Origin of the sequence: Psychrobacter sp. 4Dc (genome assembly GCF_002836715.1) — a bacterium.
GTDB lineage: Bacteria > Pseudomonadota > Gammaproteobacteria > Pseudomonadales > Moraxellaceae > Psychrobacter.
On the sequence record NZ_PJAT01000134.1, the window covers coordinates 1 to 57,671 of the forward strand.

Genomic DNA, 57,671 nt, shown 5'->3' on the forward strand with positions numbered 1-57,671 from the left:
ATAACCCTCCAAATTTTTATCAACATTTTCTGTAGGTTCTCCTTAAGGCCTAGCGTGACTGTGTCTCCTCTATTATTGTTTAGTAATTCTAATAAGTAAATAGAAATGACGTTTTAAATGATGCATTATGCTTAAGTGTTATCACATCCATTGTATTTAATAAAAATTATTTATTGGAGCAAGTATTGGCATAGAGCAAACCGACAGAAATTGTTATTAAGAATACTATTATTTTTTAAGATGAATCGTTATTAATCTGCATTATTGAGGAATTGATTGATGGACGCACTGAGTGTATTGCTGCAAAACGTGCATTTATTTGAGACTAAGTATTATCGTCTAAATGGCACTGGCAATTGGTCTTATTCTATTACTAGAAAAGACACCATTTTATTTTACTTAGTAATGTCTGGCGGTTTTTGCATTGATGTTGGTAATGGTCTACGAGAAGCTCGCGCTGGCGACATGATCATGATTCCGAATGCGCACAAGCATGTGAGTTATGCACTCAACCATCATGGCGATGTTGCTGAGTCGCTTGATGAGCTATTGAGTAATTGCACCGAGCGTACACTTGATATCGATGGCGATGGAGACCCCAATTCATCTTTGATACTGATCGAATGTAAGTACGACAAAGAGATGATTAATCCTCTGTTGTCAGTACTACCACCGATATTGCCTGAACTCAATGATGCTGCTGACGGTCGGTTTGAAGTGATCGATGTAGAGATAAAGCTGCTAACACTAGAGGCTGAGCGTGAGCGTATGGGCAAAACGGCCGTAATCAATCATTGGGCAAGCATCATGATGATTGAATGTTTGCGCGTATATATTGAAAGCTTGCCTGAAGCCACAGAAAACTGGCTCAAAGCCATGAAGGATCCGTTTTTGACCAAGGCGCTAGCCGCAATGCATGGGGCACCGAGTGAAAGCTGGACTATTCATCAACTTGCCGAAGTAGCAGGGATGTCGCGTTCCAGCTTTGCACAGCGTTTTAAAGATACCGTTGGTATGCCGCCACTGACTTATCTGATCGATTACCGCTTACGATTGGCGGCTCGCTATTTACGCTTACAGCAAAACAGTATTAGCCGTATCAGCGAGATGGTGGGCTACGCCTCAGATTCGACTTTTAGTCAGGCATTTAAGCGTGTGTATGGTGTCTCGCCAAAAGCATACCGTCAGCAGTATCGACAGAATAATCTTGCATAGCTTTAGTTGCTGTTTATTTAAGTTATTTAAGTAGAGTTTCGATAAGAAGCGCTAAGGTCATTTATATGTCCTTGGCGCTTTTTTAGTTTGTGAATAAATATTGTTTATAAACGTTGAGTCGCTTATATCTATAATACCTTTGGTAACTTGCTATGGCTATTTTAGTTAAGGGCAGCTGACATTGAGTCTGTGTTCAGGTACTATGGGTTGATGAGTCGTCAAGACAAAAGCGTTGATGTTATAGCGCGTTATATGTCCTTATAGGATAGGCATATAAAAGGATCGAGACGATGTTTATTTTCGCTGCTGATGGTATGTTATGACTGAACCGACCGCAAAGCTAAATGCAGAAAGTAATGGCCAACAAGAGGCTGCTGCAACTGCTAAAACAGAAAGTAATGTTGATAAAAACACTGCTATAGAGAACCCGCATGTCGGCAAAGATGCGCCGAAAAATGAGCCGGTAGAGACACCTGATAAGGCGGCATTATTGACGATGTTTACTTTGCCAGATATCGAGGCGGTAGCAACTGAAGCAGTAATATCTGAGTCATCCGATAGTCTTACAGTAGCTGCAAAACCTGCGGCTCAAGAAACCAATGTCGCTACGCAACGTGTTGCGCTTTATCGTGCTCAGCATGAGCGTACTCGACTGTTATATATGGCATCTGCCAATACGCGTCCTACTTATTTGGTACAAACCCTGAAGCCGCAATTCGCAGAATATCAGCAATATTTACTTGCGCAGCAGCTTGATAAACGTGGGTTGATGGATACGGATACGCTCGAAAGACTCTGGCAGCAGCTGCATGTGGTCGATGACATTATTGCAGATATCGTACGCCATATGCCTGCACAGCAACCCGCCGGTTGGCAGCTAACGACTCAAGATGGTCGCAATCCATTGTGCTTTGCTACAGTCGGTAAGTTAAAGCACGGCAAGCCAATTCGCGACCAAGGTAGTCTCAACAGTTATGTACTTGGGCACTTTGGCGTGAGTAGCTTTACCTACGATCGAGGCTATTATATCGGTCATGTGGTTGGTTATTTATTCAGCTGTTATTATTGTGCTCACTTGTCGATTACTTATGGCGTCACAGCCCTTGGACAGCAAGTCGTGGCTGACTATGATTACGCCAGTCTTGAAACCCCGCATATGGTCAGATTATTACAAGGTCTTGACGGTTATTGCAAAAAACGCATTTATCAGTTGGCTGTCATCTGTGCGCGCTTGAGCGTTTTTGCGAGTGATAAACGTATTGAAAGAATGCTAATCGCTGAGGTCAATGACTTTGATAAAAAGCTACAGCAGCAGCATTTGGATGTCTTGTTATTACAAGGTTTGATGCCTGATAGTAATGACTCAACGCCACTTTTTTAAGCGTAGAATGTCAAATTAAGAGAATTCTATTAAGTCATAAATCATAACTATCTACCTGTAAGCCTCTTAGGATATCTGCTGCCATGCCTGCCTATCATTTCAAAGCGCTTGACGACCATGGCGTTGTCCAAAAAGGCTTGCTAGAAGGGGACTCTGCGCGGCAAATTCGCCAGCAGCTGCGTGATAAGCAATGGACGCCCGTTGAAGTCAATCCGGTCAATGACAGACAGAGTCAGAGCAAAAACCGCTACAAAAAACCGTCTGCATACGAGCTGGCATTGCTGACACGTCAGCTATCTGTGCTACTAGCAGCGGGTATCCCACTTGAGGAAACCTTGGCAGCGGTTGCTAAACAATCTCCAAAGACTCATATCAAATCCCTAATGCTTGCGGTACGCTCACATGTCTTGGAAGGGCTCAGCTTAGCACGTTCTCTGCAACAAGCTGCTAGCTTTCCACCGTTATATATCGCTACGATTGCTGCAGGCGAAAAATCTGGCCATCTTGACCTTATCCTCAATCAGCTAGCAGACTACACCGAAAACCGTTTTGCCCTCCAAAAGAAAATCCAAGGGGCTATGGTCTATCCAATTGTCCTGATGGTAATGGCAATTGCGGTAATTATGGGGCTGATGAGCTTCGTCGTGCCCAAAATTGTCAAAGTCTTTGAACAGTCTGAGCAAGCACTGCCTTTAATTACTCAAATCGTTCTCACGCTATCGAATATCATTACTCAGTGGTGGTGGTTAATATTACTGGTATTGGCAAGTACCGCATTTTTATTCTACCGTTTTGCCCAAACGCAAGCAGGTAAATTAACTATCGATAGCGTGGTGCTTAGATTGCCGATACTAGCTAGATTGTCCAAAGGTCTGAATGCCGCGCGGTTTGCCAGTACCCTTGCGATACTAGTACGATCAGGGGTGCCACTGATTGAGGCATTACATATTGGGGCTGCGGTCACGACCAATTTACATATCCAAAAAACCATTATTACTGCGGCTGATAGGGTCACAGAAGGCTCCAGCTTGTCTAGTCAACTAGAGAAATCTACTTACTTTCCACCGATGATGGTACAGATGATAAAAAGCGGAGAAAACTCAGGCGAGCTTGAAAATATGCTGAGCCGTGCCGCCAATATGCAGGAGGCAGAAGCAACCAATTTTATCAGCACCTTATTATCATTACTTGAGCCTTTAATGCTGGTGTTGATGGGCGTAGTAGTTATGATTATTGTAATGGCGGTTATGCTACCTATCGTTAATATGAACGATTTAGCAGGCTAGGTTCAGTCGCTAGCCTATGATTCATTATGCTATTCACATACAGACAGCTTCCTATCTCCAAAACCTCTATTTAGTTCTCTTTTACTCTATTCATATCACCTAACTTGCTTGCTAAACCTTGGACTAGCTTTCTTAAGGTTTGCTTACTGTTGTATATTGTTGAACGAACGCTATTTTTGCTATGGCAAACACAAGCGCCGCGCTATAGTAAGCACGGTTTAATAGTCATACAGTTGGTGTCATTCAATATTTAGCTTCGGCTGAAATAGCAAACTCAAACTAGGCGCAGCGCTGGATAAAAATAAAACCATGGTTTATAGTGACAGTAGTTTCAGAGCTCATTGATATGTCATTAATGAGAGCTATGATAGAACGCCACTTTTACTATTTACATAACTGTGATGACCAAAGCGATGACTATGACTGACAAACTCCAAGTAAATATGACGCCAAAAAGTGCTATTCAGGATATGCAATCCCATCCGAATGTTGTAAATGACCAAAAGACTGTTTCTTCAGCTATGCAGCGCAGTGCGACAAAAAAATCTGGTCAAGCAGGATTCACTCTTATCGAGATTATGGTCGTTATTGTGATCCTAGCCATTCTTGCTGGATTAGTGGTACCAAAAGTAGTCGGTCAAAGTGATAAGGCCCGTGTGAAAACAACTGAAACGGCGCTTGCCACTGTCTCAAATGCGTTAGATATGTATAAGGTTGATAACTCCCGCTATCCGACGACCGCTCAAGGGTTAGAGGCGCTTACGACACCGCCAGCTGATGCAAAAAACTATCCTGAAGGTGGGTATATTAAAGGTGGCTATCCAACCGATGGCTGGGAAAATGAGATGCAATATGTTGCACCAGGTACTGAAGGGCGCCCTTATGATTTATTTTCGTTAGGTGCTGATGGTCAACAAGGTGGTGAAGGTCAAGATGCGGATCTTTATGCTCAGCTATAAGGCTTAATAACAGCCGTATAGTGAACAAATTCTGATACTGATATAGCTTTGTAGAATGAAACATTCGTTCATCCATGCACTTTTAACAGTTTATAAATATCAACCAATATTCTCTTATTGGTTGATATTTTTTATCAGTAGATAAATCGCCTACTGTTCAATACAAGTTTGATAGCCAGTGCTATAAATATATCTAGGCGCTCGCCAAAACAGTCATCGCAAACTGCAATTAAAGGTAATCATCTATGTCGATTCAACAGTCTAATAAATATTTTTCTAAAAACCTTTATAAATTGGTCCTAACCGTCGCAAGTACTTCATTAGTAACGGTCTTGTCAATGACATCGATCAGTGCACAAGCAGCAGGGTTAAATGACTTATTTAACAATAGCTCCTCGGCAAAATCAAAGTTCTTACCAGTGGATGAAGCCTTTCAGGTGGTCAGTAATACCAAAGCGACTTCCAAAGGCACGCGGTTGTCGATCAGTTTTGAAATTACACCAGGGCATTATGTCTATAAGGATAAGCTTACGTTAAGCTTCCCTAAAGGAATAAGCGCCACACCGTTCACTTTCAATCAAGCACCAGTATCAATCAATGATCCGACTTTTGGTCAGGTTCCTGTGTTTACGCAAAGAAGTGCCATTGCAACCACGACACTGACGACGAGTAATGGTAAGGGCGCTAAAAACGCGCCTGTTATTATTGGTTGGCAAGGGTGTGCAACCGCTGGACTATGCTACCCACCAGAAAAAGTTAAAACCAAGATAGACATTGCTGCGACACGCAGATAAATAGCGAGCAGATTGATTAAAATATTGGTAATAATAGGTAGCCATTCATGTCCATCAAGACATCACCAAAGTCCTCATCATTTAGCGTATCTACCCATTCGAAAAAATCCCGTATCTTAGCGCTTGCCATCGCTAGTGGCTCATTGTTGACAGGTTTATCAGCGACATCGACGGTACAAGCAGCAGGGTTAGGCGACCTTTTCGGTAGTAGTGAAAGCTCGTCGAAGTCAAAGTTTTTGCCAGTAGATCAAGCGTTTCAGGTGAGTACAGATAGTACCCCTGTCAAAGCAGGTACGCGGTTATCTGTTAATTTTGATATCACTCCTGAACATTACGTCTATAAAAAGCAAATTAAGCTTACGCTACCCGCTGGCGTGACGGCTGCACCTTTTACCTTTAGCCAGACACCATATTCGATAGATGATCCGACATTTGACAAAGTACTGGTATTTGACCAAGCAAATATGGTCGCTACCACCACACTGACGAACAATAGTGGCAAGAATATAGAAGACGGAGCTATCGTCGTCGGGTGGCAAGGGTGTGCAAAAGCAGGACTGTGCTATCCACCTGAAAAGATTAATACGACTGTCGATATTGCAGCTGCATCGACGCAGGTATCAGCAGATAGTGAGAGTACTGCGAGCTCGACCGATTCAGAGAATAGTGCTACGGCGACACCAGAGGAAGCAAGCTCAACAGCTCTTGATAATACTTTGCCTGATGAGGCGCAAGCACTGACAGACGATGGGGCTATTGATTATGATCTCATTGATGACAGCGCTGTAGAGTATGATTCTTTAGATAGTAGTGCGGCGACGAATACGATTTCTGCAGCAAATAGCAGCGTAACAGGCGAGACGGCCAATAGCGAAAGTACCTTGAGCAACAGTTTCGTTGATAGCGATCCTTTTGGCTTAGCCTCTCATCCATGGCTTGCCTTGCTATTGTTGTTTTTGGCAGGTTTGGGCTTGGCACTGACCCCATGTGTATTGCCCATGCTACCTATTGTGGCCAATATCGTGGCTCGTGAGCAAAACCCCACGGTCAAGCGCGGGGTTATTTTGACCACCAGTTATGCAATTGGTGTGGCGACGGCTTATGGTGTTTTGGGCGCGATCATTGCTGTATTTGGTGAGTCGTTGGGTATTATTGGCTGGCTACAAAACCCCATTATTCTCATTGGATTTGCTATCGTCTTTGTCTTGCTAGCACTATACATGCTCGGTGTTTTCACGGTTCGCTTGCCACAAGCAATCAGTCGCAAGATGCAAGGCTTGAGCCAAGCAGGGGATAGCAAGCTAGGTAGTACGGGCGGCAGTTTGCTCGCTGGGTTTTTATCAGCGCTAGTCGTGTCACCTTGTGTCTCCGCGCCGTTATTCGGGGCATTATTAGCGGTTTCTACCATTGGTAGTCCGTTGCTCGGCTTTGCCGCTTTATTTATGCTAGGTTTTGGTTTATCAGCGCCGCTTATTCTAATCGGTGCTACCCAAGGCAAGATTATGCCAAAGGCAGGCGAGTGGATGAATTGGGTCAAGCAAGGCTTTGCTTTACTACTGTTTGCTGTGGCACTGCTATTGATTGAGCGCGTGTTTATATCACCAATCATGCTTATGGTATGGGCGTTATGGTTTATGGTCGTGGCAACATGGGCATGGAGTTGGCTAGGTAAAGGTCGTATGCTGACCCAAGCATTAAGCCTTATCGCTGGTATTTGGGCGGCTTGCCTAATAGTTGGCGCTGCACTGGGTAATGACGATAGCTTACATCCATTAGCGTCATTGGGTGCAGCACCGATGATGGTACAGTCAACGTCTGGTCAACCAGTGAATAGTGGTAGCACCACTGATAAGACGATCACGACGCTTGCAGAGCTAGATGCCATTGTCGCAGCCAATCCGAATGTCATTGTCGATCTGACCGCCGAATGGTGTATTGAGTGCCGCATTATGGACAAGAACCTGTTTCATAATCGTCCAGCACAGATGCAAGGTTGGCAATTAGTGAAGCTCGACATAACTGAAACAACAGCAGACTCAAAAGCCGTGTTGTCTCGTTACCAACTCTTTGGTCCACCAGCGTTACTGTATTATATTGATGGTCAGCTAGTAAATCAGCAAGTTGGTGAGATCGGTCGCTCAGAATTTGAGCAAACATTATCGGCGTTGAACAACTAACATTTAATAATGAACACTTAAGAAACCAGTGTAATATTTCGAAAACTCTTAAGAATGTTAAGAAGGTCAGTATACTGAGAAAGTATGCTGGCTTTTTTGATGCCATTAAATTCATACTATAGAATATTTATTAAGTATTTGTTATATAAGTAATTATATTGATAGGTGGTTATTTTAACTATCGATAAAGCTAGTATCGTGCTTGTATTTTCATTACAATAAAGAAACAATGCAGCAGGGGCACTAATTGTCATTTTTTTCGCTCCTAATATCTGCGATTAGCTGATAGTCTCAGTCAATTCTATTTTAGCGATAACGCTAATGGCCATATTAATTACCTCATATACTCTGCTAGCGCTAATGCTAGTTAGATAAAGGACACTTATGTTTGCCCATACCATTACTCAGCGTCACCAACAGCCGTCTTACCAGAATGCGCATATGCCTCTTCGTATTGCAGTTGCGCTTGCGTTGAGTTGTACCGCGATACAAGTACAAGCTGCTGATGATTCTCAAACCTATAACGAACTGCCAGCACCCGGAGCTGCGTTTGAATATGAGGGTCTTGACCTATCAGAGGGTCTCGATAACAATGCGATATCTTCTGATGTAGGTACACAAAGTGGCAAAATAATTAGCAAAGAATTTATTGCCCAGCAAGCCAAGCTGTTTTCTGAATGTACTCAAGTCCAGTCTAGTGCTGCTCGACTCGCTTGTTTTGATAAAGTAGCTGACCAGGGTAAGACGCCAAGCTATACCTCAACTAAACAACCAATTGATTTGGCAAAAACCTTTCAAAGTACGGTCTCAGGTAATCCAAAAGTGGTATTGGCTGAGTCTCAAACGGCGATGAGTGGGACAACAGTTGAAGATGCAGATACCATTTTGATGACCAGTCAGCAAACAGCAGCCAGCAAATTGAAGGCAAATGGCAACGTAGAAGTAGATGCTGAAACGAATAGCGAGGCACAAATTTTAGAAAATATAGGTGTCACTCAAACAGACATCGAAAAATTCTCGCCACTCAGTCTATCTTATGACCTAGATAAAAACAGTGAGCGTGGTACTTGGACGGTTAGACCATATCGGCCGACATATCTGTTGCCATTATTTTATACTTTCGATCCCAATTTAAATCCAAATACACCATCACAAGAAACAGATCCTTTTGATTCTAATGATATACGCGAAACTGAGCTAAAATTCCAATTATCCCTAAAAACAAAAGTCGCAGAAGATTTGTTTGATACCAGTGCTGACCTATGGTTTGGTTATACCCAAGAATCACATTGGCAAGTTTATAACGAAGACAACTCACGTCCATTCCGTGCTACCGATTATCAACCTGAAATATTCTTAACCCAACCTGTGACAGCAGATTTGCCTTTTGGTGGACGTCTGCGTATGTTGGGCGCAGGTGCTGTGCATCACTCGAATGGACAAGATGATCCATTATCACGTTCATGGAATCGTGCTTACCTCATGGCGGGCGCAGAGTGGGGCAGACTCTCAGTCATACCGCGCCTATGGGCTCGAGTAAATAACGAAAGTAGTAGCGATGATGATAATCCAGATATCGAAGACTACATGGGCTATGGTGATATCAAATTCTTGTACGACTTGCCGGCTGATCAGAGCATTAGCGGTACCTTGCGCTACAATCCAGGTACCAATAAAGGTGCTGCGCAAATCGACTATATCTATCCTATCTCAGAAAACGTTAATGGTATGGTTCAGCTATTCCAGGGATATGGTGAGTCGATCATTGATTATAATCATGAAAATACCTCTATCGGCTTTGGTATCGTACTGAACGATTGGAAAGGGCTTTAATTTAGAAAGAGCATCAATTTGAGAAAGGCTCTAACATAGGTGGAATTTATTATAAGTTATGAAAAATAATAGTTTATGCGCTGTTTAGCGCCTTATCAAACTGGACTGTGGTTGGCAGAGTATATGGATATGCGCTGCCAACTATGCCGTATTTATCGTAGTACACCACAATCTCAACTACTACACCATCAAACACAATCTAGCCTACATAATATAACGAATGCGCCGCCTACACGGATAGCCTTAAAGAAACACTCTTTTCTTACTGATATCATTCATCAAGCAAACAGCTATTTGAGCAGTGGTTTACTTTGTGATCACTGTCACAATGATATTACTTGGTTGCCAAGACCTTTTGAAGTGGATATCGCTCCTAGTATATCTCTATCTATCCAAGCCTCCACCTACTATGAGTATCCGATACGTCAAGCTATCCGAGCATTTAAGCATCAAGAGGATATGACGAAATTGCCGTTACTATTACATGCCATACGTCAATTACCGCGTCCACACGGTTGTCATCGCAATAACAGTGTGATTGTTGCTATGCCAACGACAAGTCAACGATTGGTCAAACGTGGGTTCGATCCTGTCAGTATTCTCTCTGCCCAATTGTCTAAACATTGGCAAATCCCTTTATGGCAAGGCGTTAAGCGCATTGACGATACAATTAGTCAGCAAGGACTGACTCGTGCCGAACGTCTTAGTAACTTAGATAACGCTTTTGCTCTAATCGAAAAGCCCCCTACAAAACGCTTACTACTATTCGATGATGTATCTACCACAGGTGCAAGCTTACAAGCATTAGCGCGAGCGTTCATTCCACCTGCAACAGTGAAATCAGCAAAAGATAGCAGCCACAATAGTTATCAAATTTCTGCCTACGTATTAGCACATGGCAGTCAGTCCTAAAAATCATCTATCTAATTGAAATTATTAATATATTGCTTATATATCATCGTAACGCTATATTATTAAATACATACATATTTACTGGTCTATCAAGTATGTATTATTGTTCATCCGTATATAACATGAACAGAATGTTGTGGAACAAAAATTGCATATTATTAGTTAAGCTAATTATAAAACTATTAGCAAAACTGACACTAGATTTTAGTTATTTTAAAACAAAGACTGATAAGAGACAGACATTAGCAGTGCTAAATAGGAACACGATGTGAATGCATCTTTGAACACTCCACTACCTAAGCTAAAGAACGTAAGCTCAGGTTTTACCTTAATTGAATTAATGGTAACCATTGCTGTCCTTGCAATTATTGTAAGTGTTGCAGCGCCGAATATTAGTACCCAACTTGCTAATCAGCGTGTGAAGTCGACAGCTGCGACGCTTGCTAATGCACTAAAAGAAGCTAAAGTCGAAAGCGTTATTCGTCGTCAACCACTAACGATAAGCTTTGATAATACTAGTAAGGTAATAAATATTCAGCATATAGTGTCAGGTACGGTAGATAGCACGGTAGAAAGTTATAGGTATGATGCTAAAAGTACAATTAAATCAGATCGTAGCAGTAATGAATTTAAACCAAATAAAGTCGCAGAAGTTACCACATATACTATATGCGATAGCAATAGTGCAGCTAGTCCTATAAAAATCTTAGTCAGTGCTACTGCCGTTATTAGTAATAGATCCGAAGGAACGTGCCCATGACTAAAATTATTAACCAACAAGGTGTGGGTTTGGTTGAGGTGCTAGTTGCTCTGTTACTACTAGCAGTTGCAGTATTGGGATTTAGTGCACTCAATATGGTATCTATAAAAGCAACAGATGATAGCGTGCTAATAGCAAATGCTAATACAGTAATGCGTGGCTTGTCTGAAGATTTACGATTAAATTCTAATAATATACTGGCTTATCAAAAGGATATCCAAAGTGTATTAAGCAAAGTATCTGCCTCAAAGAATTACTGTGCAGCTGTCGAAGACTATAAAACGAGTACTGTCACAAAGAACTGTGATAGTGAGTCATGTACCGAAGAACAGCTAGGTCAATACAATAGCTGGAGTACGATGAAACAAGCATGTGAAAACGGCGTTTTACTCAATATGATTACTTGTCCCGGTACTGCGGACAAACAGTTACGTCAATGTATTATCACTTCATGGAACGGAACAGAGCCAGTGTTTGGAGTCAGTTCAGCGAGTAGTAAGGCTTGTGCCGATGAGCTTGGAATATATCATGCAGGCTCTGATTGCTTGATTATGGAGTCTTACTAATGAATATTAAATATACTCAGGACGGCTTTTCTTTAATAGAACTAATGATCTCTCTTACCTTAGGTCTTTTAATCTCAGCAGCGGTCATGCAAATTTATTTGACCAGCGTTAAAACCAGTAGCGTACAGGCTGGCGGTACAGATATATTAGAAGCGAGTATTTTTGGTATTCAAAATATAGAAAAAAGCGTAAGACTCAGCAATCTAGGAATGGCAGATACTAACAATCCTTTTACCCCTTTAGCCGGTTTAGTCATGACTAGTGACAGCAGTTTGGTTAGTGATACTCAGACAGATACTTCCAAAAACAACATGAATAGTATCAAAATGGGAGGAACGAAATCGAGTGCTGGTGGTGCAGATATCACAGATGGGTATCTAACTAGAAGCGGCAACCAGAGTACCAGCAGTGATAATAATGCTTGGAACGCAGAAAATAGTAATGTTGCAGGCCTGAAAAGTTCACAACTGACGATACAGTATGAAGCGCCGCAAAACATGTACGATTGTGAAGGTTCTTTAGTTCGAGGGCCTGTAGAGATAGATCGGGATGGACGTTTGACGATGATACCAGGACAGGTTGTTATTGAAAGGTATTTTCTTAACGAAGTCACTCAGAGTAATAAGTCTAATTATGAATCAAGTATAAAAAGTTATGAGCTACGTTGTGACGCTGGACGTTATATCAAAGAAGACTTGAATACAGCAGAACTTGCAGCACAAGAAATCAGTGGTAAGGACAGTACTAAATTAGTGGCTACTCGGAATATAAGAGATTTTGGGGATGCTGGAGAAGTCGTTATTCCAAGAGTTGATTATTTTGGTGTCTTGCTAGGAGTAGAGGTTGTCGCTACCAGTCCAACTAATACTTCGGTTAGTTTAAGGTATTTTACTCCTGAACAATATATGAGTTTTTTGAAAACTGTTCAACAGGCAGAATCTTCAGCTAGTACGTCTACTATAACGACGACAGATATTATATCTGCAAAACTGTCTGTTTTAGTACGAGCTGATCGCCCCATTACAGGGGAGAGTGGAGCATCTAGTTTTATAGTATTTGGAGAAAAAAGAGATTTGTCTTCAGATACTTCCAGCGCTTTTATTCGCAGAGTATATGAGTCGAATATTATGTTGAGAAACTCAAGAGCTGTTAAAGAAAGCTCTATACCCAGTATCTAGTTGATGAAGCGGATAATCTGACTGAAAGAGGATAAATGAGATGACTAGACAATCACAGGAAGGCGTTACTCTTATCGTAGTATTGATGTTCTTAATGCTCATTACTTTAGTGGGTATTATTGCGGTTAAGAGAAGTACAACAGATTTAAAAGTAGCCACTGCTGATCAAATAGACACGTTTTTATTAAACTCTTCAGATAGCGCAAATAAGCGTATTGAGAAAATATTTGATAACGATACAGATCAAGATTATGTAGATGCAGTGATAGAAGGGACGGGAATGTTTGGCTATTATCTTTCTCAAGCAGGTAGTACAAATCGCGATGATCAATATATTTTTTGTTATAACGCACGACTAAATAGCTTTGCTAAATTGAATCAAGCCAGCATCATAAAACCTAATGGGGGTACGGTGATGACAACGGGTAGTGGATACTGTGATATATCAAAGACGGAAAGCTACTCTAGTGCTCGTAGTAACTCAGTAACGCAAATTAATATTACTCGCCCATCGCGTGTAGTTGTAGGACAAGGGGGCTTTAAATCAGTAACACAAGGATCTGGTATACAAGCTAATGAGCCAAGCAACGAGTCTGCTGTCTTTAATATTCGTTCTACTTCTATATTACCTAGTCTATCGAATGCTAGTAAGGAAGATATAAACGACTGTCTTAAAAAACCTATTGACCCTAATGATGGTAGCACTGAATCACTGGATGAATGTATGAAAGATGAAGGGGTTGCGACTAAAACACTAGTTCAGCAAGCTTATGTTAAGAACGTCATAGACAATACTGTTTGTTATGGGTTTGGTGTAGGAGACGGTAAAATAGATGAAGATTGTCAGAAACTGGTTGGCATTGATGTCAATGGTAACCGTAAAACAGCCGCTAACAATTAATTGATAGATAAACAAGGCATCCATTAGCCCTTTTAACAGTTGTAGTTAAATAAGAGTACTCATCATGATTTTAAAAAAGCTCATACCTAATCAGTTACGATATTCTAAGCTTAGCCAGACTGTTAAGCCTTTATGCTATGCCGTTGCACTCTCTATGGTGGCTTTACCCGTTAATGCGGGTAGGAACGATCTGGGTGATTTGGAAATATATAAAGCAGCAGAATCAGGTGGTGCTGTACTAACGCTAATGCTCGATACTTCGGGATCTATGAGTACGAAAGATTTTAGGGGTGGTGATTCTCGACTGACCATATTACAAAAGGCTTTGACGGATTTATTATCAAAAAAAGATGCGTCCGGTAATTATACCTTATCAAGTAATAATATCATCGGTCTGGGTCAATACTCTGTGGACAAAGACGGTGATGGATGGGTTGATGGCAAAGCAGGTAGTATCTTAGTACCAGCACGTAAGCTTGACGAAGTACAACGTACTAAACTTATTGCTACTCTAACAGCTTTTAGCGCAAGTGGTAATACACCAGCCGCCAATGCTTATGCTGAAGCAGGTGCGTATATGATGGGTACCAATACTGTTACTAAAGAAGAGGGAAATGAAAGAGCTTTTAAAGTCTTAGGTAGAACAACTAAGATTAATGGAAGATTTGTATTAGAAAAGTGTGATAGTAATTTGTCTACTATAACAACGATTCTTGGCACAGGAAGTAGCGATCGTTTATCAGCAATCGATTGTAGACCAGGAAGATACACCGCAATCGAAAACAGTAGAATAGTCAATAGCTTGACAGGTAATGATGGCTTAGCTAGAGAAATTATCCCTGGAGGGGTTGACGACTTCTGGATAGAAAAAGGTGGAGACATTCGTTACTACCTCAAAAGTAATCAAAAAGTTAGTATTGTAAAAGATACCGATGAAAGTGGCTATACTGCGTCAGCTCTAGATACTAAAAATCCAGATGATGACTATTTTACTTATGCAGCCCCGGTTTCTGACTCGCAATGTAGTGGCTATGGCATTTACTTTTTGACAGATGGTGTACCTAACGGATCGTCTAATTCCACTGCTTCTGGTTTGATGAACTTAAGTCTCGAAGGAAATGGAAGCGCTTTGAGTCTGGACGGTACTTGTTCTGGTGGTCTAAGCAAGATTAATAATAGCACTGGCTGGGCATGTATGGGTGAGTACTCTAAAAAACTGCGAGACGTCACCAATCCTTCCAAACGCTCAATACTAACCGCCACGGTCGGGTTTGGTAAAGAATTTGCTGGTATTAAGACTTCGGTAGATGGCACTGGTAAGACAGTATATGATTGTGATAACACAGCACCAGGATCAGATGATCCTTCTCAACATGTCAGAAACCTATGTAAACTCGGTAGTGAGGCGTATGGTGGCGGTGGGTTTTATTATACAACAGATGCGGATAGCCTTGCAGCTAGCGTGACGAGCTTTACAGCTAAACTAACTCAAATTATCGAAACAGCCCCTTCAGGTACCATTACGATTCCCAATGATCCATTAAGCTCTACTAATTTACAGCCATTTGCTTATTTACCTATGCTCGAGCCAAAAGTAGCTGGTTCTCAGTATGTATGGCCTGGAAATTTAAAGAAATACAATGTCTATCAAGGTACGCTATATGGTAAATCTACTTTCCCATTTAGTGAGTCTAGTAGATTATATGTAGATGATGATGGTGATGATTTTCCAGATGATTTAAGCACAAGTACTCAAGATCTGTGGAGTACCACAGATTACAAAAATGATAAAGGTGAAAGTGCGAATAATTCGATCTATGCAGGTGGCGCTTATGCACGTTTAAAGGCGCCGACTGCCGGAACTAATGCTAGTACTACTCGTAATGTGTATGTTGAGAGTGGTACAGGTAGTAATGCCAAGTTAGTAAATATTAAAGTGACAAATGGTACTGTGATTGGGTTTGATCAATTGGATTCAGATTATGGTGTAGCAGAAAAGTTGTATCTACTATCCTTTTTGGGATACAGCGTGTCCACAGATGCTGCAGCAACTATTACTGCTTTAAATACAGCCGCCGAACAAACAACAGCATTTAATGACATAGTAAAAAATCCACCAACTCAAGAGGTGAAGGTATTAGGAGGAGTCGTTCATTCAAAGCCAAGACAAGTGTCGTATGGTGCAGACTTTACAACTGATGGTGAGATATCTAACGATGAGAAAGATCGTGATGACTATATTATGTTTGGTTCCATGGATGGTGCATTACACTTAGTATCAGCAGAAAAAGGCGAGGAAACTTTTGCTTTTATTCCTAAAACTATTATCAAGAAGCAACTAAAAGCGCTGAAAGCCGACAGTGAAGGCTCTGTAGGCAGAACAGTATTCGGCGTTGACGCACCATGGACGAGTAGTTCAGTGCTAGAGTATGACTTTTCAGGAACCACCAAAAAAGTAAAAGCGACGTCAGTAAAAGCTTATGGTGGCCTAAGAATGGGTGGTAAAGGCATATACGGCTTAGATCTCACTACAAAGGACAAACCAACCTTCTTATTCTCTAAAAATACGACTGATACTGGTTTCTCCCGTCTAGGTCAAGTGTGGAGTGAGCCTACGGCTGCAAAAATCAGAGTGAAAAACGGAACAAAATACGAATCTAAGGATGTGATCATCGTTGCTGGTGGTTATGATACTTGCTATGAAAACCCAAGCTTCCAACTACAATCTAGTGGTGACAACACAAGTTGCGATAAAAAAACTCAGGCAGAAGGTAATGTGGTTTATATATTAGATGCCAGTGATGGCAGCATTATCTCATCTATATCAGGTAGCGATAGTGGTACGAACCACACTAAAGTCGATAGTATGAAGCATAGTGTGGTAGCTGGAGTTACTGCCTTAGATCGTGACGATGACGGCAATGTTGATCATCTGTATTATGCGGATCTAGGTGGGAGTGTGTACCGCGTTGATCTAAACTCAGGTGCTACAAATGCCAGTTTGGTAAAACGAGTAGTTAGAGTGCTCAATGCTAGCTCTGGGCAGACACTACCATATCGGTTCTACGAGAGACCCATTGTCAGTTTCTACACCAGTCCCTATCAAGAAATATTTGCTTCGGTAACCATTGCATCAGGAGATCGCAGTACGCCGCTTTCTATGCTGAGAGATACTGATAACCCTAACTATTTATTTAATCTTTTTGATTATGATATCGCTCAACCTAGTATTTTTAGCTATACAGCTGATAGTTTGACGACTACAGATAAAACAATTGATGATTTAGTTAACCTACCATTTAATGAAAATGATGCTTTGAAAGATATAACTAATCGTAAAACGCTGTTACAGACGATAGCGAAAGGAGCCTATGACGATGATGAGAAACGTTATATCTACGATTATGCAGGCTGGCGTTATCCACTAACCTATTTTGATGGGTATAGCGGTGTAGAGGGAGTAAAGTCTGTAGGAGAACCTTTAGCATATGGCAATAGATTATATACAACTGTCTATAGTCCAGAAATGGTTTATGATCAGACAAATAACTGTTCTGCTAGAGTAGTAGGCGGCTCAGAACGACAAGTATATTGTATGCCTTATGGAGTATGCGATGATACTGAATCGCTTGATGGAACAGCTGGATATACTCGGGCTGGTAAAGGAATACAAGAACTGACATTAGGTGCTTATAGTAAAGACCAGCGTAATGTCAAAATGCTGATCGGTCCACAGTCACTGGCTGACCAAGTTAAAATTGCTAATCGAAATAACAATAATGTTGGTTCAGGGGGATTAAACCAAACCGATGAGGCTGGCTTGCAAGTAACGAATAATACAATAGTAAATGATGGTACAACTGGTAGTGGTGGTAAGTCTGATAATGTAGTCGCTACAAACGGTAAAGCCACAAGCGACAGTAATCTTGGGTATGAAAAATATAAATTCATACCGAAAAGATGGTATGAGCTTTATGAAGAGGAAAAATAGAGTGCATGCTTCAGCTAAGAGCCACGGTAATAACCCAAAGCTTCAATCATCAGGTTTTACTTTAATAGAGTTGATGATTGTCGTGGTTATTGTTGCCATACTAGCTGCTATTGCGATCCCAAGCTATCGTCAATATGCGATTATGAATGCTGAACGTGATGTACAAGCTAAAATGCTGCAGTTAGAGATACAATTAGAGCGATGGCGGGCAACAGCGCTAACTTATAAAGGTTTTAGACCAAAAGTAGTTAGCAGTAGTAGCGCAGCGACGTACGCCTATGATGCTAATAACACGACTATTTATGTTCCTCAAGGTAGTGATTCAACCAATTATCATTATCAGATTACATTAGTGGATGGTGCCAATACTGCTAGCTCATTAGTACCAGCTACTACGACAGGTATTGACAATACAACTGGTAGAAGCTGGAAGATGTTAGCTGAACCAAGAGGTTCGGGGATTACAGAATATGCTAGATATTTTATGATATCTAGCACAGGTTTAAGCTGTCAAAATAAAAATAAAGTGAAAATAGGAGATAGTGATTGTGGTACGGGTCAAGGAGAGTGGTGATGTGGATTGATTCGAACACGACAGTCACCGTTTTTAAGAAGCATTCTGGTTTTACATTGATCGAACTAATGATCGTCGTCGCCATCATTGGAATTCTAGCTGCAATTGCTTATCCAAGTTACCAACAATATGTTATCAAGACTAAACGCACCGATATGATGAGCGAGATGCATAATATTGCCTCTGAAATACAAAGTCGTAAGTTGGCGCAAGGGGCCTATAGCAATGCTCTGATTACAGGGTTGAGCGGAGATTATCCTAAGCAAGGTGATGCTCTATATACAATAAGCTTTACTCCTAATCCGCTCACCTCGGATTGGAGTATCATAGCCACGCCTAAAAATGCCAGTCAAATGGCGAACGATGGTACATTGAGTTTAAATTTTCAAAGCATAAAATGTCGTGGGGATGGTACAAGTAAAAAATGCGGAACAGGCGATCAATGGAGATGATTTTCTAGTGAGATACTTTGTATATAGCTGACAAAAAATGTCAGCTGTCATTACACTAAATATCTGTCTATTACATAAACTGACAATTTTAAGCAATATAGTAGTAATATTTACACAGACAGTTATCAAATACCAAAAGTATAAGCATCTATATAGTATAGGTATCAATAAAAAACATATTGTTTATAATAATAATTAGGTTAACGATAATAAGTTGGCACGCTACCTGCAACAATAATAGTACGAAGGTTAGATGAGTAGATTAAGTAACTACTCAACCTAACAAACCCTATATTTATGATAGATAGCAAATAGTGATACCGAATAACGTATCAATTAATTTGTTATCACTTTGCCCTAAAGGACAAGTCTATGAACGCTCAAAAAGGTTTTACCTTAATCGAATTAATGATCGTCATCGCTATTATCGGTATCTTGGCGGCGATCGCGCTTCCTGCTTATCAGGATTACACTAAACGTGCTAAAGTTTCGGAAGGCTTATCACTGGCCTCGTCAGCTAAAACATCAGTTACAGAAAATGCGTCGAATGCAGCTAAGTATAGCTTAGGCTGGACAGCTCCTTCTGCAACTGTAAACGTTAAAAGTGTGGGTATTACAGATGCTAATGGTGAGGTCACGATTTCTTATGATACTCCTGTAGCTGTGGCTAAAGCTAATACATTGGTATTAGTACCATATACTGGCCCTAATACTAAGCCTGTAGCCTTACCTAACTCTACAAAAGCATATACTCCACCTTCAGGTAATATTAGCTGGGCTTGTAAAGCAGCTGGTAGTTCTTTTACTATTGGAACAAAAGGGACCTTAGCTTCTGAGTTAGCACCAAGTAACTGTCGTTAATAGTTAGTTTAGGTAATAGCTAATTGATATATATAAAAGACTGGGTAACCAGTCTTTTTTTTGTTCTAACAAATATAAAAGCATGGTAGTCAAAGAATGAGTGATAAACTGAAGTTTAGTGTGATGTATCTAGCGATAGCGACAGTGGTGCTTCTAGTAGCTGTTACAGTCTTCTACAGTTTATGGTATCCACACCCTTTGTTACTCGCTACAGGTACTCAAAAATTGTTACAGACAATAGCTTTGGTTAATATAGGACTGGCTGTTGGCTTAGCATTGATGATTTTTAGAAAAACAAAGCCGGACTTTATAAAAGATATGGTTATATCTGCGCTAGTGCAGCTGATATTTTTAATGATTTCTATTTATGGTGTTTATCAAATAAGGCCTATATGGATAGCTTATAATGTTGATCGTTTTGAGCTTGTTTTGCATACTGATTTGGTCACTACTAAGATTAACGACGCTGATAATAGATTTAAAAAACCCAGCTATTTATCTCCACAGTACGTTGGCGTTGAGTTATCAGCAGATAATGAAGAGCGCAACAGTAATATGTTTGATGAGGTGCTTCACGGTATTTCTATTGCTCAAAGACCAGAAAGATATATACCAATTGAGCAAGTAAGCACACAAATAAAAGAGCGTGCACAGGATTTAGTACTACTAGAGAAGTATAATAATAAAAATGACGTCCAGTTTCTATTGAAAAAATATCCACAAGCAGATAGTTTTGTACCTCTGCAAGCAAAAGCGGTAAATATGACGGTACTTTTAAATAAGAGTGAAGATAATCAAGTAGTGGCAATCGTAGATTTGCGACCTTGGTAGAGTTAAAAAAACACAGACTACGAGATAATTATTAGAGTAGAATTTAGATAAAAAAAAGACCGCAGCAAAAGCCACAGCCTAATTTATGAAAAATAAATCATTTATAGCATAAAAATCTACTTCTCTAAATACTGAATCTTGCCTTCGACACCATCCCACTTTGCCGCTTCTGGCAATTGACCTTTCATCTCAGTGATGTTTGGCCATTTTTGTGCCAGCTCTTCATTTAGCTGAATAAATACTTCTTGCCCTTTTGGCACTTCATCTTCTGAAAATATCGCATTGGCGGGGCATTCAGGCTCGCATAGCGCGCAGTCGATACACTCATCAGGGTCGATGGCGAGGAAGTTCGGGCCTTCATAAAAGCAGTCCACAGGGCAGACTTCCACACAGTCGGTGTATTTGCAAAGAATGCAGTTATCTGTAACGACAAAGGTCATAGTGGTCTACCTGTTATTGGTTTGGCTGATATAGTCAATCTCTTTCAAAAGAACTACTGTGTCAACCTTGCTTGAAGTATTATTTATACCTCTGCGCTCAGCTGCATTGTAATTCTTTTGAATTAAATCAACTATAAGGGCTACATAGAATAGTTGGAAAATAAAGCGTATTTTAGCGCCTTTACTACACTTTGACAATTCCCTTTAATGACTAATGATTTTCTTCAGATGATAAAGTAAATCATGCGCTTGTTTAGGTGTCAGACTGTCAGGGTCAATCATACTTAGCTCGTCTTGTAGGCTAAATAGCTGATTTTGTTTCGGATTATCCAATGTGTCCGATATCTGAGCGGTATGAGTTATTTCTTGATTTAAAGTAGCATCATTATAACTTTCTTGCCGTTTATCCTTTACTGACTTAGCTAATTCATTTTTATCATCAACAGTTATTGCTTTCTCTACGGTTAAATGGTCTAACTGCAAGTTGTCTGCTAGATAGCGCTTAGCATCCTCTAGTACTTGGGTGGGAATACCCGCCATTTTTGCCACGTGTAGTCCAAAGCTAGAGCTTGCTGCCCCCGCGCGTATTTGATGCAATAGCAATAATTGGCCATCGACTTCACTAGCGGCGACATGCACGTTACGAATATTAGCATGGCTGCTTTCAGTGTAATTTGTACTCTGCGCCAATTTTGTCAGTTCAAAATAATGGGTGGCAAATAATGTCAGGCAGCCAATCTCGACCAAGCGATTGACACAGGCATGAGCAATAGCGAGACCGTCAGTGGTCGCCGTACCGCGTCCGACTTCATCCATCAATACTAGCGATTTGCTTGTTGCTTGATTAAGAATGTTAGCAGTTTCAATCATCTCTACCATAAAGGTGGATTTACCGCCTGCCAAATCATCAGCTGAACCAATACGGGTAAATATGCGATCGATATCACCAATATGAGCACTAGCTGCTGGCACAAAGCTGCCGCAATGCGCGAGCAGTACAATCAGGGCGGTCTGGCGCATATAGGTAGATTTGCCACCCATATTAGGACCGGTAATCAGAAGCAGCCTTTCGGGATGCTCGTTACTACCTAGTGCACAGTCATTGGCAACAAAGTGGTTTGTACTTGATGAATTACCGTTCCTACTATTCGCATTTGTTTGATTCAATGCCGCTTCGACCACAACGTGACTACCTTGACGAATATCAATGTTGGTTTGACTTTTGGCTACTGATTCGCTTTGGTCTTCCGTATGTAAACCCATGATTGGACGCTGCCAGTTACACGTCATGGCAAGCTGGGCCCAATTGCTTAGCACATCTAATTGGGCGATAGCAGCACTAAGCTGTTGTAGTTCAGCTAAATGTTGGTTTAAATGAGTGAGCAGCTCCTGATACAGCTGCTTTTCACGTGCCAACGCCAAAGATTGAGCGCTCAAATACTCTGTCTCGACTTCCTTTAGCTCATCAGTGATAAAGCGCTCACTGCTTTTAAGCGTTTGCCGACGGATGAAGTGGGCAGGGGCATTCTTCGCCTGCATTTTGGGCAGTTCGAAATAGAAGCCGCTGACTTTATTAAAGCCAACTTTTAGACTCGGTAATTGATTGTCTTGACGGGCACGCTCGACCATCTCGTCTAGCGTCGATTGAATATTGTCATGCAAATGAGTAAGGCGATCAAACTCTTCATCAAAGCCCGCTGCTAGCATTCCTCCATCGCGGATATGCGCAGGCGGTTCAATGACAATAGCGCGCTCGATTAATTCGGCAACGGATTGAACAGCAGGTAACTCAGCTGGCAATTGCTGCATCAGCATTGGTAATAGGCCCGCGTCTTCATGGCTGATACCGGATTTTGTCAATAGAGTAGTAAGCTGATCACCACTAGCGATGCCATCGGCAAGCTTGCGCAAGTCACGAGGTTTAGCACTCATTAGCCCGATTCGACTGCTGATTCGTTCAATATCGTCAATGGTATTCAGTGTTTCTCGTAAACGTGTAACCAGTAAGCTACCTTTTACATCTTGGTTTGATTCAATTGAGTCACTCTTTGGGTTTAGCAAACAAGTTATCGCATCTAGACGCATAGTGATACGTGAATGCTGACGCAGTGGACGTTTCATTTGCTGCACGAGTAAACGCTTGCCCATCGGAGTCTGACAGTGATTCAGCACAGATATCAAAGAAGTGCCGTTGCTACTAACAGGGGTAAATAGCTCGAGATTTTGCTGGCTATTGGCATCGATAATTAGGTAGTCATCGCTGTACTCGACGATGAGTTGGTTGACTTGTGGCACGTGGCGTTGCTGAGTTTGACGCGCATAGTGGATAAGCGCAGCGCAGCTGGTTTGTGCAAGTGGAGCCTCATGGATGCCCAACCCATCGAGACGCTGGACTTCGAACTGCTGACAAAGCGTGTCACTGGCATGCTCACGATGAAAGTCATTGGCAGCAACTTCTATAATAGGGCAGTCCAGATTTTGTCGTAACCACAGTAGCCACTCTGTATCATTGCTTCCAATGCTGCCGCCAACGCCATCAATAAGCGCTTCGCTAATGATGCATTCACTAGGCGCAAAACGTGCTAATACAGTCAGCATTTGAGTTTGCAAGCCATCTATATCGTTTTTATCTGCTATCAGTGTCTGGGTAGTCAGTGTACCCGCAGCCAAATCCATCTGGCTAACGGCTGCTTGTAACGTCTGGCTATGGTCTTGCGTTTTCATAGTCGCAATATCGATGGCGACCACAGTTGGCGTATGACTGGGGGCAATCAATGCGTCATCGGTGATGGTCCCAGCTGTAAGTGTTTTGACCACTTCGCGGCGCATTATGCTACCAGCAGCAGATTTACTTTTGTCTTTTTTCTGTTTATCGCCCATCGCAGGGACATTAGACTTATTATCAGCGTTGCCAGTTGTCGATTCGTCAATTTGCTCACATACAACGACGGTTTGCCCAGCAGCGATCAAGCGTGCCATATAGCTATCTGCCGCATGAAACGGTACGCCCGCCATGGCTATCGTGTTGCCTGCTTTATCCGTACCACGGCGCGTCAATGTGATATCTAATATTTGCGCCGCTCGCTTAGCATCATCAAAGAACAGCTCATAGAAGTCACCCATCCGGTACAAGAGCAATGCTTGTGGATAGTTGGCTTTCATGGTTAGATATTGCACCATCATCGGCGTATGGTCTGCTAGGTTATAGACGGTATCGCCTATACTTAAGCAGTCAGAGGTCTCTTGTTTTGATAAGGTTTTTTCTGATGAATTAGGAGTTGACGACTGATTTTGTACAGATGGCTTTACGGTCATGCAGAGTCTCTTATAGTGCTTTAATGAATGGTAATGAGTATTTTATGATAGGGGTGCTAAAGGGTTATTTATCTTATATATGAATTTGATAGATAGCTTTGGCTTTATCGATATGCCAGTTACTTATAGATAAATGGCATATCGATAAATTATGAGCCAAGACGCAGTGGTAGCAAGCGTATAAAAATCAAAATGTGAAAAATAATAAAGTCGCTGAAAAAGCTAAGAAATTTAACAAGGTATTCGCTATTTTAACACGTCCTACTAGGTTTTTACTGCGGCAAATATCTACTCGCTGCCCTTGTATCCATCAGCGTCATAACCATATATAATGACGGCACACTTAATTGGGCGATACTAAATTAGGTAGTACTTAGTCGGGTGATGACAAGGCAGAGAGCTAAGCTTTGGCTAATGCGCACTAATTATCGAATATTCCATAGGTCAAAAAATTATGTTATCAAAGATTATAGGCAGTGTGGTTGGCACCAAAAATGACCGCGAATTAAAACGCATGCGTAAAGTGGTCAGCAAGATCAACGCACGAGAGGCTGAAATACAAGCCCTGTCTGATGAGCAACTACAACAAAAAACTGAAGAATTCAAAGCCAGACATCAAAAAGGCGAAAGCTTAGATGCATTATTGCCAGAGGCATTTGCTGTCTGCCGCGAAGCATCATTACGCGTCAATGGTATGCGTCACTATGACGTGCAGCTGATTGGTGGTATCACCTTGCACGAAGGTAAAATCGCTGAGATGAAAACTGGTGAAGGTAAAACCCTAATGGGAACCTTGGCCATGTACCTAAACGCTATCAGCGGCAAAGGGGTTCATCTGGTCACGGTCAATGATTATTTGGCCGCACGCGATGCTGAGCTAAACCGTCCGTTGTTTGGGTTTTTGGGTATGACGGTTGGTGTGATTTACTCACAGCAGCCGCCACAAGAAAAAATCGAAGCTTATCAAGCCGATATTACCTATGGTACCAATAACGAATACGGCTTCGATTATCTGCGCGATAACATGGTCTTTAGTCTTGCTGAGAAAAAACAGCGCCCGCTAAACTTTTGTATTATCGATGAAATTGACTCGATCTTGATTGATGAGGCTCGTACGCCGCTTATTATTTCGGGTCAAGCTGAAGATTCATCACGCATGTATGCGTTGATTAATACGATTATTCCTGTGTTGATTCGTTCAAAAGACGAAGAAGCAAACAAGAATAACGAAGAAGAAGACTTCTGGATTGATGAAAAGAATCGCCAGATTGAGATCAGCGAAAAAGGCTATGAAAAAATCGAGCGCTTCTTAATCGAAGTAGGCGAGCTTGGTGAGAACGAAAGTTTATATAGCCCAAGTCGTTTGCCACTTTTGGCTCACGTTCAAGCTGCCATCCGTGCGCATCACGTATTTGTCAAAAACGTTCACTATATCGTCGATGAAGGCGAAGTGGTCATCGTTGATGAAAATACAGGCCGTACCATGCCTGGTCGTCGTTGGTCAGAAGGCTTGCATCAAGCAGTCGAGGCGAAAGAAAACGTTGAGATCCAAGCAGAGAACCAAACGCTTGCAACCACGACCTTTCAGAACTACTTCCGTCTATATGACAAGTTATCTGGTATGACGGGTACCGCTGATACTGAAGCTGCCGAGTTCAAATCTACTTACGATCTAGATGTCATCGTGATTCCAACGCATGAGCCGATTGCTCGTATCGATATGGATGACCAGATTTTCTTAACCAAGTTAGGCAAATACAAAGGCATCATTCGCGAAATTAAAGAAATTCAAGCCAAAGGCGCGCCAGTACTGGTTGGTACCGCGACGATTGAGGCCAGTGAAGAATTGTCTTACTTGCTTGACCAAGAAGGCGTTAAGCATAACGTTCTAAACGCCAAGCAGCATGAGCGTGAAGCAGAAATTATTGCACAGGCAGGCAGTCCAAAGTCAGTCACGATCGCCACCAACATGGCGGGCCGTGGTACGGATATTATCCTTGGTGGTAACTGGCAGTCATTTATCGAAGATATCGATGCGGTGAGTCCAGAGGAGATGCAGCGTTTAAAGTCTCAATGGCAAGTCAAACATGACCAAGTCGTAGCAGCTGGTGGTTTACATATCATTGGCTCTGAGCGCCATGAGTCACGCCGTATCGATAACCAGCTACGTGGTCGTGCTGGTCGTCAAGGTGACCCTGGTATGTCACGCTTTTTCCTATCGCTCGAAGATGATCTGATGCGTATCTTCGCAGGCGATCGTGTGGTCAATATGATGCGTGCGATGGGTCTCAAAGAAGATGAAGCCATCGAACATAAAATGGTTTCTAAATCGATCGAAAACGCCCAAGGCAAAGTTGAGAGTCGCGATTTTGATGCTCGTAAAAACCTACTGAAATACGATGATGTTGCCAATGAGCAGCGTAAAGTTATCTATGGTCAGCGTGATGATTTATTAGCAGAGATGGACTTATTAGAAGCCATCGAAGTGATGCATCATGAAGTATATAACGCGATGATCAATCAGTTTATTCCACCTGGCTCTATTGATGACCAGTGGAATATTGACGGCTTAGAAGACGAGTTAGAAGACGAGTTCAAAATCTCGATGCCGATTAATGATTGGTTAGATGAAGATCGCCGTCTGGATGAAGAAGGGCTGCGTGAGAAAATCGTTCAAACGGCGATAGATCGTTATCACAGTCGCCGTGAGCAGATGGGTGAAAAAGACGCCGCTCAGCTTGAGCGTCATTTCATGCTACAGAGTCTAGATAAGCATTGGAAAGAGCACTTAACGCAGATGGATCAGCTACGTAAAGGTATTCATTTACGTGGTTATGCACAGAAAAACCCTGAGCAAGAATACAAGCGTGAGTCGTTTGAATTGTTCCAAATGATGCTTGGTGCGATTAAGTCTGAGACTGTACAAGACTTGTCACGTGTACATATCCCAACCAAGGAAGAACTGGAAGCATTAGAAATTCAGCAACGTGAGAACGCTGCCCATATGCAAATGCAGTTCGAGCATGACGATGTAGATAACTTGGATAGCAATGCGAGTGGTTCAGCTGCTCAGCCGCAACCACAAAACCGTAGTCTAAACAGCGGTGCTGCGGCAGCTGGCGTTGGTGCTGCTATAGCAGGTAACGGTAGTAATGCTAATGAACCAAACCCATATGCAGGTATGAATATCAGTCGTAATGCAGCGTGTCCTTGTGGCTCAGGTCTTAAATACAAGCAGTGTCATGGTAAAATCTAGTTGTAGTAAGTTAATAGCTATGTATTGAACTGCTATTAAAGATAGCCTTTATCTGAAAAAGCCCTTATCTTAAGTAGATAGGGGCTTTTTTATATCTGTTAGATAACTTATGCAAACTTAAAACTTGCTAGACTAAGACCAACAAACACTTTGTATTGATTACTTACAAATTCAGCATAGGCGTGAATTTATGGACACGCTATAGTGTTTAACATATTTATTTGGGAGAGTGTCATGAGTGTAGAATTCTTAAAAAAAGTGCGTAGCTCAGTAGTTTTAACAAGTTTGTTGGCTGGCGCCTTGACGGTCAGTGCTTGTCAGCAACAGGCAGAGCCAGAGTCGGGTATGGAAGAGGGTGCTAATACAGAAGAGTCTGTTCCAATGTCAGCGGAGCCTGCTGAACCTAGTGATGTCGTCGTCGATACCGAAGACGCTTCGCTTAACGAAGTAGAAGGTGATACCACCGCTTCAGTAAACAGCGGCGTGATGCAGATGTCATATCTATGTACCCCTGAACTAAAAGTTGAGGCGACTTATAAAGAAGATGCCAATCAAGTTGTTGTCGCAACCGACATGGGTACAGTAACGTTGAACCAGACCAATGAAGGTAGTAATCCTGAAGTGTTTGAAGTGGCGACCGCAATTGATGGTGGTCAAGGCTTCACACAGTGGCGTGTAGGGCACGAAGCTCGTAAAACTGGCGTCATGCGTACTGCGGGTGCAGATGAGTCAAATGTTAATACATTCGAGTGTAATGAAGCTTCGTAATTTGTCTTCAATATTTAGTAAGTGATAGGCATTAAAAAAGCAACGCTAAGATAGCGTTGCTTTTTTATGTTGTGAAATAATCTTTATCAATCATACAATTTCGTAGTGGCTAAACTATCAGCGCTTATTTTAACGGAGTTGTATCAGAACCATGAGCCAACAGACCTTCTTCAGTCACATCTAACTCTTCATGCTTGAGCTCTACTTGAATGCTATCAGTATGTACATGGGTGCTTTTGTTAATTTCGATATCTTGAATAGCGTAGGTGTCTTTGGTAATAGTAGCCACTTGGCGAGATAGCACAATATCAATCGGTTCATCGCCAATCTCTATTTGTTTACCATTAATGGTCACTACAGCTTTGCTATCCAAAGAAGGCTCGACGTGGCGCAATATGTCTTTGTCATCATAGTTACCAGAGAGTAAATCTTGGCTCTCTGCGTCATGGTACTCAGTACGAATGGTGATATATTCTTCTACCAACTCAATTGGCACTTCAACAGTCTTAGTACGTGAATGCTTGGTGACGGTTACTTTACCCACATCTAAGCGTTCTTTGTTAATTACAGGACGCTCTTCTAATAGCTCTAAGTGTCCAACATTGACGGTATTATTCGTCTGCTTCGTTGAGATATTTTGTTCTTTATCCAAGTCATCTTGGTAAAGGCTGCTTCCATTTTCAGTAGTCATTGTTGTTCCTTTATAATTATAAAATGATGAGTTTTCAACAATCTAAAACGTTATATGCCAACTACATATATTAACTAGCTACATTTAATACTATAAACCATTCGCTCATGTTATGAATACAAAAAAGACCAGAGACATGCTCTGATCTTAATGGCCAAACATATGAGTTTAGCTGATTATTACTATCATATTTAACTGACGATATAGGAAATTTACGTCGTTAAACTATGACTTATTAGCATATTACATGCCACGAGCACGGCGTACATCTTCTGCTGTGATACCATCACGGTCTACTAAGTTACCTTCACGGTCAACCACGTTGCCGTCACCATCAACATCTAGCTCTTCGCGTTGAATGGTCTCAACCACAGTTTCAGTGTGATGATCGGTCGTCTTGCCAACATTTACTTCTTCAGAAACATAGGTTTCTTTGCTGACACGAGCACGTTCGGCCTGTAGCTCAACTTCAACTGTTTCAGTAGCATCGAGATCACCAATACGACGATCTGTTGGACGATCTACGCTAGTACGTTGGATATTGGCATGTTCTTCTTCTAAATCTACATCGACATTGCGCTCTTCAGTAACGACATGCTTACCTACTTTTACTAGACCAGCAACGATACGGTCTTTATTTACCGTTAGACGCTCTTCTAATAGCTCTAGCGTATTTGGTGCATCATAAGAGTGGTCTGCAATATCGACGCGATCTTCTACAGGGAGTGTATCAGCAGTAAATGCTTGACGATCTCTTTCGTACTGCTCTTTATAGCTGTATTGATAATTGTGATCGTATACTTCCATGGCTTCTACTTGTGTTTTGGTCAAGCTATCAAAGAAGACATCATCACCAACGATACGGGCTAAACCTGCTGGTACCAGTACTTCTTTTGAGCTAAACCAGCCGCCTGCGTCTACGATTAAGTAACGAATACGACCAGTGGTATCTTCTACTAAAGCACCTTCGATCTTACCGATTTTTTCTTCGTTAATACCGTAAGCAGTTTTGTTCGTTGGGTCATAATAGTCATCACCAATCAAATCTTGATGAGTAGCTTGGATATCTTTTAAACGGATTAGTTGACTCATTGTTATATTCCTTTTTTGCGAGTTTATTTTTTATAGTGTAATGGTTGATGTTGTTATTAGTTTTTAGTAAAACCATATTTATTACAGTTGATGGTAAGCCAAATGAATAGCTTCCCTATCAACTTGTAGCTATCCTAACACCGTGATTTTTGATGAGATATATAAGCAAGGTAGCAAAGTGTGCGCTTGCAGTAATTGCGTGTAATAGGCTGTAAGTGGCATAACATAGGAGGGGGTAGAAGTTAACGAGTCTTTACACAGAGTAATATTCGACATTCATCGAAAGAAAACAGACACAAAAAAACCGCATTATCATTAGCAATGCGGTTTATCAATAAACAATAATTATCTAAGTATTATTTAGCTAACTTACTTTAAGTCAGCTAAACCTACTTTATTTAAGCAAGTTCAATAGCTACGGCTACCGCTTCACCACCACCGATACATAGCGTTGCGACGCCTTTTTTGCCGCCAGTGCGCTTTAGAGAGTTGATAAGCGTAATCAAAATACGAGCACCTGAACAGCCTACTGGATGACCAAGGGCACATGCACCGCCTTCGATATTTACTTTGGCATGATCAAGTTTCAGCTCGTCCATTGCAGCCATAGTAACCATCGCAAAGGCTTCATTGATTTCCCATAGATCTACATCATCTACTGACCAACCAGCACTTGATAGTACTTTTTCAATGGCACCGATTGGCGCAATGGTGAACTCGCTTGGGTGACGTGAGTTTGAGGCAGTAGCAACAATGCGAGCTTGATAATCAAGGCCTTCAGCTTTCGCTTGTGACTCTTTCATTACTACGACGGCTGCAGCACCGTCTGAGATTGAGCTAGCGTTTGCAGCAGTAATCGTACCGTCTTTAGCAAATGCTGGACGTAAAGTAGGAATGCGATCAGCATTAGCAAGGGCAGGTTGCTCATCGGTATCAACAGTTTGCTCGCCTTTGCGCGTTGCAAACGTAACAGGCTCGATCTCATCTTTAAAATGGTTGTCTTTGATAGCAGTCAGCGCACGGTTCAATGACTCAATAGCAAACTCATCCATCTGCTTACGTGTATAGCCTTTTTCATCAGCCATTTCTTGAGCAAACATACCCATTAGCTTACCAGTATCAGCATCTTCTAGGCCATCTAAGAACATATGGTCTTTGACTTCTTTGTGACCCATACGATAGCCGCCACGTGAACCTGGCATGATATACGGTGCATTGGTCATTGATTCCATGCCACCTGCAACAGCAACGTTGAAGCTGCCCGCTTTGATACCGTCATGCGCTTGCATGACTGCTTTTAGGCCTGAACCACAAAGTTTATTGATTGTGACAGCACCAGTTGCATCTGGTAGACCTGCTTTGCGCATGGCTTGACGAGCAGGGCCTTGACCCAGTCCTGCCGTCAAGATACAACCCATAATGACTTCATCAACACTGTCAGCGCTAACGCCTGAACGTTCGACAGCAGCTTTGATAGCGGCGGCGCCCAGCTCGGTAGCACTCATGTCTTTTAGTGCGCCTTGAAAGCCACCCATTGGTGTACGTGCGCCGTTTAGGATTACAATTGCATCATTTGACATCGTTATTATTCCTTGTTGTGCGTTTTGATTAAGTATCTACCAAGAAATCAGATGCCGATTGGCTAGCTTTTGCTTATATTATAAGCATCTGTCTTCTTCAGTATGTGGTTTATGCTAGCTCATCTAGTCGTATGCGTACCACTTTATCAGTAATGGTCTCTAACTTTTCAATTTTTTCGATAGCAAGATTCATCTGACTCTCAACCACGGGTAGCGTCAGAATAATCACCGGCACTTGACCTACTTTATGCGCAGGCTTTTGCAAGATTGCATCAATATTGATACCGGCATCACTTAGGATGCGCGTGATATCTGCCAGTACGCCTGGGCTATCATAAGCATGCACACGCAAATAATAGCCAGTTACCATCTGATCAGCACGCAATATAGGTGTGTCTGATAGCTGCTCAGGGATAAATGCTAAATGCGGGACATGATGTCCAGTGTTGCTCTGATCGTCGCGGTCTTTACTACCCAGTACACGAACCAAATCCATGACATCGGCCATCACTGCAGAAGCAGTTGCACCAGCACCAGCACCATCGCCGCAATAGAGCGTCTGACCAAGTGGATGTGAGTTGACCAATACTGCGTTTTTTACACCATTGACGTTCGCCAATAGCGCATCTTGTGGAATAAGTGTCGGGTGTACTCGTAGTTCGACCCCTGCGTCACCATCGTTTTCACTATCGCGGCGTACTGCAAACCCTAAATGCTTGATACGGTAGCCAAGTTCTTCGGCATAGTTCACGTCTTGCAGGGTAATACCAGTAATACCTTCACAGTAAACTTTATCAAACTGTAGCGGGATACCAAAAGCGATAGAGGCGAGTAGCGCCAATTTATGAGCGGCATCAATACCTTCGACATCAAAAGTAGGATCTGCTTCTGCGTAACCTAACTCTTGTGCTTCGCTCAATACGTCGGTAAAAGGACGGCCCTTATCACGCATTTCGGTCATGATAAAGTTACCAGTACCGTTGATGATACCCGCGAGCCAGTCGATTTTGTTGGCGGCCAGTGCTTCACGCATTACCTTAATAATTGGAATACCGCCTGCTACCGCTGCTTCATAAGCAACGTGTACATTGTTTTCTTCAGCGAAGGCAAAAATCTCATTACCGTGTTCAGCGAGTAGAGCCTTGTTTGCCGTGACCACATGCTTGCCGTTTTTGATGGCCTGCATAATGACGTCTTTGGCTAAGGTGGTACCACCAATCACTTCGATAACAATATCGACGTTGTCGCTTGCGGCAATTGCCATCAGATCGCTGTTTTGCATGATATTGGTATCAATATCATCACGCTGACGACGTGTACCGACTTCGGTAATAATAATGTCGCGTCCGCTACGGCGTTTTAGCTCATTTAAATTGTCATTGATCAGATTGATGACGCCCGTTCCGACGGTGCCCAGACCAAGTATCGCTAGTTTGATGGAATTACTCACAGTATCCTCAAGAGGTTAAATATAATGAAGTCAGTATAAGCGGTGACAGTGTCAAATGAGTCTGCAACATCAAACATAACGTCTGCGCGCATTGTCTAGTGCTGTCTGCCTATCTACTTCATCATAGTTGAATAAAAAAAGCTCAAATAAAAAGGGTGTTGCTCATTTTGCATCGCGCTTTATCGTATCATACCGACAAGGCATTGTGACGTCTATACAATGCTATAAAAGCTCATGTCATAAAGGCCACTGTTCTAAAGGCTAATACCATAAAAGCCAATGTTATAAGAACAACACCATCAAGGTTATATCAGCTGACGATTATAAAAAAGCGGTAGCTTCAATCTTGTTTGGCATATGTATATGTCATTTATGCTTGATTGCCAATATTAGTTGTTGATATGAGTCACTCTAATATGAGTGACTCATATGATTAGTTAGCACCTACTGCTTGTGCCAATTCTGCTGCAGGCAAGTAGCCACCTACTTGTTGTCCCGTTTCGGTAAACACCGCAGGCGTACCGCGCACACCAAGTCTTGAGCCTAGAGCCATATGTTCTTGCACGGGGTTAGCACAGCTAGGGCCTTGTACATTGGCACCGATTTTTGCTTGATCCATCGCAGCTTTACGATCCTGACTACACCAGATCGCTTCCATCTTTGGTACAGACTCTTGACTGCGTGGCCATGCCAAATAACGAACCTCGATACCGCGCGCATTAATATCATCCATTTCTGAATGTAGTTTGCGACAGTAGCCACAGTCTGCATCGGTAAAAGCATAAATAACGGCTTTAGTTTCACCTTTTGCTGGATAAATCACCATGTCTTTTTCATCGACGGCTTTTAGCGCTTCTTGTGCTGTCGTAGCAACCAATGCAGCACTGATATCAACCGGAGCGGCATCACCCACAGCAATGATCTGACCTTGAATAATATGCTTGCCAGCTTTATCAGTAAAGAAAGAAGGTAGACCTTCAGCGGTCACCCAATAAATACCATCCATATCTGTCGGTACAGCTGAAACGATAGTTTCCTCGATACCAGAGCTTTTTAGGTTCGCCTGTAACGCTTTCACCACGGTTGCATCATTACCAGCTGAAGGCTTAGTAGCAGTGGCATTTGTCTGTGCAGCGTTTACAACACTGGTATTGCTGGTTGCATCAGCAGCATTGTTTGAGCAGCCAGCAGCAATACCAACTAACAGCGCACTTATCATAAAACGAGATAGAACGGTACGAGAAAGGGCATTACGCAAGGTGGTATTTTTGACAGTGGGGAACGGCATACGGGTTTCCTATAGGCGTCGCGCCTAATCATGAGTTCGTTATAAAAAACGCTATAAACTTTTCTATATAGTAATGTGTCTTGGCAGTGTTTTAAAGGTCTAACATTGAAGAAGTTTTTATAACTTATTGATAATAAAAGATAGGTAATAACATCCTTCATATTACCATATTTACGCCAAATAATAGCAAAGGGAAGGCTGCCAAGAAGTATCAGTAAAGCCAACTTTAGAGAATAGCTATCAACATAAATTCAAAAAATAAGATACATTTGTGCTATTTAACATAGTTGCTTGAACTTGTAATCTAGGGCTAATCGCATTGTTTCTATAAAAATCTATATAAAATGCGTTGTATAAACCATTTGAGAACGACTTACTTTAACAAATTTGCTTTAAGGAGCACACATGGCAGGTGCCAGTTTATTAACCTTACTCGATGACATCAGCGTCTTAATGGATGATGTGAGCGTCATGACCAAAGTTGCCGCCAAAAAAACTGCGGGCTTAGTTGGTGATGATTTAGCACTCAACGCCGAGCAGGTCACAGGGGTTAAGCCAAATCGTGAGCTCCCCGTCATTTGGGCAGTAGCCAAAGGCTCTGCCGTGAACAAAGTGATTTTAGTACCAGCGGCGCTATTAATCAGTTATTTTATACCGTGGTTGATTACTCCGCTATTGATGATCGGAGGGTTATACCTGAGTTATGAAGGGGCTGAGAAGGTCATTCACAAGTTTTGGCCGAAATTGTTGCCTCATGATGAAGAACAAAATGCCCGTTTAAAAGCCAACGCAGATGAGTCGGTAGATTTGGTCGCGTTTGAAAAAGACAAAATCAAAGGTGCGATACGTACAGACTTTATCTTGTCAGCTGAGATTATTGTTATCTCTTTAGGCGCAATTACAGCAGCTGGTGGCGATATCGTCCAAAAAGGCATCGTACTTTCGATAGTGGCTGCTGTCGTGACTGTCGGTATTTACGGCTTAGTTGCAGGCATCGTAAAGATTGATGATGCGGGTCTGCATTTGATTGAAAACTCACAAGCAGGTGATAGTAAGCGCAAGTTTGGCGAGTTTATGCTTGCAGCTGCGCCAAAGCTTATGAAGTTTTTGTCCATAGCAGGCACGATTGCGATGTTCTTGGTGGGCGGCGGTATTATCGTTCACGGTATCAGCTTTTTGCATCACAGTGTAGAAGACATTGCCCATCTTACTGGGGTATTTGAAGGGTTAACCGCGTCATTGTTAAATGGATTGGTCGGACTGATTGTTGGCGCTATTGTGGTAGCTATTGTTACTACTATTGGTAAAATCCGTGGTAAAGATGACACAGCGTCTTCTGCACATTAAGCTTATTTGCTTTTTATTGTCTCTCGTTTGAATTAGCAAGTAAGTTTGACTGTATTAAGATAAAAAGCCCCAAAGCTACGAATAGCTTTGGGGCTTTTACGTTTGAGCTTATATGACTAGCTGTCGCTGTCTGCATCATCAGATGCGAGCTTTTCAGCCTGCGTCGGCTTTTTGTGCTCCGTCTTAGGCTTACGACTGCGCGCCTTTGGTACTTTTGGCGTAGTCAAATTAAACATACCGGTCTGTGGTAGCAATTGCTCAGCCACATTTTCGATCATGTTTTTATAGCTGGCTATGGTCGTCTTAGACTTAGCTGCTTGACTATCATCTTTGCTAGCCTCTTTAGTAGCTTCTACTACTACCGATTCAATCGTCTGCTCAGTCTCTGCAGCTATGTTTTCTGCAGCATCTTCTACCTCATTGACAGTTTGCTCTGTAGAGGTTTCGACTTCTACATCCTTAGCCTCTGACTGAGCACGCTCGGCTTCTAGCAAGTGCTCACTATCAACACTGACGTTTTCTGTCTGTGTCTGATTGGCTAGGGCAGTTGCTTCAACGTGATGCGCATCGACTTCACTATTAGTTTGCTCAGTGATAGCTGGTTCCGCGTCACTTACTTGTTCAGCAGGTACACTCAATACAGCGGGTTCCTGATAATCAGGGTGCTGTCCGCGCGGATCGTTGCTAGCACGCTTAGTGATAGCACGTGGCTCAACGTCTGTCTTACCTTGTGCTGCTGCGAATTGACTCACAGCTTGAGTCATCACTTCAAAGCGTGCGAGGTAGTCGGCAGCCAATGGTTGATAGCCATAGTTGCTAAAGTCAAAGCTCTTGCTAGCAGCATCAGAGCTATTATCAGTACTCTGAGATTGCTCATTATGCAACGCAATAGTCGCGATAAAGCAGTTGATAATGCCTTCTTCTGCTAAGCGCGTTTGCGCCTCTGGTAGCGTGGCACGAATAAACTCACCAACCGTGCCGCGTATTGCTGGCACATTAGTGGCAGCTGGCTTGTCCGCTTGAGTGGCTTGCTGAGCAAGTACTACACGAGGATCGTTACTCGCTTGCCCAAATTTCTCAGCAGTCACATAACGTGTGCCAAATAGTGCTTCATGGGTTAGCTCAAGTGCTGAGTTACTCACATTACTTGTGCTTGCATTATTACTATCAGCCTGAGTATTTTGAGCTTCATCACTCTTACTCATATGTTCAGCAGTTTTGGTTTCCTGCTGTTTTGGAGTCTGAGTTTCTTTAGCTTCCTCTACGTCAGCAGTTACTGACGTTGGAACTTCCGCTTTACTTTCGGTGTTACTCGTAGAGGTCGATGGTGCCTCTACAGCTACAGGTGCTTTTTTCTCTTCAGCAGCCTGCTCATGCTTAGGAGTATCGTTTTGCACCTTAGCTTGTTCAGTAGTTGCACGCTTATCGTCATTTACCTGATTGGCATTTGCTTCCACCGTACTTTTTTCGTTATCGCTTTTCTTGTTAGCATTCGGAGCACTGGTGTTTTGGTTATCAGTGTTCTGCTTATTGCTACTATGCTTATCAGTAGGTTTTTGAGCAGCTGTTTCGTTTGAAAACTCATTTTTTGCTACGTTATTTGTCGTCGCACTTCGCTGCTCGCTAGGCTGAGTTTTAGCTTGTGTGGATTTGCTATCATCTAAAGATAGATGAACCACTTCAGGCGCTTTTAGCTCAGTTGGCGCTTCATTGACCTGTAGCACGACCTCGTTAGGGTCTTGATTGCGACGTGCACTATGTTGGTTTTTGCTATTGGCAGCATCGTTGTTTCTAGCGTTCTGCTGCTTGCTGTGCTTAACGCTGTCAGCCGTTAATGTCTCACCGCGCTCTAGCTTACCGCGTGAACCGCGTTGGCTATGCGATTTACGCTTAGTACGAGTTTGCTCATCTGCTTTAGAGCTGTTTTCGTTATCAGCATCACTGCGCTCGCTTGCGTTACGATTGTTGCTCTGTTGATTGCCATCTTGGCGGTTATTACGATTGCGATCGTTCGTGCGTCTGTTATCATTCTGACGCTTGTCTTGCTGTCTTTGGTCTTGAGTATCAGACGATTTGTCATCAGTATTGTTTGAGCCAGCACTTTCTGAACTACTGTTTACGTTGCCAGTAGCCTCGTCAGTTGTCTCTTTTCTTTGACGCGGCTTAGAAGATCTAGACTTACGCGGCTTACGTCTTCTTCTGTCTTCATTGCTGCTGTCGTCAGTATCGCTGTCATTACGACGCGCCTGTTGACGGTTAGCGTTATTATCTGACTGTTGGCTTTCGTTTTTCTGACTGTTGCTTTGCTGAGTTGGCTGCTCACTAGTTGCAGCTGCACTATTCAATGCATTGCTATCAACTTGACCAAACGAGCCTAAGCTTTGCGCGCCCGTGTTTACTAGTGCTTCGATTGCTTCAGCGGCATCTCGGCTACTGACACTAGGCGTCGTAGTGGCTTGCGGTGCTTGAGCAAATAGGTTTGATAACCATGCGACGGCTTTTGGTTGAGCAGTAGCTTCGACACTCTGTGTCTGCGGCGCTACTGGAGCGGCAACACTAGCGGTTTTATTAGCTTGCGGTGCATGTGCAGGCGACACATCGTTGGTGTTTTTATGATTACGACGATCATTGCTATGATTTACCGTATCGTTCTGTGCTTGCGTAGCTGCGGCCTGCTGTGTGTTTAAGCGGCTCTGCTTATCATCTGCAGTTTTACGAGGCTGGCGAGTAGGCTGCTGTTCAGGACGCTCTTTTTCAGCAGTTTGCCAGTCAACGTTGTAGCCAAGGTCACTGTGCTCTTGCTGCTGAGTATCAGTGATACGTTCATAGCTCGATGGTGCAAAGCCATCACGGTTGAAGTGCAGCTTGAAGTTTGGTGATTCTAAATGCGCGTGTGGCAAAATAGTGATACGCGTGCCACTGTCTTGCTCAAGATAAACCAAGCTGTCGCGCTTTTCATTTAATAAGAATGCCGCGATGTCTGTCGGGACTTCTGCTTGTACTTCACCTTGACGTTCTTTAAGGGCGATTTGCTCAATTTGACGCATGATAGATAGCGACAATGAGCGCAAGTCACGAATCATACCGTTGCCATGACAACGTGGGCAGATATAGCCTGTTGACTCCTCTAATGAAGGACGTAGACGCTGACGGCTCATTTCCATCAAACCAAACTTAGAGATATCACCAAACTGAACGCGCGCACGATCATATTTGGTCGCGTCGATTAGACGTTTTTCTACTTCTTTTTGGTGCTTATTGTCATTCATGTCAATGAAATCAATAACGATCAAACCACCCATATCACGCAAACGAAGCTGACGAGCAATCTCGTCAGCTGCTTCTAAGTTGGTATGATAAGCCGTCTCAGCGACATCTGAGCCTTTGGTTGACTTAGCTGAGTTAATGTCGATAGAGACTAGTGCTTCTGTTTGGTCAATAACGATTGAACCACCTGATGGCAGACGAACTTCACGCTGATAAGCGGTTTCGATTTGTTTTTCGATATTGAAGCGCGAAAACATCGGCTCATAGTCAGTATATTTGCGTAGCTTTTCGGCTTGTTTTGGCATTACCGCATCGATAAACCCAGCCGCTTCAATGTAAGCGTTTTCGTTATCAATCCAAATCTCAGCGATATCATCACGTAGATAATCACGAACAGCACGTGTGACAACGCCCGCTTCTTGGTGAACCAAGCGCGGTGATGGGTATTTTTGGTTTTGTTCTTGAATGGCTTGCCAAATATTGAGCAAGTGGTTTAGATCGTGCTGTAAATCTTCCTGAGTCTTACCAATACCAGCAGTACGAATGATGACACTCATGCCTTTTGGTAAATCAAGGTTGCTCAGCATACGCTTCATATCTTCACGCAGTTTGCCCGAGATTTGACGTGAGATACCACCACCGCGAGGGTTGTTTGGCATTAATACTAGGTAGCGACCTGCTAATGACACATACGTCGACAGGGCAGCGCCTTTATTACCACGCTCTTCTTTTTCGACTTGGACGATTAGCTCGTCACCTTCTTTGATCAGTTTTTTGATGTTTTCGTCGCGTGGGTTGCCGCTTAGGTATTCAGCAGAGATTTCACGGATTGGTAAAAAACCTTGGCGCTGAGAACCGTATTCAACGAATACTGCTTCGAGCGATGGCTCAACACGGGTCACATGACCTTTATAGATGTTAGATTTTTTTTGCTCACGAGTACGGTTTTCTAGGTCGAAATCGTACAGATGATTGCCTTTACATAAGGCGACACGAATCTCTTCGTTTTGAGTGGCGTTGATCAAAATGCGTTTCATATTTGTATCCTATGAGTACGCATGACAATGATAAGACAGTCTTTAGGACATAGTGGCAAGTGTGGCTAATATTGTGATTAGCGTGTGTAGATGTTCATTAACGGTAGAACGTAAATCGTGGGTTTATAAAGCACATGGGCTTTATAAACAGCTTCTTTTTTACCTGAAGTAATGAGCAGTGCTCATGTTAATATCAGTAATATAGGGTGTAAGGCTACGGTACTCATATTTTATCATCAGTAAACTTGGTACATATATGATTGGGTCAGCGAGTCAAAGCGCTCTTATTCTCAGTACGTTCTATTGGTAGTGATTTCAGCGCACGTTGTAAGCGTGGGCGAGGGTCAGTTACATCTCTAAAAAATACTGATATTAAAAAGGCGTGGTGCTGTTGCCATTCATCCATCAAAGTCTAACAATAATATCGCGGCCATGATTGCTACTATATAGTGGCGTCATTCAGCGGTTGTTTATTCAGGCGAAGCAATTGGTTACTCTTTGTTTATCGTTCTTTGTATAACGTCAATAATATCTTGGGTGTCTCAAGGTTAGGTGTCGCAGCTTTTGTAATCAGCGGGGCGTACTTGGCAAACAGAGTAATGGACCAGCTTGTCAGCATGGTATCGTATTTACATTGTTATCGTCATCTGTTTGACCACCAATACTTAGGCAGCTATCGATATACTTTTCGATCCTAACGCTAAACTACCCATACTTGCTCAACTATGCTGGCATAAAGAGCCATCAGATAAATAGTCATTAAATAATGATTGGTTATCGAGTACGGTCGTTGTCATGCAATTAGTGAGTCAGTGTTGTGTTGTAATCGGTTAATAAGCTGATTTATTATCAGAGTGATTAACGCGATGGTATTTAGTGTCACTATTTATTTTATGGTACCGAATAACATTCAGTACAGTATTTTTAATTTGTAGGGCTATATTTGGTAAGTAATACCTCTAAATAAATAACGCGCCCTAAAATCAGATGAAACGTGTCAGGTCAGCAGGATAAATAGTGTCAACCTCTTTACTGGCAAGTAGTAGAAAGCTGACAAGCAATAAAATGGTGGTCAACTATTTGTAACAACAATGATTATTGCTGTCGCCTCTGCTTAATTGTCGCTCAACATGCTAAACTATAGCAAATCTTTGTGTAAATACCTAACTAAAAATGACAAACTCAAAAATGACTGACGACGCTACTACCCATGAAGCCCCTGCTATTTTTAATAGCAAAACACGCCCACAAAGCGCTGACGATGAGATTAGCAACTTCGGTAAGGTGAACTACCTCGAAGTAACGCGCCATCAACACGACCAGCGTTTGGATAATTTCTTGTTAAACCGTTTAAAAGGTTTGCCAAAATCACATATCTACAAAATGATTCGCTCAGATGAGATACGCGTCAATAATAAGCGCTGCAAAGCACACGATAGAGTGCAGCGTGAAGATGTGGTACGTATCGCCCCTGTAGAGCTAGCAACGCGCGAGAAACCAATTATTAGTACCGAGTTCGCCAAAAGCTTGCTGGCGCGCGTGGTCTATGAAGATGACGGTTTGCTAGTGCTAAATAAACCTTCTGGTATCGCTGTGCATGGCGGTAGCGGCTTGGACTTTGGGGTTATCGAAGCCATGCGTGAAGTGACGGGTAAAAAATACCTAGAGCTAATCCATCGCATTGATAAAGACACATCAGGGCTACTGATGATTTCCAAAAAACGCTCAACGCTCAAAGTGTTGCAGCAGCATTTGGTAGACAAGACCATTCAAAAGCACTATCTATGTCTTGCCAAAGGACAACCTGCGCTTAATGAGCAGCGTATCAATGCGCCGTTGCTACGTTATACACTTGCTAGTGGTGAGCGCCGAGTGAAAGTAGATAGCCAAGACCCACAAGCGAAAGAAAGTCAGACTGATATCATTATCCATGATCGCTTTATGATTAATAGTCAGCCAGTAAGCTTAATTGAAGCCAAGCCATTGACGGGTCGCACTCATCAAATCCGTGTGCATTTGGCACATATCGGTCATGCTATCTTGGGTGATGACAAATATAACGTTCATGATAAATCAGGTGTCCATCGTTTGTGTCTACATGCATGGCGCTTAGATATTCCAGGCTACAAGACCATTACTGCGCCATTGCCAGACGATATGGCAGATTGGTTACCAGAAACAACGAAGTTGCCTGAATAGTTTTTCAAAATTAATTCTTAAGCCAAACTATTTTTGTATTTTCTTAAACGTCACGATATCTTATTTTTACGAATAAGCCGCCGTGACGTTTTAGTATCTGCTATTTATTATTGTTATTCATTAAGGTAAATTCATGACCAAACCAGCTACAATTTCAGAACGCATTATAAATGCTCAACCATCAGCAGAACACAATCTGTCTGATAAGACGTTGATTATTTTTGATTGGGACGGCACGTTAATGGATTCAATCGGCCTGATTGTTGATTCTATGCATGTGGCTGGGGAAACACACGGGTTTAAGACGACTGATAAAGCTGTAAAAGACATCATTGGTCTGAGTTTAATGAATGGCATTAAGATTTTATATCCGCAGGCAAACGATGCGCAGTTGCGTGAGATTCAGCAAACCTATGCAGAGTACTATATTGCCAATAGTCATAGTACGCCGCTATTTGAACCGATAGAGCATATGTTGCAAACTTTGCAGCAGCAGGGCAAAACGCTCGCCGTAGCAACTGGTAAAAAAAGAAAAGGGCTAGATCGTGTATTAGATGCCTCAGATAGCCATGATTATTTTGCAATTACGCGTTGTGCTGATGAGTCAGGCTCAAAACCTGATCCGCAAATGTTGACCGATATCTTGGATTATACGCAGCAGCAGGTTTCTGATGCTGTGTTTATCGGCGACAGTATCTATGACATTCAGATGGCAACAGCATTAGGCATGACCAGTATAGCGGTGAACTATGGTACGGCAACGAGTGTAGAGCTTGCTGAGCAAAATCCAACCTATCAGGTTGATACTCCACAAGCGCTAGTGGATTTGCTATGCGGGTAGAGCTACTTTTATAATTCTCGTTATTCTAATAGCACACCGATGATAATAATGAGTGAATAAACAGACAATAAAAAAGGGTTTATCGTAATAGCGATAAACCCTTTTTATTAAAGACAACGATGTTTATTTGTTTTCTTTATCAACGCTCTCTTTTTCACCGCTTTCCTTTTCAATAGCGTCTTCTAACTCAGCCCCTTCTAGTAACGCAAAAGAAGACTCAATGATTTTGTCTGCATCAAGCTGATACTCATACCAGTTGCCCATTATTCCAGCCAACTCATCGAGACCTTCTTTTCTGAGAGCCGAAAACAACTGAATGGTACAGTTTAAGCCCAGTTTTTTCAGGCGTTTACGAGTCTCAAGGAGGGCGTTTTTAGAAGCACCGTACTTCAGTTTATCTGCTTTGGTCAGCAGAATATGTACTGGTAGCTCACCATCGTTTGCCCAGTGCAGCATTTGCTCATCAAAAAACTTAAGCGGATGACGAATATCTGTCATCAATACCAGACCTGCAAGGCTTGAGCGTGATACCAAGTATTCTTCTAGCTCAACCTGCCATTCTTTTTTCATCTCTAGCGGAACAGCTGCATAGCCGTAACCAGGCAAATCGACCAAACGTCTGTCAGTATCACCGATACTAAAAAAGTTAATCATCTGCGTGCGTCCAGGTGTCTTAGACGAGCGAGCCAATTGACGCTGATTGGTTAAGGCGTTGATGGCTGATGATTTGCCAGCGTTTGAGCGACCTGCAAAAGCGACTTCCAATCCCATATCAGGCGGACAGAGACGAAAGGTAGGTGCTGACATCATAAACTCAGTTTGTTGAATTTTCTGACGAGATTTGGTATTGAACAAAGCATGTTCAGCGGCGACATCGTTAAACGGGGTACTCATAAATGGCTCATTAATCTTAAAAAATTGGATGCGATTATAAAATTTTAGTCAGCTGATGATTCAAGTCATCGGTGCGGTCAAGTAATTGGTCAAGCGATAGGTAAATCAAGTTAAAAGTATGTTCTTTATCAATACAGTTATGTGCAAATCATAAAAGTAGCTATTTAATATTACTGGCTATTCTATACTATTCCGTGTCTTACTTATTGAAATAACTGCGATTAGCATCATATAAATAGTAGGATAACATTAAAGTTGGCCAGTCATTAAGACAAGTTCTCAGCTTTAACAAAGCCATATTCAAATTCTCTATGTTTATATGACATATATTGTTACAATGTTTAACGAGAGACGTTTAATAGAACGATTGATGAGACACGTGAAATATCACGAGGAGGTGCTCTATGTTTTCAATCAGTAAACTTCTTAGCACGAGTTATCGCGCTATAACGGCTAGCAGTACTGCACTATTATTAAGTGGCATTATGATTAGCAGCGCAGGTGCGGCGGATATCGCCACTACCTATAATAACTCATGTGCAGCCTGTCACGATAGTGGGGCGTTGAATGCCATCAAAAAAGGTGATAGTGCGAAATGGCAACAGCTGATTAAACAAAAAAGTATGCCGACGCTTATCAAGTCTGTCAAAGGTGGGATGCCGCAAATGCCAGCAGGTGGTCTTTGCGACAAATGTAGTGATGACGATTATCGTAAACTTATCGAATATATGAGCAAGTAATTGACTCATAAATATAATTTGAATATATAAAATAAAGCGCTGGGTTAACAACCTATCTGCGCTTTTTGTTTTTGCGTCATATTGTATATTCTGTTGCCAGAAAACTGATGGATACTATGATTAAGTAGGCAAATGATACAAAGTCTTGCTATAATAATCGAAAATAAACCCTGATGTTAGTAAGTACTTTCAGACTGCTTGTGTCCAAGACCTCAAAATATACGCCATTCTCATGATTAAAGAGGCGGCTATATCAGGTATCTTACCAGTGCAATCACTCTAAATAATGCTTACGCCGAGCTAGTAGGATTTGTATCAATGAAAAAGTTAATCGCTGCTGCCAGCTTATGCGTTGCAAGTTTCAGCGTACAAGCTGCTATTATTGTTCCTGAATATGACGTCAATGCAGGTCAAAAAGTTGCAGAAACCGTTTGTGCCGCTTGTCATGGTCTTAATGGCGTCAGCATTGTTCCTGCACAGCCAAACCTTGGCGGCCAAAACGTAAAGTACCTATATAAACAGCTAGTCAACTTTAAAGCAGGTTATCGTAAAAACGGTATCATGCAGTCACAAGTTGCTAATCTATCTCAGCAAGACTTAGCCAACGTAGCAGGTTACTATGCCAGTCAAGCGCCTTGGGGCGTTGGCTACGGCAATCCTGCAACCAACCAAGAAGCGACTAAGCTATTCTTGGGCGGTGATAAGTCGCGCGGTGTCATTGGCTGTGCCGGCTGTCATGGTCCAGATGCTGCAGGTAATACTTGGGCTGCATTTCCAAAGCTAGGCGGACAGCATGCTCAGTATATTGCTACTCAGCTAAAACTATTCCGTGCCGCTGGACGTGTTGATGATATCGATAGCGATGATCAAAAACGAGTCAATGATGCAGCCAAAGAAGGCGAGATGGGTATGATGCAAACGGTTGCATCGAAACTATCAGATCGTGACATTCGTATCTTGTCAGATTATGTAAGTGCTATTCACTAATTGAGTCGCACTGATTCAATATCTGATACATGCTTTGCTTTGCATAGAAGGCCATTGAGTACTGAATCGCATATTGATTATATCTGAATGACTAAACCCCGATTTCGGGGTTTTTTTATAACTGTTTGTCCCTTATATTAAGACAGTATTTAGCTGAATTCATTTACAGCAGCTTATCGTTGCTCTGTATAATTATAAGTTATCGTTATTCACTTTATACCAATTTTCAAAATATGATTAGCCTTGTCAAACATATTCGGTCTACTATGCGTAGTACTTGCACGTGTTTTGTTTGCTAACCCAGTTTTTGTGAATGGTATTAATTAGATCGTTTGGATTGAGATTATGATGATCCGTTATGCTTCTTATTTTATCGCGGCGTTACTACCGTTATTGCTATTTCGTTGGTTTGCACCTGCATCAATTGGTGAGATTGATTTTTGGTTACTATGGCTACTAGCCATGGTATTGGTTGCGCTGCCAGTTGTTTACGCTGAGATAGCATTGGCCTATCGCAGTGTCGAAGGCCCTCTAGCGGGTATGCAAAAGCTCACTCGTGAAGCAGATGTCAGTCCGATCTGGCGCAGCTTTGGTTGGTTAGCAGCGTTGGTTTCTATAGTGATTGCAGCATTGGTTATATCTGGCGCAAGTACGGGTATATTGTCTGCATTAACTGAGCTAAATAGCGTACCCGATGTACCTAGCTTCGCAGTTGCTGCAGGCCTGATGGTCATCGCGGTACTTTTAAGCTTGCTGGGTATTGCGCCATTACCTATTGGTTTAGGATTGATGGTAATAGGGTTGCTGCTAGGGTTCGCAAACGGTGTGCCAAATGCTGGTTTTGCCATGACTGATGTCAGTTTGACGGAATGGGCACGCGCAGTCGCGTTAGCATTAGTGAGTGTCGGTGCGGGTACAGGATTATACTGGTTCGGTCAAAACCTAGTGAGCAAGCAGACAGTCACAGCGGTAGAAGCCAACAATCAGCAAGCAAAAAACAGAGTTGCTACTCGTGAGTACCGTGCAACCAAGTTAGTGTTACCGATTTGGGTATTGCAACTTTTGATAGGAGTAGTGGCTTTATTTACTAGCGGTATGTCGCTACCGCCAATTGGACAACTGTTATATTGGGGCGGGGTGTTATTTGTAGCCAGTTACTTGCTTCATTACAGCACGCAACAGTTAATACACAAATTTGGATTAATGGTTAGTTTGATAATCACTTTTGCTGTAGCGTTACTATTAGTGGTTGCGATACCAACAGCATGGTTAGTTGGCATCTTGGTCATTATTAGTAGCATTGCTGTACTATTATTATCAGTATTTGCGGGTTGGCAGATGAAAATCAGTCATTTACGTAAATCACTAAATTTTAGCAATGAAGCAGTTTATAACTTGTGGCGAGTTGCGATACGTTTAGTCGTACCATTAGCATTGCTACTAGCATTGGTAGGTTGGGTGATGCAGTGGTTGAGCTAACGGTCGGAGGTCGTGATAGCAGTGTGCCACAGTCTACACAAGCCAATCTAATGACCGTATATCTGGCGTATGCTGAAGATGAGCAGCGCCAGCATTACCTAGCTTTGCAGGTTAGACAAGGTACTAGTTTGCATGAAGCGTTGGCGCAAGCAGGATGGCTTGAGAAATTTGCAGAACTGGCAGCGTGGTGTGAGCAAGTAATAGATATCACCACGCCAACTGCGAAATGTTGGCATGTGGGTATTTATGCACAGAAACAGCCATTAAGCTATTTGCTACAGCCTTTTGATCGTATCGAGGTATATCGCAGTTTAAGCGCTGATCCTATGTCTCAGCGCAAAAATAAATCTCGTAGCTAAACCGTTAACTATCTAAGCTAATAGGTTTCGCTGACTATGATGCTGGCAGACTCTCAATACCTTCGATGCGCGTGACCAAACCAGTATTATCAAAGTAAACAACTAAATGCTGGCTAGCATTTTTGACATCTGCGATGCCTTTGCGGCTACCTTCAGTGCCTGCCTTGTAGTCATAGATATAATCCCAGCGTTTAGGTTCAAGAGTATCTCGAATCGCAGGGCTGCCAAGAGTATAAAGAACTTGGTTTTGATTCATACCCACTTTTAGCTTTTGAGCTTGGGTTTGCGTAATCGCTGTGCCTTGTGGCAAATCAATCTTATAAACACTCAATAATGAGCAGCCAGACATAGCAACAGTAGCGCTAAGCATACTGGTGATAACGATCTTACGTAATGCGCTTGTGTGGCTTAACGGACGGAAATTTAATGTCTTTATCATGGTAAGATGACTCATAAGAAATGAATTAGGTGTGGCCAGTGTTAGGTCGTACCAGTCTGACCGACAATCTTGGACAAATGATACGTCATTTACTTGCAATTGCCTACCACTTACGACATTATTTACCAAACACAATCTGAATAGTTAGATTAATTATATTTTAAATTCATAGGCTTGCATCTCGATATTTAGAAAATAATAAGAGAGATGTCTGCGTAAGTTTCATCAGTTTATTATTGATCATTTACTTTATATTAAATAAAAATAATCTTTGTTGATTATTTATCTCATATTTTCTATTTGTTAAGGCTGTCACAGTCAAAAGGGATATTATGGCTTCTTTTACCAATCAAGATTTACGTAGAGCAGGACTCAAGGTCACGTTACCTCGTATCAAAATTTTAGAGCTATTAGAAAGCGCAGAGCTGCATCATATGAGTGCAGAAGAAGTGTATAAGGCGCTTATCGAGCAAGGTGAAGATGTAGGTCTTGCCACTGTCTATCGTGTCCTAACACAGTTTGAACAAGCAGGTATTGTTGAGCGTCATAACTTCGAAAACAATCTATCTGTATTTGAGATTACCCAAGAAGAGCATCACGATCACCTAGTTTGTGATGTGTGTGGCAAGATTATAGAGTTTCATAATGAAGTCATCGAAGAAGAGCAGCTGAAAGTAGCAGAGAAACATGGCTTTAAACTGTCTGGGCATTCTCTTGTGCTATACGGCATTTGTGCGGATCAAGCCTGTAGAGATAGCGCGAAGTAATTATCTAGAGTATAAGTAGAAACGCTTATTTCTATCAGTACTACTACGATATCGAACAATAAAAGAAGCCCTCGTTATAAATAACGAGGGCTTCTTTATATATGTCTATTATGCGTAGAAAGCGCAATAATTTAGCTAACATCTAACGATAAACTATCAGCACCTTCATCTAAATTAGCTTTACCGTTTTTGCTACTGAGCTTGATTTTGAGGCGTAGATCATTAGGAGAGTCAGCATGTAGAATCGCTTCTTTATACGTTATCTCTCCTTGTTCATACAAATCAAAAAGTGCCTGATCAAAGGTTTGCATACCACTGTCTCGTGAGCGTGTCATCACATCTTTGATTTCATGGACTTCTCCTTTACGGATATAGTCACTAATCAGCTGCGAATTTAGCAAAATCTCAATAGCAGCGCGTCGTCCTTTACCGTCAGGCGTGGGGATAAGTTGCTGTGCGATAATAGCTTGTAGGTTCAACGACAAATCCATAAACAATTGATTATGGCGATTGGTTTCAAAGAAGTGAATGATACGATCAATTGCTTGGTTAGCATTGTTTGCGTGCAACGTTGCAAACACTAGATGTCCAGTTTCTGCGTACTGGATAGCATAGCTCATGACTTCACGGTTACGAATCTCGCCGATTAAGATAACATCGGGTGCTTGGCGTAGCGTGTTTTTTAGGCCCGCTTCAAATGAATGGGTATCGATACCAACTTCACGCTGGGTAATAATACAGCCGCGATGCTTATGAACAAACTCGATAGGGTCTTCTATCGTAATGATATGACCATGAGAGTTTTGATTGCGATGTCCTATCATTGCAGCAAGGGTAGTAGATTTACCTGTACCCGTTGCGCCAACTAATAGAACAATACCGCGTTTTTTCATGGCCAATTCTTTTAAAGCTGGCGGTAAGCGTAATTCTTCGACCGTTGGAATGTTATTTTCAATTTTTCGTAAAATCATTCCTGCCATATCACGCTGTACAAATGCACTGACTCGAAAGCGAGCTTGCTGTGCTTCATCAGAGATCGCAAATTGACACTCGTTGGTTTCTTCAAACTCTTTTTGCTGGCTTGGCGTCATTACACCTTTGACCAATCTCATGGTTTGCTCAGCACTCAAAGGGGTTCTACCGACAGGTAAGATTTTTCCATTCACTTTCATGGAAGGCGCTACGTCAGCAGTAATAAAAAGGTCAGAGCCATTTTTGCTGATCATTAATTGTAATAGTTTATCAATATCCATATCGCACCTGCACCGGATGTAAGTCGATTAAAATCATATTTTAAATACGTCAGTAAAAAGTAATAAAGTAGAAACAGAGACCATAAGTTGTTTGTTATTTTTAGTGGTATCTGTCAATACTATCTATCAGTACTACAAAAATGCCTCAGGTTGCTTGGCGTAAGGACGTGCAACATCCTTACTAATGGTTCCTTTACTTACCAAGTTCTTTAACGTCTGATCAAGGGTAATCATGCCATCGCCTGCACCTGTTTGGATGGCAGAATACATTTGGGCGATTTTGTTCTCACGTATCAAGTTACGGATAGCAGGGGTGCCTATCATGATTTCATGAGCGGCTATACGTCCACCTGCTTGACGCCGTAACAGGGTCTGTGAAATAACAGCTTGCAATGATTCTGACAGCATCGCGCGGATCATGTCTTTTTCAGCAGCTGGGAATACATCGATGACACGGTCAATCGTTTTAGCCGCTGAGCTGGTATGCAAGGTGCCGAATACTAAGTGGCCAGTTTCTGCTGCTGTCAACGCTAAGCGGATAGTCTCAAGGTCACGTAGCTCACCTACCAAGATAACATCAGGATCTTCACGTAGGGCAGAGCGCAATGCTGGCTCAAAACCCAAAGTATCACGGTGTACTTCACGTTGATTGATCAAGCTTTTTTTAGACTGATGCACAAATTCAATCGGGTCTTCGATAGTTAAAATATGCTCTTTACGGCTTTCGTTAATATAGTCAATCATCGCCGCAAGTGTTGTTGACTTACCTGAGCCTGTTGGGCCCGTGACCAATACCACACCACGCTTAAAGTCTGAAACGCGTCTAAAGACATCGCCCATACCTAAGTCTTCCATCGTTAATACTTTGGAAGGAATGGTACGAAATACAGCACCTGCACCGCGGTTTTGATTAAAAGCATTGACACGAAAACGTGCTAGATTAGGAATTTCAAAAGAAAAATCCGTTTCGAAAAACTCTTCAAAGTCGGCACGTTGCTTATCATTCATGATGTCATAAATAAGCTGATGCACGACCTGATGGGTCATCTCTGGCATATTGATACGGGTCATTTCACCATCGACACGTATCATTGCCGGCATACCCGCTGAAATATGTAAATCTGACGCCTTATGCTTAACCGTAAAGCGCAGCAAGTCTTCGATATTAAGATTATTTTTTTCAGCCATAATTTGATATTCCTATCACTTAGTCTAGGTAAGACAAAACACTATAAAAGTACGTGGTAAACTATTTATCGATAGCCTTAGTATAATGAGAGATGATACGAAGCTCACCAGTACAGGTCTTTACCATCACTAGCATATTCAGCAGCATATGTTAAAGCATGTAACAATATCATAACAAGACTGTGAGTATTTAACCATCTACTAAATTAAGAAAAACCAGAACTGGATCGTTTTAAAATAATTCTTATAGAAGTTATTTCTAATTTACTTTTAAAAATCGGATAGTTATGTTTTTTATAATAAAAATTGCAGAAAAAAATTTCAAAAAATTAATCAAGCAATAAGGGCAAAATATGAAGGAAATGAATGGCAATATTGATGAAGTGACACTTATCGATAACTGGCAGCAAGCTCATAAGCAGATGAAGCAAGCATGTGATCATACTGACAGACAGACTGATAATGTTATGCTGCTGGCTGTTTCGAAAACGAAACCTACCGATATGATTGCAACTTTAGCAGAACAAGGACAGCGTGATTTTGGTGAAAACTATCTACAAGAAGCCATCGAAAAAATTACTGAACTTAAAGCTCAACCTGTAGGCAAGAGTATCGTTTGGCATTATATCGGTAGTATTCAACGTAATAAGACACGTGACATTGCAGAGCACTTTGATTGGGTGCAAACGGTTGAGCGCGATATCATCGCCAAACGATTGAATGAGCAACGACCAGCTGACCTGCCACCATTGAATGTGTTGATCCAACTAAATATCGATAACGAAGACAGTAAGTCGGGATGTTTGCCAGCCCAGTTGCCAGAGCTGATAACAGCAATAAAAGGGTACGAGCGTTTGCAGCTACGTGGTCTGATGATTATTCCTGCTAAAGCAAATACGAATGCCTTTGCACGAACTAAGCAGTTGTTTGAAGAGATCAAAGCTGACCATCCAGAGTTAAGTGATTGGGATACGCTCAGTATGGGTATGAGTGGTGATATGGCAGAAGCGATAGAAAACGGCACAACGATGGTACGTGTCGGTACTGCTATCTTTGGTCAGCGTGCTTAAAACCATATGAGTAGGCTAGTTAGGCATTCTTTAACTAGCCAGTAAATTAAATGACATCTTCTAATTTGGTTACTAGCATCTGTGTGATTTTAAGATTATCAGTCGCAATAATCTCAAATCGATAATTGGCATACTCAATCGTGTCGGTCTTTTTAGGGATTTTTCGAAGCATATACATCATAAATCCACTGATAGTCTCGTAATTTTGACTGCGTGGTAAGTCGACGATATCTAATGCACGAATCACATCTTCGATAGGAGTCATACCATCGATTAACCAGGAGTTGTCAGTACGCTGGACAATAGGCTGTTCCTCGAGCGTTACCAACTCACCCATCACAATGCTCATCACGTCTTTTAAGGTGATAACCCCAACGACTAGGGCATATTCATTCACGATGACTGCAAAATCAGCGCCAGTAGATTTAAACATCTCTAATACTTCAAACAAAGACAGCGTATCAGGTACGAAAAGTGCTGGTTTCAATAGAGTCTTGTTCGTTAAGCTAACTTCTTGTTGGTTCAAAACCAAAGCCAAAAAGCTACGAGATTCCACATAACCAACGATATGTTCTAAATCATCATCATGGCAGACCAAAAACTTATTGTGTGGCTGCTCAATCATGATATTCACGACTTCTTCGGTACTTGTCTTAGTATCAAAGTAAACGATATTTTCGCGAGGGTTCATCACTGAGGTGACGGTACGCTCTTGCATATCAAAGATATTTTCGATTAAGTGATGCTCTTGCTTCTTTAGTACACCCGCTTCGGCACCAGCATCCATCACTGCATAAATATCTTCTGGTGTCATGTCATCTTGACGTATGGTTGAAATACCAAAAAGCTTAAACAGGATATTTGCAGCCCCATCGAACACCCATATAATAGGCTTTAGTATAAATATTAACAACATCATCGGGCGTACAAGCCGTACCGCTATCGTCTCAGCATTTGACATGGCCAAACGTCTGGGCATTAGGTCGGCGAGTAGTGAAAACAAACTCGTAATAAGTACAAACGATATGACCGATGCTATCGTTTCACTATTTAATAACTGCTCGAGATAAGGACTGATGGCTGATTCACCGACGGCACCAGCTGAAATAGCGACCGCATTTAGCACTATTTGTACGACGGTAATAAAACTTCCAGGATGCTCCTGCATATTAAGGACGTCAAGTGCGCGAACATCGCCTTCTTTTGCCATAATTTGGAGCTTGATTTTGCGGCCTGCAGCGATGGCAATCTCAGCAGCAGAGACAAAGGTACTTAAGGCAAGCAGTAAAAGAAGAAAAACACTAGCGGTTAGCAAACTCATGACGTACTCGAAAAAGAAATAAAGATAATTAAGGCAAAATAGTTGGTGAAACTGTGTGGAAAAGAATACGGCTAGGTGTAAAGTTTTTTGGTGGATAAAAACCAAAAAAGCTGGGCAAGCACCCAGCTAATAGTAAAAATTCGATATCTTGTAAAACTGGTGAACTAGTACCTCTCAACTTGTAAATGGAGAAGTTGAGAGGTGTGTAGTAATTAACCTTTGATTGACCACTTATTAACCAATGGATAACGGCGTTCACGCCCAAAAGCTTTATGGCTAATCTTAGTACCGATAGGAGATTGCAAGCGTTTGTATTCGCTGTTGTCTACCATTTTGATGACTTTAGCGACCATCTCAGCATCGAAGCCTTTATCAATAATCTCTTGATAGCCCATGTCTTCATCGATATATGACGTCAAGATACCATCTAACACATCGTAGTCAGGCAAGCTGTCTTGATCTTTTTGATCTGGACGTAATTCAGCCGATGGTGGACGAGTGATAACGCGCTCAGGAATAACCGGCGTATCTTCTAAACGGTTACGATAGCTCGCCAATTTATAAACTTGAGACTTATATACGTCTTTTAGTACGTCAAAGCCGCCAGCCATGTCGCCATATAGCGTTGAGTAACCTACTGCCAATTCTGACTTGTTACCAGTCGTGATAACTAAATGACCGAATTTATTGGACAATGCCATCAAAATCACACCGCGAGCGCGCGCTTGGATATTTTCTTCAGTCGTATCTGCTGGCGACTTATTGAATAAAGGCGCTAGCGTATGACGGATGCCTTCGACAGCGTCAAAAATAGGACAGACGGTGTAAGAAACATTTAAGCGACGTGCCTGTGCTTGAGCGTCTTCTAGACTGATTTGAGAGGTGTATTCGTATGGCATCATGACTGCATATACCTTGTCAGCGCCTAAGGCATCAACAGCGATACAGAGTGTCAATGCTGAGTCAATACCACCTGACAACCCGACAATAATGCCAGAGAATCCTGAATGGTTGACATAGTCGCGTAGACCGACGACTAACGCCTGATACATTTCAGACTCACGGCTTAAGGTTAGAGGCGCTTTGGTCTGCTCGTTAAACTTAGCAGTTTTTACATCTAACGTAGCCAGTAGCAACTGGTTCATAAAGCGCGGCGCTTCATGAGCAATGCTACCGTCAGCTTGTACAGCCATAGAGCCACCATCAAACACTAGATCGTCTTGCCCGCCGACAGCATTGACATAGACGATAGGTAGCTTATTCTCACGGCTACGCTTGGCCAGCATAGTCTTGCGATTGTCCTGCTTTTCAATCTCAAAAGGCGAGGCGTTTAAGCTTACGATTAGATCAGCACCTTGCTTTTTAAGCTCAGAGATAGGACCTTTTTCCCACAAATCTTCACAGATAAGCAGACCAATAGTAATGCCTTTATAGTCAAATAAAACTTGATTGCGACCTTTATCGAAATAGCGACGCTCATCAAACACGCCATAATTTGGCAAAATTTGCTTATGGTAAAAGCCTTTTTGATGACCATTGTGTAGGATGGCAGCAGAGTTAAAAGTACCGTGATGATCGACATGCGGATAGCCGACAATCATGACGATATCATCGATATCACTCAAAGTAGACAAAGCGCTTTTGACGCGACCTGACAAGCTTGGACGTAGCAATAAATCTTGTGGAGGGTAGCCTAGTAGCGCTAACTCTGGGAATACGATTACGTCAGCACCTTGTTCGCGTGCTTGTAATGCTAGGGTACGCATTTTTTCGACGTTGGTTGAGATATCACCGACCAAAAAATGTGATTGGGCTAAAGCAAAAGTGACAGTATCTTGTGGTTTGTTGTTCTTACTGGCTTCGTTTGAGGTGTTAGAGTTGGGGTTATCAGTGTCTTTTGACATTGTTATTGTTCCTATCGATATATTATTAAAATTTGGTGTGTCTGTATTGATTCAAATAAAATCAAATCCGAAATTAACTCAAAACTGCGATCTTGCATATCAAGCTCAAATATTGAGCTGATATGCTGAGTCTAAATCTCGTATAAGCCTTTATAAAAGACTTATGATTTTGCTCAAGTAACTCACTCTAAGTGATAGCGACACCCTGAAATTAGAACTTATGATAGTCTAAAAGAAGACGGTATAAGCGGGTGTTGAAATCTGGCTCAGAGGATTCGACGTCTGTACGACGATGTAAATAAATATGTGCAAATAAACTTAACTACACTGAAAAGCTTAAAATAATTGCTTTAGTATAACATCAATTGTCGCGACAAATAGAACGCACCAGTGGATTCCCTTATAAGATAACAGTTTAAAAGCTGAACATAAAAGCAGTTTTCAATACATCATTTTTACACACTAAATTCATGCATTATGCGCTAGTCATTATCGTCGCCATCTAGTAAGCTTGCATAGACAAAGTTGTAAGTAAAGATTACAACAACGCGTTATATAATTCACACGCTTTATTGCATAATAAAGTGTGCTAGCTGCATTTTTATTATTTTATCTACAATAATAAATGGCTATGAATTTGTAGTATAGAACTGGACATAGTCATACTATTTAATGGTCATGTTACTTAATCGTTATATGATTTCATAAGTCCGACCCAATGCTTTTTTGTATGATTCGCAACTCTCGCTAATGGATATGGCTTACAGACAGTGTCTAATAGCTGATATTCATCACACATTTATAAACTCGCCAGCAAAATTATCGTTTGCTGTCCGCTTTTGGTTTATACGCTATGATTGAAAACTGGACAAAAGAATTTATTATTCAGCGCTTATTGGCAATTACGTTGCTAGTGGTGCTATTCGTATTATGTTTTCAAGTGGTGCAGTTTTTTATTGTACCAGCGCTGTGGGCAGCGATTTTGGCCTATGTAACTTTTCCTATTTATAATTTCTTCCATGAAAAGGTGAAGCTAAGCCCAGACTTTAGCGCCGCTATTATGACGGTGAGCATCTCACTGATAATTGGCGTGCCACTGGTCATCGGTGTGTTTATCTTGCAGCAAGAAGCTTTGAGTTTAATCAGTAACTTGATCTATCGTATCAAGGTAGGTTACTTAGATGTGCCTGACTCCCTCAAAGATTTACCTATCATCGGTCAGCAAGTCAAAGACGTGCTGTGGCGTATCAATAAAAACCCAGAAGGGACGCTAGAAGCTTTTCGCATTTGGGTTCAGTCGCATTTATATTATGGCAAAATAGCATTTGATGTGGTGTTCAGTAGTTTGGCCAAGCTGGGTATGGCATTAATGACGCTCTTCTTCTTTTACCGAGATGGAACCAGTCTGATTCGTCAAATTCGTCAAGCGTTGCGTAATATCATCGGTAATCGTATCGACGGTTACATCGATTCTGTGGGTACAACTACGCGCGCTGTGGTATACGGCATCGGGCTGACGGCATTGGCTCAGGCATTATTGGCTGGTATCGGTTATTATTTCTCTGGTGCACCAAGTCCTATCTTATTGACCATTGTCACGTTTATCATTGCGTTGATTCCGTTCGGCACGCCATTTGTTTGGGGTGGTGTATCGATTTGGCTACTGAGTCAAGGACATACTGCAGAGGGTATTGGATTGGCACTATGGGGTGTGCTGGTGATTAGCTGGGTGGATAATTTGATTCGTCCTATCGTCATCAGTGGCGCGACCAAAATCCCTTTTATCATTATTTTTATTGGTGTATTAGGTGGTCTAACAGCGTTTGGCTTTGTCGGTTTGTTTATTGGGCCTGTCGTGTTGGCTATCGGGCTTGCAGTATGGCGCGAGTGGATATCGCAGCATAAGAATGAGATATTTGCTCAGCAAGAGGTGATGCTTTCTGACCCTCGTGCGATAGATCCTGTGCACGAACCAGAATAACAAGTCGCTAGCAAATACGATGTAAAAAATTATCGATAGAGACGATG

43 protein-coding genes are annotated in these 57,671 nt (G+C 42.0%); 29 read left to right on the forward strand and 14 right to left on the reverse strand.

Going from position 1 to position 57,671, the window contains the following annotated elements; translation table 11 throughout:
* Positions 1–279: 279 nt before the first annotated feature.
* The 17 genes from CXF61_RS11905 (at position 280) to tfpZ (ending at position 20,671) form a co-directional block, all read left to right on the forward strand.
* Positions 280–1,215, forward strand: coding sequence for an AraC family transcriptional regulator (locus CXF61_RS11905; protein ID WP_102094695.1), 936 nt, complete (start codon positions 280–282; stop codon positions 1,213–1,215).
* 319 nt (positions 1,216–1,534) lie between these two features.
* On the forward strand, positions 1,535–2,596 hold the full coding sequence (locus CXF61_RS11910; protein WP_165598339.1) for a hypothetical protein: 1,062 nt from the start codon (positions 1,535–1,537) through the stop codon (positions 2,594–2,596).
* Between the two features lie 83 nt (positions 2,597–2,679).
* On the forward strand, positions 2,680–3,882 hold the full coding sequence (gene gspF / locus CXF61_RS11915; RefSeq protein ID WP_134292378.1) for a type II secretion system inner membrane protein GspF: 1,203 nt from the start codon (positions 2,680–2,682) through the stop codon (positions 3,880–3,882).
* Between the two features lie 521 nt (positions 3,883–4,403).
* Positions 4,404–4,841: a type II secretion system major pseudopilin GspG gene (gspG, locus tag CXF61_RS11920; protein ID WP_165598375.1), complete on the forward strand. Its 438-nt coding sequence runs from the start codon at positions 4,404–4,406 to the stop codon at positions 4,839–4,841.
* A 338-nt stretch (positions 4,842–5,179) separates the two neighbouring features.
* Entirely contained in the window at positions 5,180–5,635 is a 456-nt protein-coding gene (locus CXF61_RS11925; RefSeq protein ID WP_227526680.1) for a protein-disulfide reductase DsbD domain-containing protein, read from the forward strand.
* Positions 5,636–5,682: 47 nt separating this feature from the next.
* A complete protein-coding gene (dsbD, locus tag CXF61_RS11930; RefSeq protein WP_165598341.1) occupies positions 5,683–7,812 on the forward strand; it encodes a protein-disulfide reductase DsbD in 2,130 nt (709 codons plus the stop codon).
* A gap of 384 nt (positions 7,813–8,196) precedes the next feature.
* Entirely contained in the window at positions 8,197–9,645 is a 1,449-nt protein-coding gene (locus CXF61_RS11935) for a phospholipase A (protein ID WP_165598342.1), read from the forward strand.
* Between the two features lie 75 nt (positions 9,646–9,720).
* A complete protein-coding gene (locus tag CXF61_RS14215; protein WP_227526681.1) occupies positions 9,721–10,557 on the forward strand; it encodes a ComF family protein in 837 nt (278 codons plus the stop codon).
* A 268-nt stretch (positions 10,558–10,825) separates the two neighbouring features.
* Positions 10,826–11,317: a pilus assembly FimT family protein gene (locus tag CXF61_RS11945; protein WP_227526682.1), complete on the forward strand. Its 492-nt coding sequence runs from the start codon at positions 10,826–10,828 to the stop codon at positions 11,315–11,317.
* Positions 11,314–11,883, forward strand: coding sequence for a type IV pilus modification protein PilV (pilV, locus tag CXF61_RS11950; protein ID WP_165598343.1), 570 nt, complete (start codon positions 11,314–11,316; stop codon positions 11,881–11,883). Before CXF61_RS11945 ends, pilV begins: the two co-directional genes overlap by 4 nt.
* Positions 11,883–13,061 (forward strand): PilW family protein, encoded by a 1,179-nt coding sequence (locus CXF61_RS11955; protein WP_165598378.1) that lies wholly within the window; start codon positions 11,883–11,885, stop codon positions 13,059–13,061. Before pilV ends, CXF61_RS11955 begins: the two co-directional genes overlap by 1 nt.
* Positions 13,062–13,101: 40 nt before the next feature.
* Positions 13,102–13,962 (forward strand): pilus assembly PilX family protein, encoded by an 861-nt coding sequence (locus tag CXF61_RS11960; RefSeq protein WP_165598344.1) that lies wholly within the window; start codon positions 13,102–13,104, stop codon positions 13,960–13,962.
* 64 nt (positions 13,963–14,026) lie between these two features.
* Positions 14,027–17,953 (forward strand): PilC/PilY family type IV pilus protein, encoded by a 3,927-nt coding sequence (locus CXF61_RS11965; protein WP_165598345.1) that lies wholly within the window; start codon positions 14,027–14,029, stop codon positions 17,951–17,953.
* A 1-nt stretch (position 17,954) separates the two neighbouring features.
* Positions 17,955–18,527 carry a prepilin-type N-terminal cleavage/methylation domain-containing protein gene (locus tag CXF61_RS11970; protein WP_227526683.1) on the forward strand — a complete coding sequence of 191 codons (573 nt, stop codon included), beginning with the start codon at positions 17,955–17,957 and terminating at the stop codon, positions 18,525–18,527.
* Entirely contained in the window at positions 18,527–18,979 is a 453-nt protein-coding gene (locus CXF61_RS11975; RefSeq protein WP_165598347.1) for a type IV pilin protein, read from the forward strand. The genes CXF61_RS11970 and CXF61_RS11975 overlap by 1 nt, the downstream gene beginning before the upstream one ends.
* A gap of 372 nt (positions 18,980–19,351) precedes the next feature.
* Positions 19,352–19,840, forward strand: coding sequence for a pilin (locus CXF61_RS11980; protein ID WP_165598348.1), 489 nt, complete (start codon positions 19,352–19,354; stop codon positions 19,838–19,840).
* 96 nt (positions 19,841–19,936) lie between these two features.
* Positions 19,937–20,671, forward strand: a complete 735-nt coding sequence (tfpZ, locus tag CXF61_RS11985) for a TfpX/TfpZ family type IV pilin accessory protein (RefSeq protein ID WP_165598349.1) — start codon at positions 19,937–19,939, stop codon at positions 20,669–20,671.
* A 116-nt stretch (positions 20,672–20,787) separates the two neighbouring features.
* Here the strand turns inward: tfpZ and fdxA are convergent, their stop codons facing one another.
* Together fdxA and mutS are read right to left on the reverse strand one after the other, a co-directional pair.
* Positions 20,788–21,111: a ferredoxin FdxA gene (fdxA, locus tag CXF61_RS11990; protein WP_068406370.1), complete on the reverse strand. Its 324-nt coding sequence runs from the start codon at positions 21,109–21,111 to the stop codon at positions 20,788–20,790.
* Between the two features lie 204 nt (positions 21,112–21,315).
* Entirely contained in the window at positions 21,316–24,426 is a 3,111-nt protein-coding gene (gene mutS / locus CXF61_RS11995) for a DNA mismatch repair protein MutS (RefSeq protein WP_165598350.1), read from the reverse strand.
* 454 nt (positions 24,427–24,880) lie between these two features.
* Here mutS and secA point away from each other — a divergent pair, with 454 nt between their 5' ends.
* Both secA and CXF61_RS12005 read left to right on the forward strand, forming a co-directional pair.
* Complete coding sequence (gene secA, locus CXF61_RS12000) at positions 24,881–27,682, forward strand: preprotein translocase subunit SecA (protein ID WP_102078073.1); 2,802 nt, start codon at positions 24,881–24,883, stop codon at positions 27,680–27,682.
* Positions 27,683–27,916: 234 nt separating this feature from the next.
* Positions 27,917–28,450, forward strand: coding sequence for a hypothetical protein (locus CXF61_RS12005; protein ID WP_165598351.1), 534 nt, complete (start codon positions 27,917–27,919; stop codon positions 28,448–28,450).
* A gap of 124 nt (positions 28,451–28,574) precedes the next feature.
* Here CXF61_RS12005 and CXF61_RS12010 read toward each other — a convergent pair whose 3' ends face one another.
* The 5 genes from CXF61_RS12010 to CXF61_RS12030 all read right to left on the reverse strand — a co-directional run bounded on the left by CXF61_RS12010 (position 28,575) and on the right by CXF61_RS12030 (position 34,551).
* Complete coding sequence (locus CXF61_RS12010; RefSeq protein WP_165598352.1) at positions 28,575–29,141, reverse strand: YsnF/AvaK domain-containing protein; 567 nt, start codon at positions 29,139–29,141, stop codon at positions 28,575–28,577.
* A 243-nt stretch (positions 29,142–29,384) separates the two neighbouring features.
* A complete protein-coding gene (locus tag CXF61_RS12015; RefSeq protein WP_165598353.1) occupies positions 29,385–30,233 on the reverse strand; it encodes a DUF2382 domain-containing protein in 849 nt (282 codons plus the stop codon).
* 398 nt (positions 30,234–30,631) lie between these two features.
* Complete coding sequence (locus CXF61_RS12020) at positions 30,632–31,813, reverse strand: thiolase family protein (protein WP_165598354.1); 1,182 nt, start codon at positions 31,811–31,813, stop codon at positions 30,632–30,634.
* 109 nt (positions 31,814–31,922) lie between these two features.
* Entirely contained in the window at positions 31,923–33,263 is a 1,341-nt protein-coding gene (locus CXF61_RS12025; protein WP_165598355.1) for a homoserine dehydrogenase, read from the reverse strand.
* Between the two features lie 433 nt (positions 33,264–33,696).
* Positions 33,697–34,551, reverse strand: a complete 855-nt coding sequence (locus CXF61_RS12030; protein WP_165598356.1) for a DsbC family protein — start codon at positions 34,549–34,551, stop codon at positions 33,697–33,699.
* A gap of 405 nt (positions 34,552–34,956) precedes the next feature.
* Here CXF61_RS12030 and CXF61_RS12035 point away from each other — a divergent pair, with 405 nt between their 5' ends.
* Positions 34,957–35,898, forward strand: coding sequence for a DUF808 domain-containing protein (locus CXF61_RS12035; RefSeq protein WP_134292602.1), 942 nt, complete (start codon positions 34,957–34,959; stop codon positions 35,896–35,898).
* 116 nt (positions 35,899–36,014) lie between these two features.
* On the opposite strand, the gene CXF61_RS12040 is transcribed toward CXF61_RS12035, so the two are convergent.
* Positions 36,015–40,202 carry an Rne/Rng family ribonuclease gene (locus CXF61_RS12040; protein WP_165598357.1) on the reverse strand — a complete coding sequence of 1,396 codons (4,188 nt, stop codon included), beginning with the start codon at positions 40,200–40,202 and terminating at the stop codon, positions 36,015–36,017.
* 1,188 nt (positions 40,203–41,390) lie between these two features.
* Here CXF61_RS12040 and CXF61_RS12045 point away from each other — a divergent pair.
* Both CXF61_RS12045 and CXF61_RS12050 read left to right on the forward strand, forming a co-directional pair.
* Entirely contained in the window at positions 41,391–42,401 is a 1,011-nt protein-coding gene (locus CXF61_RS12045; RefSeq protein WP_165598358.1) for an RluA family pseudouridine synthase, read from the forward strand.
* Positions 42,402–42,534: 133 nt separating this feature from the next.
* Positions 42,535–43,242 (forward strand): HAD family hydrolase, encoded by a 708-nt coding sequence (locus CXF61_RS12050; RefSeq protein ID WP_134292599.1) that lies wholly within the window; start codon positions 42,535–42,537, stop codon positions 43,240–43,242.
* Positions 43,243–43,365: 123 nt separating this feature from the next.
* Here the strand turns inward: CXF61_RS12050 and yihA are convergent, their stop codons facing one another.
* On the reverse strand, positions 43,366–44,136 hold the full coding sequence (gene yihA, locus CXF61_RS12055; protein WP_102078084.1) for a ribosome biogenesis GTP-binding protein YihA/YsxC: 771 nt from the start codon (positions 44,134–44,136) through the stop codon (positions 43,366–43,368).
* A 404-nt stretch (positions 44,137–44,540) separates the two neighbouring features.
* On the opposite strand from yihA, the gene CXF61_RS12060 reads away from it, so the two are divergent.
* The 4 genes from CXF61_RS12060 (at position 44,541) to CXF61_RS12075 (ending at position 47,701) form a co-directional block, all read left to right on the forward strand.
* The gene (locus tag CXF61_RS12060) at positions 44,541–44,876 is read left to right on the forward strand and encodes a c-type cytochrome (RefSeq protein WP_165598359.1); all 336 of its coding nucleotides are present in this window, start codon (positions 44,541–44,543) and stop codon (positions 44,874–44,876) included.
* A gap of 318 nt (positions 44,877–45,194) precedes the next feature.
* The gene (locus tag CXF61_RS12065) at positions 45,195–45,863 is read left to right on the forward strand and encodes a c-type cytochrome (protein WP_101205531.1); all 669 of its coding nucleotides are present in this window, start codon (positions 45,195–45,197) and stop codon (positions 45,861–45,863) included.
* A gap of 345 nt (positions 45,864–46,208) precedes the next feature.
* Positions 46,209–47,342 (forward strand): hypothetical protein, encoded by a 1,134-nt coding sequence (locus tag CXF61_RS12070; protein ID WP_165598360.1) that lies wholly within the window; start codon positions 46,209–46,211, stop codon positions 47,340–47,342.
* Positions 47,330–47,701 carry an RnfH family protein gene (locus CXF61_RS12075; RefSeq protein ID WP_227526684.1) on the forward strand — a complete coding sequence of 124 codons (372 nt, stop codon included), beginning with the start codon at positions 47,330–47,332 and terminating at the stop codon, positions 47,699–47,701. The genes CXF61_RS12070 and CXF61_RS12075 overlap by 13 nt, the downstream gene beginning before the upstream one ends.
* Before the next feature lie 34 nt (positions 47,702–47,735).
* Here CXF61_RS12075 and CXF61_RS12080 read toward each other — a convergent pair whose 3' ends face one another.
* On the reverse strand, positions 47,736–48,155 hold the full coding sequence (locus tag CXF61_RS12080) for an outer membrane protein assembly factor BamE (RefSeq protein ID WP_165598361.1): 420 nt from the start codon (positions 48,153–48,155) through the stop codon (positions 47,736–47,738).
* Between the two features lie 317 nt (positions 48,156–48,472).
* Between CXF61_RS12080 and fur the strand changes: the two genes are divergently transcribed.
* On the forward strand, positions 48,473–48,907 hold the full coding sequence (gene fur, locus CXF61_RS12085; protein WP_057758249.1) for a ferric iron uptake transcriptional regulator: 435 nt from the start codon (positions 48,473–48,475) through the stop codon (positions 48,905–48,907).
* 131 nt (positions 48,908–49,038) lie between these two features.
* On the opposite strand, the gene CXF61_RS12090 is transcribed toward fur, so the two are convergent.
* Both CXF61_RS12090 and CXF61_RS12095 read right to left on the reverse strand, forming a co-directional pair.
* Positions 49,039–50,160, reverse strand: coding sequence for a PilT/PilU family type 4a pilus ATPase (locus tag CXF61_RS12090; RefSeq protein WP_165598362.1), 1,122 nt, complete (start codon positions 50,158–50,160; stop codon positions 49,039–49,041).
* A gap of 132 nt (positions 50,161–50,292) precedes the next feature.
* Positions 50,293–51,348: a type IV pilus twitching motility protein PilT gene (locus CXF61_RS12095; protein WP_057758253.1), complete on the reverse strand. Its 1,056-nt coding sequence runs from the start codon at positions 51,346–51,348 to the stop codon at positions 50,293–50,295.
* Between the two features lie 353 nt (positions 51,349–51,701).
* Here CXF61_RS12095 and CXF61_RS12100 point away from each other — a divergent pair, with 353 nt between their 5' ends.
* Complete coding sequence (locus CXF61_RS12100; protein ID WP_165598363.1) at positions 51,702–52,418, forward strand: YggS family pyridoxal phosphate-dependent enzyme; 717 nt, start codon at positions 51,702–51,704, stop codon at positions 52,416–52,418.
* 46 nt (positions 52,419–52,464) lie between these two features.
* On the opposite strand, the gene CXF61_RS12105 is transcribed toward CXF61_RS12100, so the two are convergent.
* Together CXF61_RS12105 and CXF61_RS12110 are read right to left on the reverse strand one after the other, a co-directional pair.
* Entirely contained in the window at positions 52,465–53,739 is a 1,275-nt protein-coding gene (locus CXF61_RS12105; RefSeq protein ID WP_057758257.1) for a polyamine export protein PaeA, read from the reverse strand.
* Positions 53,740–53,951: 212 nt separating this feature from the next.
* Complete coding sequence (locus CXF61_RS12110; RefSeq protein ID WP_160021104.1) at positions 53,952–55,643, reverse strand: NAD+ synthase; 1,692 nt, start codon at positions 55,641–55,643, stop codon at positions 53,952–53,954.
* An 853-nt stretch (positions 55,644–56,496) separates the two neighbouring features.
* Here CXF61_RS12110 and CXF61_RS12115 point away from each other — a divergent pair.
* Positions 56,497–57,624 (forward strand): AI-2E family transporter, encoded by a 1,128-nt coding sequence (locus CXF61_RS12115; protein ID WP_165598364.1) that lies wholly within the window; start codon positions 56,497–56,499, stop codon positions 57,622–57,624.
* Positions 57,625–57,671: the final 47 nt, after the last annotated feature.

Coding starts and splice junctions, on each gene's coding strand:
- CXF61_RS11935 (WP_165598342.1), top strand. CDS start 8,197: ATGTTTGCCCATACCATTACTCAGCGTCACCAACAGCCGTCTTACCAG.
- CXF61_RS12100 (WP_165598363.1), top strand. CDS start 51,702: ATGAAGGAAATGAATGGCAATATTGATGAAGTGACACTTATCGATAAC.
- CXF61_RS12070 (WP_165598360.1), top strand. CDS start 46,209: ATGATGATCCGTTATGCTTCTTATTTTATCGCGGCGTTACTACCGTTA.
- CXF61_RS14215 (WP_227526681.1), top strand. CDS start 9,721: ATGCGCTGTTTAGCGCCTTATCAAACTGGACTGTGGTTGGCAGAGTAT.
- CXF61_RS12090 (WP_165598362.1), bottom strand. CDS start 50,160: ATGGATATTGATAAACTATTACAATTAATGATCAGCAAAAATGGCTCT.
- CXF61_RS12030 (WP_165598356.1), bottom strand. CDS start 34,551: ATGCCGTTCCCCACTGTCAAAAATACCACCTTGCGTAATGCCCTTTCT.
- CXF61_RS12065 (WP_101205531.1), top strand. CDS start 45,195: ATGAAAAAGTTAATCGCTGCTGCCAGCTTATGCGTTGCAAGTTTCAGC.
- CXF61_RS12045 (WP_165598358.1), top strand. CDS start 41,391: ATGACTGACGACGCTACTACCCATGAAGCCCCTGCTATTTTTAATAGC.
- CXF61_RS11975 (WP_165598347.1), top strand. CDS start 18,527: ATGTGGATTGATTCGAACACGACAGTCACCGTTTTTAAGAAGCATTCT.
- CXF61_RS11965 (WP_165598345.1), top strand. CDS start 14,027: ATGATTTTAAAAAAGCTCATACCTAATCAGTTACGATATTCTAAGCTT.
- CXF61_RS12105 (WP_057758257.1), bottom strand. CDS start 53,739: ATGAGTTTGCTAACCGCTAGTGTTTTTCTTCTTTTACTGCTTGCCTTA.
- CXF61_RS12020 (WP_165598354.1), bottom strand. CDS start 31,813: ATGTCAAATGATGCAATTGTAATCCTAAACGGCGCACGTACACCAATG.
- CXF61_RS11955 (WP_165598378.1), top strand. CDS start 11,883: ATGAATATTAAATATACTCAGGACGGCTTTTCTTTAATAGAACTAATG.
- CXF61_RS12010 (WP_165598352.1), bottom strand. CDS start 29,141: ATGACTACTGAAAATGGAAGCAGCCTTTACCAAGATGACTTGGATAAA.
- CXF61_RS12035 (WP_134292602.1), top strand. CDS start 34,957: ATGGCAGGTGCCAGTTTATTAACCTTACTCGATGACATCAGCGTCTTA.
- CXF61_RS12060 (WP_165598359.1), top strand. CDS start 44,541: ATGTTTTCAATCAGTAAACTTCTTAGCACGAGTTATCGCGCTATAACG.
- gspF (WP_134292378.1), top strand. CDS start 2,680: ATGCCTGCCTATCATTTCAAAGCGCTTGACGACCATGGCGTTGTCCAA.
- fur (WP_057758249.1), top strand. CDS start 48,473: ATGGCTTCTTTTACCAATCAAGATTTACGTAGAGCAGGACTCAAGGTC.
- CXF61_RS12115 (WP_165598364.1), top strand. CDS start 56,497: ATGATTGAAAACTGGACAAAAGAATTTATTATTCAGCGCTTATTGGCA.
- CXF61_RS11925 (WP_227526680.1), top strand. CDS start 5,180: ATGACATCGATCAGTGCACAAGCAGCAGGGTTAAATGACTTATTTAAC.
- CXF61_RS12040 (WP_165598357.1), bottom strand. CDS start 40,202: ATGAAACGCATTTTGATCAACGCCACTCAAAACGAAGAGATTCGTGTC.
- tfpZ (WP_165598349.1), top strand. CDS start 19,937: ATGAGTGATAAACTGAAGTTTAGTGTGATGTATCTAGCGATAGCGACA.
- mutS (WP_165598350.1), bottom strand. CDS start 24,426: ATGACCGTAAAGCCATCTGTACAAAATCAGTCGTCAACTCCTAATTCA.
- CXF61_RS11980 (WP_165598348.1), top strand. CDS start 19,352: ATGAACGCTCAAAAAGGTTTTACCTTAATCGAATTAATGATCGTCATC.
- CXF61_RS11910 (WP_165598339.1), top strand. CDS start 1,535: ATGACTGAACCGACCGCAAAGCTAAATGCAGAAAGTAATGGCCAACAA.
- CXF61_RS12080 (WP_165598361.1), bottom strand. CDS start 48,155: ATGAGTCATCTTACCATGATAAAGACATTAAATTTCCGTCCGTTAAGC.
- pilV (WP_165598343.1), top strand. CDS start 11,314: ATGACTAAAATTATTAACCAACAAGGTGTGGGTTTGGTTGAGGTGCTA.
- CXF61_RS12095 (WP_057758253.1), bottom strand. CDS start 51,348: ATGGCTGAAAAAAATAATCTTAATATCGAAGACTTGCTGCGCTTTACG.
- fdxA (WP_068406370.1), bottom strand. CDS start 21,111: ATGACCTTTGTCGTTACAGATAACTGCATTCTTTGCAAATACACCGAC.
- dsbD (WP_165598341.1), top strand. CDS start 5,683: ATGTCCATCAAGACATCACCAAAGTCCTCATCATTTAGCGTATCTACC.
- CXF61_RS12005 (WP_165598351.1), top strand. CDS start 27,917: ATGAGTGTAGAATTCTTAAAAAAAGTGCGTAGCTCAGTAGTTTTAACA.
- CXF61_RS12015 (WP_165598353.1), bottom strand. CDS start 30,233: ATGAGTCAACTAATCCGTTTAAAAGATATCCAAGCTACTCATCAAGAT.
- CXF61_RS11905 (WP_102094695.1), top strand. CDS start 280: ATGGACGCACTGAGTGTATTGCTGCAAAACGTGCATTTATTTGAGACT.
- yihA (WP_102078084.1), bottom strand. CDS start 44,136: ATGAGTACCCCGTTTAACGATGTCGCCGCTGAACATGCTTTGTTCAAT.
- gspG (WP_165598375.1), top strand. CDS start 4,404: ATGCAGCGCAGTGCGACAAAAAAATCTGGTCAAGCAGGATTCACTCTT.
- secA (WP_102078073.1), top strand. CDS start 24,881: ATGTTATCAAAGATTATAGGCAGTGTGGTTGGCACCAAAAATGACCGC.
- CXF61_RS12050 (WP_134292599.1), top strand. CDS start 42,535: ATGACCAAACCAGCTACAATTTCAGAACGCATTATAAATGCTCAACCA.
- CXF61_RS12110 (WP_160021104.1), bottom strand. CDS start 55,643: ATGTCAAAAGACACTGATAACCCCAACTCTAACACCTCAAACGAAGCC.
- CXF61_RS11960 (WP_165598344.1), top strand. CDS start 13,102: ATGACTAGACAATCACAGGAAGGCGTTACTCTTATCGTAGTATTGATG.